We start from the raw sequence: 56,325 nt of genomic DNA, 5'->3' as shown, positions 1-56,325 counted from the left end.
ATCGACGTCGATCCCGATCCGATCTTCGTCCGCAGCTCCGAGACGTTATGGACCGCCGCGGGCGTCACGGCGGGAATCGACCTCGCCTTGTCACTGGTCGAGGATGACCACGGCACGGAGGTCGCCCAGACGGTCGCTCGCTGGCTCGTGCTTTATCTACGGCGCCCCGGCGGACAGACCCAATTCGCTGCTCCGGTGTGGATGCCCCGGGCCAAGCGGAATGTGATCCGCACGGTGCAGGAAGCCATTGAGGCGCAACCGGGCGGTTCGCACAGCATCGAAGGTCTGGCGCAGCAGGCGGCGATGAGTCCGCGGCACTTCACCCGGGTGTTCACCGACGAAGTCGGCGAGGCGCCTGGTCAATACGTCGAACGCATCCGTACCGAGGCCGCGCGCAGGCAGCTCGAAGAGACGAACGACACGGTCGTCGCGATTGCCGCGCGCTGCGGCTTCGGGACGGCGGAAACCATGCGGCGCAACTTCATTCGCCGCGTCGGCATTTCGCCTGACCAGTACCGCAAGGCCTTCGCCTAACTTAGGAGATGATGATGACCCAAATCGCATTCGTGGCCTACCCGGGCTTCACCGCGCTGGACATGATCGGTCCGTACGAGGTGCTGCGGCAGCTGCCGCACGCCGAGGTGCGCTTCGTCTGGCATGAAGCGGGTCCGATCACCGCCGATTCGGGTGTTCTGGTACTGGGTGCCACCCACTCGCTGGTTGAAACACCCTCGCCCGACGTGATTCTCGTTCCAGGTGGTCCCGCGACCCCGGTGCACGCGCGTGACGAGAAACTGCTGGAGTGGTTGCGCCAGGCGCACCGGACGGCCAGCTGGACGACGTCGGTGTGTTCGGGTTCGGTGATTCTGGCCGCGGCGGGTCTGCTCGAGAATCGGCGCGCCACATCGCACTGGCTGACCATTCCGGCACTCAAGGCCTTTGGTGCCATCCCTGTCGCTGACGAGCGAATTGTGCACCAGGACAACATCATTACCAGCGCGGGAGTGTCCGCGGGGCTTGATCTCGCGCTGTGGCTGGCCGGGCAGATGGGCGGAGAATCCCGGGCCAAGGCGATCCAGCTGGCGATCGAGTACGACCCACAACCACCGTTCGACTCTGGCCACATGTCGAAGGCGTCGGCCACCACTAAGGCCAGCGCGACGGCGCTGCTGTCCAAGGACAGCGTCAAACCGGCCAACATCAAGGCCGCAACCCTGCTTGCCTGGGATCAGGCGCTGAGCGCGGCGCGCTCTCGGCGGCGCCGGCGGCAGCCCGCTACCTCGACCGTCTAGGTTTACGGCTTGGGCTGCAGGAACTCGTCGGAGGCGAACCTGCCGCCGGCCTGCAGCCAGGCGCTGACCGCCTGCGGCGCATCACGATTCGGGTTGTAGATGTCTTCCTCGCTGGAGAACAACCCGTTGCCGGCGTAGACGAGTCTGGTCCAGTTCGGGAACCAGAACGGCTCACCGCCCGGATCAGTCGGGTGATCGAGCAGGTTCTTGATCATGACGACGACGGCGTCGTTGTCCTCGTCGTAAGCGGTCCAGCCGGACGGGAAGCGCATGTGCGGGAAGGGGGCCATCACGGCGACGATCCAATCCCGCACCGCCTCGCGCCCGTGGAAGACCCCATAGTGATGCTCGGTGTAGACGACATCCTCGGTGAATAAATCCGCAAACGGCCGCCAGTCCCCCGAGGCGGAACACCCTTCGACGACCGCTGTGTAGTGCCGGACGGCTTCTTCGATCTCGGCTTTGGCGAACTGGCCCATACCGGACACACTAGAACCTGTTGCGCTTACGGTCACGGTCAAATGGGGATGGCGAATGGGTGTGTTGGACTTGTTCGATCTGCACGGCAAGACGGCCCTGATCACCGGGGCATCCACCGGCATCGGCAAGAAGGTGGCGTTTGCCTATGTCGAAGCAGGGGCTCAAGTGGCTTTAGCCGCAAGGCATTTCGACGCTGTGGCGGCGGTCGCCGAGGAGATTGCCGCGGCCGGCGGCAAGGCGCTACCCCTCTCCTGCGATGTGACCCAGCAAGAGCAGGTGACCAGCATGGTGGACCAGGTCAGCGCCGAGTTGGGCGGCGTCGACATCGCGGTGTGCAACGCCGGAGTCGTGGGCGTCGTGCCGATGCTGGACATGGCGCTCGAAGAGTTCCAGCGCATTCAGAGCACCAACGTGACCGGCGTGTTCCTCACTGCCCAGGCGGCGGCCAGGGCAATGGTTCAACAGGGCCGGGGCGGCGCCATCATCACCACCGCTTCGATGTCGGGCCACATCATCAACATCCCTCAGCAGGTTGGCCACTACTGCGCGTCCAAAGCCGCGGTCATCCACCTGACCAAGGCCATGGCAGTGGAGTTCGCCCCGCACCGGATCCGGGTGAACAGTGTCAGCCCTGGCTACATACTCACCGAGCTCGTCGAACCGCTAACCGAATACCACGCGTTGTGGGAGCCGAAGATTCCGCTCGGCCGCATCGGGCGGCCCGAAGAACTGACCGCCCTGTATCTGTATCTAGCCAGCGAGGCGTCTAGCTACATGACCGGTTCGGACATAGTGATCGACGGTGGATACACCTGTCCTTGAGGGGAGTTTTGAGTGCGCGCTCTGCAGGGCGAGCGCGGGACAGGTCTGGCTGGTGAAAAGTCCAGAGGCGCTCGCCTATTCGCCATCGCCGGCGCTCGCGGCGGTGGCCGAGTTGGACGGCGCCATCCGGCCGGACGGACAAGCCGCGCTGGTAGTGCAGACGTTCTTCGGTGTCACCAGCCGGCCCGTCCCGGCCGACCGAGTCGAGGGGGTCGCCCAGGCGCTTGCCGGCGACGATGCCAGCGCCCTGTATCAGATCGGCTACTCCTTCGCACCGTTCCACTGCCCGGACTGCGCGGCATCGTACTGCGGTGAGCACTGGAGCTGGCGAACCTTCGAAGACGAACTCTACAGCGGTATCGAGGGCGACTGCCCGCGGGGGCATTTCCATGTGCTGGCCTACTGAATCGGACAGGGACGGCCGAACCGGGTTCGCACACCGGGCGAATACAGCGCACGCAATCGCTCGCCGGCGATCGGTACCCCGCTCGCGTCCACCAGATCGTCGTGTAACTCGACGATCTCGGCCGCCTGCAAAGGCCACGTTTCGTGTTCGTTCGGGACCCACCAGGTCCGGCCGGCCTTGCGGGTGTGTGCGCCCCAGCGCGCGGTGAGCCAGATTTCCAGGGGCGTCGGTTCGATCACATCGCCCACGGTGACCGTCAGCAAGCTGCGCAGTCCACGCCGTGGCCAGCGCCGGACACTGTGATACGTGATGTGTTCGTGCGTCCGCGTCATCCGCATCTTCGCCCAGGTATAGGGGACGCCGAGGCTGATCCGGATGGTGGGCACCACGGCAAGTCGCGCAGTTTCCAGCGACCGGAAGACCACGCCGTGGCGGCCGCCATCATCGATCGAGTACAGCCGGACGTTGGTCTCCAGGAAGCTGCCGAAGTACGGCAGCGGCAGCGCGGTGCCAATCGTGGTGCGGCTCATGGTGAATGGGACCAGCGCGACGTAGGTCATGCCGTTGGCGAATATGTCGGGGCGGGTTCCGGGCGGGTAGAGGTGTTCAACGCTTTGCGGGCGCACCGGCCAGTGCACGAAGGTCAGCTCACCCCAGCACTGGTCGAAGGTCACCGGGCCACGCAGGGGCGGCGAGGTGACCGGATACCCGGCAAGGGCCGATTTCGCACTGGGTCCGGTATCCGACTGGCCTGGGACGGTCATCGGTATATCTTGGCACGCGTTGTATTGCGCGCGTCGATTTCATCCCCAACGCGGGTTACGCCGCACAAGGCAATACACGTCGCCGGTTCGCCATCCGCCGGCCTTCTTCTCCTCGTCCCAGAAATGGGTGCGGACATAGTCTCGAAACTGCGCTTCGGTCGGCAACGCGATAAACGCCTCCGCGGGGCGATCGGACATCATAAAGCGCGCTATTTGCAATGTATCTGAGAAGGAGGTCGTACGCACGGAGTGACAGCTGTGGGAGAAGGCGAAGTCAAATTCCTTGTGCCGGCGCAGCACCCGCGCCATTTCGCGCAGGAGGTCGAAACGCGGCGCACCGAAATACTCGAGCATTCGGTTGCAGCCCGATTCGGCGTCCTTCAGCGCAATTAGCAGCACACCGTCGGTGGAAAGGAAATTCGCTGCACGCGTGACGTGCGACTCCCATTCGCACTCCGGAACGTGGTAGAGGACGTGGCTGAGCACCGCGACCTGCGCGGAGTGCGGCGGATCGGCGCTCATGATCGTGCCGTCGATAATCCGGGCCGCCGGACAATTGGCGGCCAGAGCGCTGCGCATGGCGGCGCTCGGCTCGACGGAATAGACGGCGGCAACGCTTTCCAGCAGAATCCGCGTCAGGTCACCGGTGCCGGCGCCCCAATCGATGGCCACGGCATCGGAGGGGAACTGGGCCACCAGGTCGCGCAGCGCCGAATACAACTGTTCGCGAGAGGCGTAGTTGCGCAGCAGGGCGGCGAACGCTTCGGCATACTCGGCCGTCCCGCGCTGGTAGCGGGTCATCGTAGTCAATTCGCCCTCCGGCCAGACGAGTCAAGACGAAATAATTCGCAGGCTCTGAAAGTAAGCGCGGGCGGCTTACCAGGGAATTGGCGATAATGCCACGATCAGCCGGAATCGAAGGCAAACTGCACAGCCTCGCGCCAGGATTTCCAAGGCGCCCCGGGCTACATGATCCCGAAGCCGTGCAGGGCCTTGGCCCCGAACCAGATCCCGAATACCAGGCCGACGACGACCATGATCGGTCGGTTCTTTTCCCGCAGCCAGCGCAAAACCCGGTCCAGCAGGGAACGCGACTGATCGGGAAAGAATGCGGCCAGGCCGATGATGAGCAGGTTCACGCTCGTTGCTAGCAGTACGAAGGCGATGTAGGACCCGATGTTGGCGACTCGATCCAGCCGGGCGTTACCGATCACGCTGATCGCGGCGAGCGTGAAGACCCAGGACTTCACCGAAACCGTTACCACCCCGGCGCCGATGAACAATGCCTTGGTTGGTGTCGCCGACATCAGCATCGTCATCCACTTCGGCGGTGGCGAATTGGGATCGTCGTCGCTCAACAGCTCGCGCGCCGCCGTGACGAGAAATAGCACGGCGACCACCAGCAGGACGGTCGACATAATCCAGTGATGGGTGCGACCGTTGCCGGCGCTGCGGGCTCCCCAGTGCAGGATGGTGCCGAAAACGAGGCCCTGCAACAGGCGGGTTCCCACATGCCCGGTGATCCACGCGCCGGCCGCGCGGACCCGAGAGGGCGTGCCCAGCAACATGATCGTGATCGCGATCTCGATCGGTTCCAGCGCGCCACCAAGAATCAGCGGGGCAAGGCTGCTCCACATGGCCATCTCCTATTGCGAGCTGACGGCAGCACGCATCTCGGCCTCGGCGATCGCTGCGGCCAGATCGGCGGCGCGCGGCGCAACGCTGACGTCGATGCGGTCGATACCGCCGGTGAATGCGAATGCCTGGCCATACGGCGCGACCGGCGATCCGGTATCGACGCCGACGTCCAGGGTTTCGCCGCTCATCGAGAACCGGAACGGAACCGTGCGCTCGATGTGGCCGGTCGCCACCTCGGACTCGTCGACGCGCAGCGTCACCGACGCGCCCTTGCCGAGTCCGCCACCGTCATAGTCAAACGAAAGGCCAAGGGCGACCGCGCCTTCCGGTAGCGGGTCGGTCGCCGCCACGGTGGTGAGCTCGTGCCCGAGATAGTTGTAGGTGAAGATGGGGATGCCGTCTTGCACGTACAACGTCCAGCCGGCCATCGACCCGCCGATGCAGATCACCACTCCCCGTGCGCCTCCCTGCGGTATCTGCAACTGTGCCCGCAAGTCGAACGATGTGCTGGTGTAGGCCAGGGTCGCGGGTTCTGGGATGCGCACATGATCGGCGTAGTAGGTCACCGAGGTGCGGTCGCCGAGCAGACTCGGCCGGTTGACGGGCAACGCACGGGCCAGCGTCGCGTCGCTGAGCGGGTAGACGTCATACTTGCGTGCTTCGGCGTCGAAGACGGCCTTGAGTTCGGCGAGTTTGTCGGGGTACTGCTCGGCGAGGTCGACGCCCTGGCTGAAATCGTCGGAAAGGTGGTAGAGCTCCCAGCGCTCGGTATCGCCGAACGGGTGGCTCCCGGTACGGACCCAGGGCAGTCGGCCATGGAAGCAAGACGCTATCCAACCCTGTTGGTACACAGCGCGATTGCCGAAGATCTCAAAGTATTGGGTGGTCCGGCGGCTATCTGCGGCCGCGGAGTCGAACGAGTACCGCATGCTGACGCCCTCGATCGGCTTTTGTTCGATTCCGTTGACGCGCTGCGGCATCTCGATTCCGGCGGCATCGAGGATGGTGGGAACGATGTCGATAACGTGATGGAACTGGCTGCGCTGCTCCCCTGCCGCGGTGATTCCCCGGGGCCATGAGATCGCCAGTCCGTTACGGGTCCCCCCGAAATGGGACGCCACCTGCTTCATCCACTGAAACGGTGCGTCCAGCGCCCACGCCCACCCGACGTTGTAGTGGTTTTCGCATCGCGCAGTACCGAAGTCGGCCATATGAGCCAGCAGCCATTCCGGGTCTTCGGGCAGCCCGTTTTGAAACGCCGGGCAGCTCCACGCGCCGTGTAGCGTTCCCTCCGCCGAGGCGCCGTTGTCGCCGCACACGTAGATGAATAGCGTGTTGTCCCATTGCCCTAACTCGTCGATGGCGTGGATGACCCGTTCGATCTGAGCATCGGTGTGGGCCAGGAAGCCTGCGTACACCTCCATCAGGCGCCGGGCCACCGGCTTGTACCGATCGTCGTAGTCCGCCCAACCGGGAATCTGTTCGGGTCGCGGCGTCAACCGGGTTCCGGCCGGAACGATGCCCAGCTCGATCTGACGGGCGAATATCCTGTCCCGCAGGGCATCCCAGCCGTCGTCGAATTGGCCGGCAAACCGGTCCGACCACTCCGGCCACACCTGGTGCGGGCTGTGTGTCGCGCCCGGAGCGAAGTAGACGAAGAACGGTTTGCCCGGTGCCGACGTCTGCTGCAGCCGGATCCATTCGATCGCCTTATCGGCAAGGTCCTCACTGAGGTGGTAGTCATCGCGCCCGACATACGGCTCAACCGGTGTGGTCTGGTCATAGAGCGCCGGTTCGTACTGGGAGGTATCGCCGCCTAAGAAGCCGTAGAAGCGTTCGAAGCCGAGGCCGGTCGGCCAGCGGTCGAACGGTCCGGCGGGACCGATCTCCCAGGTTGGGGTGAGGTGGGCCTTGCCGAACAGCGCTGTGTTGTACCCGTTCATCCGCAGGACTTGCGCCACTGTGGCGGTGCTCTGTGGGAGCACGCTGTCGTAGCCGGGGAATCCGTAGGCGATTTCGCAAATAGTGCCCATGTGCGCACTGTGATGATTGCGGCCGGTCAGCAGTGCCGCGCGTGTCGGCGAGCACAAGGCGGTCGTGTGAAACTGGTTGTAGCGCAGCCCGTTAGCTGCGATCCGATCGAGCGCCGGTGTCGGGACGGGCCCGCCGAATGTCGATGAGGCGCCAAAGCCGACGTCATCAAGCAGTACCACGACGACGTTCGGCGCGTCGGCAGGCGGGTAGGTGATCGCCGGTGTGACCGGTGTTGAATCCGCGGCCGATGGGTTGACGACGCCGCCGAACGGTTTCTCTGCACGCGGTAGGTCGCCCACCGTGCCTCCTTTGGGATAGTGATCTGCTCGCGCAATTACAGCTGCTTAGCACTGAACTTCTGGAATCGCTCGACATTTGCGGATTAAAGTGTCTATCGCGCCGGGTGGTTCCGAATGATGGGGTCACCCAAATCGAGCAGTGGAGGACCAATGAAGATCACCACGATGATAAAGACCGCACTAGCGATCGTGGGCATGACGACGATTGCGCTCACCAATGCACCGATTAGTTCGGCGGCCTATCCGATCACCGGCAAACTCGGCAGTGAGCTGACAATGACCGACTCGGTTGGCCAAGTCGTTCTCGGCTGGAAAGTCAGTGACCTCAAATCCAGCACCGACACCATTCCGGGTTATCCGGTGGCCGGCCAGCTCTGGGAAGCCACCGCCACCGTCAACGCGATCTCGGGCCCTGTCACCCCGGCCATCTCGCAGTTCAACGCCCGCACCGCCGACGGCGTCAACTACCGCGTCCTTTGGATGGCTTCGGGTCCCAACACCATTAGCGGAGCCACAATCCCGCAGGGTGCGCAAGCCAGCGGCAAAATCTACTTCGATGTCACCGGGCCGTCGCCGACCATTGTGGCAATGAATAACGGAATGGAAGATCTGCTGATTTGGGGGCCATGAGCCTATAGACGCAAGCTAATGCGCGCCCAATACACCACTGAGGTACTGGGCGCGGCAGGCCCGACGCGCCAGCTTGCCGCTGGTGGTGCGCGGAATTGCGCCGGCGGGCAAAAAGCGGACATCGGCGACCGTTAATCCGTGGCGGTGCGACACCGCCGTTCGGATCGCCTCGATTGCCGGCTGCGGATCTGCGCGGCTGGTGCCCGCGGCCCGTTCGGCGATGATCACCAATTGCCGGTCGTCTTGTTGGTCATCTTGCTGGTCATGGAAGTCGGACGGAATCGTGAACGCCGTGACGTATCCACGGCGTACCATCGGCGACGCTTCGGTCGCGGTCGCTTCGAGGTCCTGCGGATAATGGTTGCGCCCACCGATTGTCACCAGATCGGCGATGCGGCCGGTGACATACAGCTCGCCGTCGAGGTATACGCCGAGATCGCCGGTACGCAGCCAATTGCCCGCGATCACCGATCCCTCGGCGTGGCTGCTTTCGCTGAGCTGCGACTTCAGCCTGGCGCCGAATGTCCGGCGGGTCTCCTCGGGCCGCGCCCAATAGCCCCGGCCCACGTTGTCGCCCTGCAGCCAGACTTCGCCGACGTCGCCGTCGGGCAGCTCGCTGCCGGTATCGGGATTCACTATGACTCCCCACAGGCTGCGCGCGATCTGACCGCACGACACTTGCACCATCGCATTAGGGGCATCAGGGGCGACCCGTACCGCCTTATTGACCGCCAGTTGCTCGCGGTCGAAGTAGGCAACCGTCGTCTCGGCATTGTGATCGATAGTGGCGATCATCAGGGTCGCTTCGGCGATGCCATAGGAGGGCTTGAACGCGGTGCGCGGTAATCCGTAGGGTGCGAACGCTTTATTGAACGTCGTTACCGCATCGATGCTGACCGGTTCTGAACCGATGATCAGCACGACGTTGCGCAGGTCGATGTCTTCGCCGTCGGTGGGCAGTCCGCGCTGCGCTGCCCACTCGTAGGCGAAGTTCGGCGCGGCGGTGACCACGCGCCCGGTCCTCGACCCGGCTGATAAGGCCTGGATCCATCGTTGCGGCCTGCGGACAAACGCGGCGGGCGACATCAGCGTGGAGTGCCCGCCGTAGACCGCCGGAAAGCCGATCATCGACAACCCCATGTCGTGATAAAGCGGCAGCCAGCTGACCCCGTGGGTGTTGCGGTTCAGTAGGTCGATCGACAGGATCATCTGCACCAGGTTGGTGCCGACCGCTCGGTGAGTGATCTCCACGCCGACCGGCGGCCGGGTGGCACCCGAGGTGTACTGCAGGTGGGAAACGGCGTCCATGTCCAGGTCCACATGAGTGAACAGGTCCCCAGCCGAGTCGGGTATCTGATCGATGAGGATGACGCGGGGCCGCTGCACCTGCGGGAGGTTGGCCAGAAAACTCTCCACCGCGGCGTTGGCCGTCGTCGTTGTCAGCACGACTGTGGGCTGTGAATCGCGAAGCGCCGTCTCGAGACGCTCGGCGTGGCCCGGTAGTTCGGGAGCGAACAACGGCACGGCGATGGTGCCTGCCTTGATCGCCGCGTAGAAGCCGGCTACATAGTCGATGCCCTGCGGCGCCAGGACCGCGACGCGGTCGCCGGGACCCGCGAACTGCTGCACCTGTGCGCCGATGGCGTCCAGTCGGACGCCGAGTTGGGCCCAGGTCACCTCGTGGGCATTTCCCTCAGAGCGTGCGTAGTCCAGGTATCGATAAGCCACCAGATCGCCGACGTTTGCGACGTTGCGCTCGATGAGTGAGATCAGCGTGGTCCCCGCCGGCAATGCGATCCCGCCGTCGGCGTCCAGGCAATCCTCGATCTTTAGCAGGCCTTTTGGCGCTACGGAGTCCTGCTGCGAACCGGAATTCATAGGCGCAGTCTATTCAAGCGCTCTCGTCGGAAACGGGTTCGGCATCGCGACCGAGTCCACTAGAGTCCCAGCGATGGACTCGGGCGACCGTGTACCGAACACGACCCGCGAGGCCGCGCTGGCTAGGGTGCTCGCCTACCGCGAGCGGGGCCGGGCCCGGCCGATGCCGCTTCGTGCAGTGCTTGCCGTCGTCGGTGGCGTGCTCTTGGTCGCGTCCGTCCCGCTGATCGTGTTACTCCCCGAGGCGGGTATCCCGGCGGTGCTGGTCGCATTTCGCCTCCTCGCAGTCGAACTGCACTGGGCGGCGCGCGCGTACGCGTGGACCGATTGGCGTTTCACACAATTGCGGGCCTGGTTTCATCGCCAGTCGCGGATATTTCGCGCGGCAATCCTGGCGGTGCTACTGGTGATGGCCGTAGCGCTGGTGTGGATACTGCTTTACGAGCTGTAGGGATGCTCGCCGAGCGCGCAGTCCCTGCGGAATCCGCCGGCCGGTTCTGCGCGCTCAGTGCACGCTCGGCGCCATCGGCGGCCCCATCAGCAGTACGATCACTCGCGATGCAACCGACCGACTACATCGCTGCGCTACAACGCGATGGCAATCGGATCGCTGCTGTCGCTCACCTAGCCGGGCTGGGCCGCGGGGTTCCCAGCTGTCCCGGGTGGACCATCGCCGATCTGGTGTGGCACGTGGGCAATGCGCACACCTTCTGGAGGGGGGCCGCCACCGGAGCCGTCGCCGGACCCGACACCTACCAGGAGCCCCCCCGACCGGACGAGAAGGCCGTTGTGCAGTGGTTTCGCGACGGCCTGCGGGACACCGTGGACACCCTGGGCCGGGTGGACCCCAGCACGCCCGCGTGGACCTGGGGACGCCGCAAGGAGGTCGGCTTCATTTTGCGTCGCGTTGCGCACGAGACCGCGGTGCACCGCTGGGATGCCGAGACGGCGGGTGGGGCCGACGTGCCCATCGAGAAGACATTGGCCGCAGATGGGGTCGCGGAGTTCCTCGACGATGTGCTGCCAGGTATGTCCAACGATCTGGACGGGCCCGTGCAGGTAATTGCGTTGCGCGCCAACGATATCGACGTGGACTGGACAGTTCGCGCCGGAGGCGGAGCGTGTGAGTCTGCGCCGGCCGCCGCCAGTGCCGATGTCAGGGTGAGCGCGTCCGCATCCGATCTGGTGCTGCTGTTGTGGGGCCGTCGCCGCATCGCTCAGGTGGAAATCGACGGCGATGTGGCGGCGCTCAACCGGTTTCTGGCACGAGCAACGTTCTGAAACCTAGGATGCGGGCTCCTGCTCATCGGGTTCGTCGGGTTCGAAGAACGGGGCACCGAAGTCCGGGACTTCCAGCGGTTCATCATCGCGTACGGCTGAGACGGCGCCGCTGAGCAACGGAGCCAAGCCCGCAAACGAACCAACGTCGAACAACAGCAGCGTCAACAACCGGTTGTGCACGTAGCCGAACGAGGCGCCGGACTCCGGATCTGCCCATCCGACCGTGCCGCCCAGACCGATGTGGCCGTACCCCTCCAAAAACCCTGGCACTGGGGATGATTGGTAGCCCTGGTGGTAGGTGAACGGAAGACCGAGATTCAGATCCGGCCACAGCTCGGCCTTGCCCTTCATGCCGGACACCGCCTCGGACGAGAGTAGCCGGGTTCCGTCGATCACGCCGTCATTGGCCAGCACCGCATACGTCTTGGCGAGCGCACGCGCGGTCACCACCCCGTTGACCGCCGGCAGCTCACCGTCCAGAAAGGGCATGTCGCCCTGCAACATCGACATCATGCCCGGGAAGTAGATCGAGCCCAGAAGCCCCGAGAACGATAGGCCCGCCACTTTCGGCGCGATGAAATCGAGCAGCGGAGTCGGAATCTTGGCTTGCGGAACCAGCGTCTGCGCCGCTGTGGTCGGTGAGTCGGCCGGTGGCCGGCCCAGATGCAGACCGTCGGTATTGAGCGGGCGGGCCAGCTCTTCGCGGAACAGTTCGCGCATCCCCTTGCCGGTCACCGCACGGGCCAGCCCCGACAGCAGCCATCCGTAGGTAATGGCGTGATAGGCCATTTTTCCGTGCGTGCGGTCCAGCGGCGCCGCGGCAAGCCGCTCCTCCATCAGCAGGTGGTCCATGACCTCGTCCTTGCCGACGCCCTTGAGGTGTGACAGCCCGGCCCGATGCCGCAACACGTCGCTGACGGTGATCTCGGACTTGCCGTTGGCTGCGAACTCCGGCCAGTATTCGGCGACCGGCGCGTCGTAGGCCAGCAATCCCCGGTCGACCAGCAGATGAATGATGGTGGCCGCCAACCCTTTGGTCGCCGAGAACACCATCGCCCCGGTGTCGGCGGTCCATGCCACCTCGCCTTTGCGATCCGACCAGCCGGTCCACACGTCGACGACAGGCCGGCCCTCGAGATAGACCGAGAGTGCGCCGCCGCCGAACTTGCGGCCCGGGTACAGCCCGGCGAACGCGCGAATGACGTTCAGGAAGCGTGAATCGCAGGCACCCTGGACTCCAGAGGGCAGGCCATTGTCGGCGGTGAGAAGAGACGGTTCAGCCATACCGTGCATGATTGCAGCCCAGTGGACGCCCGGCGCACGGGAATGCCGTTTTCCGACGATCCAACTCACGGTTTGGGCCGGAATTGGCCGGCTGTCGTTGCGTCAGCGATGCGGTTCCCGGCCGACGAACATCCGGCAACGGCGACGCCGCCGGCCGCAATGGCACCGGTGGTACTGGCGGCGACGGTGGCGCCGGGCGCAGCGGCGCGCTTGGTTGCGGCACCGGCGCGAAGGGCCAACCCGGCTAGTTACATCCAGAGGCGGCCCAGCGCCTCGGCCATGGCTTCTGGATCCTGTTTGTCGGCGTTGCAGCTGATCGCCACCGAAGTACGCCGGTCGCTGCTGACGCGGAAGGCGGTGACGAACCCGGCCCAGGCGCCGTCGTGATCGAGCATGCCGTTGGCCAGTGCGAAGATCCCTGCGCCGTAGCGGTCGCCGCCGCCCGGCTCGGTTTGCACCGCTCCGGCCAGTTGCGCATCGAGCAGCTTCGGGCCGCCCACTTTGCCGGTTCGGTAGTTGTCGCCCCAGCGGACCAGCTGGCTGGGCGTGGTCTGGATGCCGCCGTCGCCGACCTGTTCCCAGGCCGAGTCGGCCAATCGGTACTCGCCTTCGGTCTTGGTGTACGACAACGCTTTGGCGGGCAGTCGTGCCACCGGATCCAGCACCATGACCAGATCGAGCGGCTTGAAGATCTCCGCGCTGAGGTAGTCCGGCAGCGGCTGCACGGCGACGCGGTGGACGATCTCGCCGAGCAGCAGATAGTTGGAGTTGGAGTACTCGTATCGGCTGCCCGGCTTGAACACCAACTCCGGCGCGCCGGCCAGCGCTTGCAAAGCCTGGGCCTCAGTAGTGCGGTCGCCGTAGCTGTACCCCTGCTCCTGAAGCAGCCCGACGTAGTCGGGGATCCCGCTGGTGTGATGCATCAACTGGACCAAGCTGACTTGCGTGGCCCACGCCGGCATGTCCGGAACATATTGGGAGAGCGGGTCGTCAAGGGTCAGCTTTCCCGCTTCGGCTAGCAGCAGGATCGCCGTTGCGGTGAATTGCTTTGACACTGAGGCGATATCGAAAACGGTGTCCGTCGTGATCTTGGCCCCGGTTCTCAGATCGGCGATTCCGCGCGTACCGGTCCAGGCGATCTTGCCCTCGACGCCCACCGCCGCCGAGCAACCCGGTTCGTCGTCTTTAGCCGCATCGTCCAAGACGGCCTGACTGCTGCGGGCCTTGAAACCGGAGGTGTCCGTGGTGGCAGTGGCGGTCGACCCGGCGGGTGGTGCGGAGTGCGGGCTACCGCCGCAGGCGGCGAGGAGCAGCGCCACCACGAAAAGTCCAAGGGGTCCGCCGAGGCGCCGCCGCTCGGTTCCAGCCTCAGGCATCGGTGCGTAACAGCCGCCCGACCACCGAACGATTCGGATCGGCCTCACGTTCGGCCAGCATCAGGGCGATGCCCTCCTCGATCGCTGCGGCAGTACGCTCACGCACTTTGCGTGCGGCGTTGTCGTCGGCTTCCTGCCCGTGGAACTCGCTGGTGTGGATCGGCTCGCCGAACCAGTAGTACTGCCGTTCCGGGCGCGGCAGCGGAGTCAGTCCAACGCCGCGGACGAGCGGTGGACCGTCAGGCGTGCCCAGCAGCTTCTCGGTGAGAAATTGCATGGGCGCCATCACCAGGGACTGGTTGTCGAACAGAATGTCGATGCCGTGTTCGGCCCCCACCGAGGCGAACGGCACAATCGGGTAACCGTGCTGAATTGCCAAGCGCGCGAACCCAAGTCGATTCTTCCACACCAGCTTGTATTGCTCGTTCTTGCGCTTGTTCACTTCGCGGCCGCCGCCGGGGAACACCATGACCAGTTCGCCACGCCGCATCAACTCCGAGGCGATCTCTCTGGTGCCCTCGACGACGCCCATCTGGGTCAGCGCTTCTCGCCAGCCCGGCACCTTGAAATGGGCGTGATCGCCCAGGGAACGGACCATTCTCCCCCGTTCCCAGAGCTCCGCTGCCAACAACGGCGCATCGACCATGCCAAGGGTGTTGTGGTTGCCTACCAGCAACGCACGTTCGGTCGGCACGTTGTCTATTCCGTAGACCTTGGGCTTGATCAGTCTGCGCAGCGGCTTCATCAGGCGCAGCGCCGCGGCGACGTCGGATTGAGTGGGCGCGGGAGGAACGGTGATGGTCTCGGTGTTCGGCACATCGTGAGTATGCCCTTGACGATGCCCGATCGGGGATAGTTTTGCGTCGCGGTAGGGTACGCGGCAACGCAATATGGGATCAAAACGGGCCAGGTCAGCTGTCACACCAGGAGTCAGGCATGTCAGGTCGGAAGTTCACGTTCGAGGTCAACAAGACCAGCACCGCGCCGGCCGCGACGGTGTTCCGGCTCGCAACCGACGGTGCACGCTGGTCGGAATGGGCGAAACCGATTGTTGCACAGTCGAGTTGGGTGCAAAAGGGCGATCCGGCGCCCGGCGGCGTCGGGGCGATCCGCAAGCTCGGGATGTGGCCAGTGTTCGTCCAGGAACAGACAATCGAGTACGAGCAGGACCGCCGTCACGTTTACAAGCTGGTCGCGCCGTCAACCCCCGCCAAGGACTACACGGGTGAGGTGGTCCTGACGCCGAATGCTTCCGGTGGTACCGATATCCGCTGGAGCGGCTCGTTCATCGAAGGAGTTGCCGGCACCGGCCCGGTGATGCGGGCAGCACTGGGCGGTGCGGTCAAGCTGTTTGCCGGGCGTCTGGTGAAGGCGGCGGAGCGTGAGGCCGGTACCGCGGGCTAGCGTTCGTTCGAGCTATTTCGAGCCGACCTCGTCCTGATACTTCTTGGTCATGTGCTCGATGGCCTGCAGATGAGTCTGGGCCAGGTCGTCGCGGGCTTCGCTGGCCCGCGCTGCGGCGTCCAGCGTCGGTTGGGCCTGACCCTGAAAGTGCGGAATGACTTCCGCGGCGAACAACTCGGCCGATCGTCTGGTCGCCGCCGGATTGGCCCACTCGTGTCCCATCTGCAGCATGCAGCCGAATCCGCCCGACTGATCCCAGAGCCGCTGCACCTGAGCTCGCGCCCGCTCCGGGGATCCGATAACCCCGGCGCCGTTGGCGTTGATGATGTCGATCATCTCGTCGAGCCGCTCTCCTGGCATGGTCATCTGCGGAAAAGCCGCCACCTTCTGGAAGTAGCGAAACCAGGGCTCGATGCCGAACTTCACATCTTCGCGCGCCTGCTCGTCGGTTTCGGCGATATGGAATGGCCCCACCAGACTCCAGTTCTTGCGGTCGACCCGGGTGCCGAAGGTCGCCGCCCGCTCTTCGACGATGTCCCAATGGTAGGCAAGCGCGTTGAAGCCTTCGATGGTCAGCGTCGCCCCGATGGACAACAGGCCGATGCCGTGCCGGCCGGCCAGCCGCGCCCCGGTCGGCGACGCGACCGCGGCTACCGCCAGCGGGATTCCGCCGTCGGAGTACGGCGCCAACTGCAGCTGGGCATCGACGAGCTGGTGCGTGGCCGTCTTGGCGGTCACGGTCTCGCCGGCGAGCAGGCGCGCGAGGATGTCGAGATTGGTCTCCAGCAGTTCGCGGGTGTCGGTGGGGTTGAGCCCGATCATCGCCGAATCGGTAGGCAGTGACCCCGGTCCCACTCCCCCGATGATGCGCCCATGGGTGAGGTGGTCGAGCAACATCAAGCGGTCGGCGACCCACAGCGGGTTGTGGTAGGAGAGCGAGATGACTCCGGTGCCGAACCGGATTCGTTTGGCCCGCTCGGCGGCTGCGGCGATAAAAATCTCCGGCGAGCTGATGATCTCGCTGCCCGCTGAGTGGTGTTCACCCAGCCACACTTCATCGAAGCCGAGGGCGTCGAGATGCTCGACGAACTCCAGGTCGCGCTGCAAGGCCAGCGTCGGGTTGGTGCCGGCGTGATGGAATGGGGCGATGAAATATCCGAATCTGAGCTTGGCCATTGACGGCTCCCTTGCGATCGGCTTGACCGAACCTTAGCCCGCGGGAGACCAAAAGCCGATGGGACCAGCAAGTGGCCCCATCGACTGAACTGCTCAACAGCGATGCTCGATCACGGGTAGCCGCCGCAGACGTTGCCGACGCATCCGCCGCCACCGCCCGGTCCGCCACCACCGCCGCCGACGCCGGGGATCGTGCCGCCGCCACCGCCGGGTCCGCCGCCGCCCGTGGGACCACCCGGCACGCTGCCGCCCCCGCCGTTAGGACCGCCGCTGCCGCTGGGACCACCCGGAACGGTGCCGCCGCCACCGCCCGGACCGCCAGTGCCGGAGGGACCTCCAGGTGCGGTTTCCGACGGGCCCGGTGTTCCGGCCGGCGCGCTTGTCGTGGTCGGCGTGGTGGTTGTCGGGGAGGTTGTGCTGCTGGGCGCTTTGTTACCGCCGCCGCCGCAGGCGACCGCCATGACAAGCATGGCGCCGCCGCCGAAAACCGCAAACGCCGTCTTGGCTTCAGATCTCATCGAGTCCCCACTCTCCATCCTCATCTGAGCCACTGTTGTCTCAGGTATCGGTTCTCATACCCCTTTTTCGGATGCGAAAACGGGTTGGCCAAGTTCACATCGGTCGGGCAGAGATCGGGTCTTCGCCCAACCAGATGAGGGGTTGTGGTGGGATCCAGCGGCTTGGCCGCAGGCCAGTCCACCATGCGGCTGCACGCGGCGCGGTTTCGGATTGACACGATCCCAACAACAACAGTCGCCGGGCAGACTGGCCAACCGGGAACCGCCCGCCGTCATCGGTACCACCAACCTCACAATGGCAGCCGTCAGTGAAATGTCTTTGGTGGCAGAATGTTTCAGTTCAAGCCGTACGATTGTCAATGGCCGACTGCGGTCGGGGGTCACGCCCGATCATTCGATGACGCATCGGTGGTGCTGCCGCGGTTCAGCCGCGCTGAACCTACTGCCATTTGTCGGTCTACTTGTCAATTGCTTGAGTGCCATGTCAATTTTCTTGACGCGGCCTGCATTTGTGCTGAAAGGGAATTCTTATTTGCGAGATCCATTTAGCAAAGACAGTAACTACTGGTACGGCAGGTCCGCCAAACCCGTTGGGAGGGGCGAACTCCGCCCTGATAGCGGTGATACTGGCCTTGACATTGCGCCCGGAGCGGCGACTCCGCGAGGCGCGTGTAAAGAGAATTAGCAATTGCCTTTGAAAGTTATTACAGTTAGATAACGGTTTCGCCTTTTCGCGATAATAGACGTGATTGTTTTCGGGTCTGCACGTAGCTTGTCCGCTACGACTTCAAAGGAGACAACCGATTCCGGGTCGGGGCCAGTGGCCGGTTGTCGTGGGTTCTGATTCTGGCTTGATGCCGCTTGGGAGAGGTTGGAGCGATGAACTTTTCAGTGTTGCCGCCGGAGGTCAACTCCGCTCTGATACTCGCAGGTGCCGGGTCGGAACCGATGCTGGAAGCCGCGGCCGCCTGGGGCGGGTTGGCAGATGAATTGGGTTCGGCTGCGGCGTCTTTCGGTTCGGTGACCTCGGGTCTGGTGAATGGGTCGTGGCAGGGTGCGTCGTCGGTGGCGATGGCGGCGGCGGCTGCTCCGTATGTGAATTGGCTCAGCAGTGCGGCGGCGCAGGCCGGGCAGGCGGCCGGCCATGCGGGAGCGATGGCGGCCGAGTTCGAGGCGGTGCGTGCGGCGATGGTGAGTCCGGCTTTGGTATCGGCCAATCGCTCTAGCCTGGTGTCGCTGGTGTTCTCGAATCTGTTCGGGCAGAACGCGCCGGCGATCGCGGCGCTCGAGGGTCTGTATGAAGAGATGTGGGCACTGGATGTGTCGGCAATGTCGGCCTATCACGCCGGGGCCTCGGCGGTCGCCGCGGCGCTGACGCCGTTCACCCAACCATTGCCGAGCCTGGCCGGCGCGGGCCCGGCGGCCACAGGGGCAGCGGCAACCTCACCCGCGGCAGCAATCTCGTCGACAAAATCCACGGTCATCAACTTCGGCCTGGCAAATCTGGGCAGCCTGAATTTTGGTAATGGAAACTCGGGCAGCGGCAATATCGGTAGCGGCAATATCGGTAGCGGCAATATCGGCAGCGGAAACTTCGGCGGTGGAAACTTCGGCAGCGGAAATATCGGTACCGGAAACTTCGGCTTCGGAAACGCGGCCTCCTCATCGACTACGGGGTACAACTTCGGCGCGGGGAACACCGGTAGCAACAATATCGGCTTTGGGAACGCAGGTATCGGGAACTTCGGCTTCGGCAACACCGGCAACGGCAACATCGGTATCGGCCTTAGCGGAAACGGCCAGGTAGGTATCGGTGCGCTGAACTCAGGCGCCGGCAACATCGGTCTGTTCAACTCAGGCACCGGCAACGTCGGATTTTTCAATTCCGGCACCGGGAACTTCGGCATCGGCAACTCCGGTAACTACAACACCGGCCTCTTCAATTCAGGAAGTGTCAACACCGGTCTATTCAACGCTGGCATCGCCAATAGCGGCTTCACGAACGCGGGAAATTACAACACCGGTAGCTTCAATATAGGTAGCTTGAACACCGGTGACTTCAACCCCGGCAACTCCAACACCGGATATTTGAACATCGGCAGCGTCAACACCGGCTTCCTCAACGCGGGCAACGTCAATACTGGCGCCCTCAACGCGGGCAACTACAGTAACGGCGTCTTGTGGAGCGGAGGCTTCCAAGGGCTAGGGCCCAGCCTTGGACTGACGATCCCGCCGATCCCGCTGGGTATCAACGCAGACGGATCCGTTGGCGGTATCACTCTGTTCCCGAATGGGTTCACGCTTCCCCCCATCCCCCTCAACCTCGGCGGTACGGTTGGCCCGTTCGTTGTTTCCGATCCGGCCGTGCAGCCGATTACGCTGCCTCCGATCCCGTTGAATCTCGGCGGTACGGTTGGCCCGTTCGTTGTTTCCGATCCGGCCGTGCAGCCGATTACGCTGCCTCCGATCCCGTTGAATCTCGGCGGTACGGTTGGCCCGTTCGTTGTTTCCGATCCGGCCGTGCAGCCGATTACGCTGCCTCCGATCCCGCTGAAGATCGGCGGCACCGTCGGCCCCTTTGTCATATCGGACCCGGCGGTCCAGCCGATCACCCTGCCGCCATTGCATCTGTCGGTCGGGCCCATCAAAGTCCCGTCCATTGGTATCAACCCGATCCCACTGGCGATCAACGTGGGCGGCAGTATTGGAAACGGTGGAACGGCAATCACAATCCCATCGTTTCCGTTCGGGAGTGTTCTATTAGGTCCCGGCGGTGCCGGACCGATCTACATGAATGTCGACCTCCCAATCGGCATCAGCGTTCAGGGTGGTCTCCCCGGCGGCCCGACATATGCAGCCATCGGCCCGATTTCGACCATCCCGTTCGAAATCGGGATATTCGACGTCACCGTATTCGGCCCGAACGGCTACACCCTCCCGCCGATACAGATACCGGCGATCCCGCTCGGCATCGAGGGGACTCTGTTCGGCCCCAGCGGTTATACGGTTCCGAAGATTTATGTTCCGCCGATCCCGTTGGGCGTTGAGGGGACTCTGTTCGGCCCCAGCGGTTATACGGTTCCGAAGATTTATGTTCCGCCGATCCCGTTGGGCGTTGAGGGGACTCTGTTCGGCCCCAACGGTTATACGGTTCCGAAGATTTACGTTCCGCCGATCCCGTTGGGCATCGAGGGCACCTTGTTCGGCCCGAATGGGTACACCATCCCGCCGATCACGATTCCGCCAATCCCGCTGAACCTCAACGCGGTCGGCAGTGCCGGCCCGCTCAGCGTTCCGCTCTTCAACTATCCGTCGAGCTCAGGATTCGCCAACACGACCAGCAGCCCGTCTTCGGGCTTCTTCAATTACGGGCCGGGCGGTACATCCGGCTTCTCGAACTGGGGCGCGAACAGCTCGGGCTTCGGCAATTCAGCCGTCAGCCTTGGCAATTCGGGCTTCAACAATGCCGGCGGGCTGGTGTCTGGCGTGATGAACGTCGGGAACACAATCTCGGGTCTGCTCAACGCGAACCCCTTGGGCAGCGCGAGCGCGGCATTTGTGTCCGGCGCTGCCAATACCGGTATCAAGCTCTCGGGCTTCCTGTTCCAGGGCACCGGGCCCTAATCAGCCTTAGAACTGCCCGTCGGCGCTTGCCTGGACCGACCGGGCGGGCCCGCTATCTTTCGAGCCCTGGTGCGCACGCCGCGGCTGGGACCAATGCCACGACGCGCACCGTACCCGCCTGAAAACTGCATGTTTTTCGTGAGAATTCGGCGTGCGTACGCCTGAATTCAACAGTTCGTACCGCCCGCTTTTCGTCTGATTCGCGGGTGAATATTTTGTTAGCGACACTAACGCGATGAGTACGTTCGTTCACCGAAATGCACTGGCAACAGCGGAAGTAGGCATCGGCCCGGGCCCGCACGTGCTTGACATCAGTGGCGGAACTGTCGCTCTGAACCACCTTTGTAAAGCAAATTGGCAATTATTGCCAAAAGTTATCACGATCAGATAACGGTTAGGTCTCGTTTCTATAAATTGAACAAATGCCCTTCGTGGTCCGCGTAGCTTCTCCGCTACGACATCAGCTTGACGGCCGACGCAGCGGTCGGGCGGTAGCGGGTTGTCCTGAGTGCTATTTGGCTTGATGCCGCTGGAGAGAGGTTGGAGCGATGAACTTTTCAGTGTTGCCGCCGGAGGTCAACTCCGCTCTGATACTCGCAGGTGCCGGGTCGGAACCGATGCTGGAAGCCGCGGCCGCCTGGGGCGGGTTGGCAGATGAATTGGGTTCGGCTGCGGCGTCTTTCGGTTCGGTGACCTCGGGTCTGGTGAATGGGTCGTGGCAGGGTGCGTCGTCGGTGGCGATGGCGGCGGCGGCTGCTCCGTATGTGAATTGGCTCAGCAGTGCGGCGGCGCAGGCCGGGCAGGCGGCCTCGCATGCGGGTGCCATGGCCGCTGAGTTCGAGGCGGTGCGTGCGGCGATGGTGAGTCCGGCTTTGGTATCGGCCAATCGCTCTAGCCTGGTGTCGCTGGTGCTGTCGAATCTGTTCGGGCAGAACGCGCCGGCGATCGCGGCGCTCGAGGGTCTGTATGAAGAGATGTGGGCACTGGATGTGTCGGCAATGTCGGCCTATCACGCCGGGGCGTCAGCGGTGGTGTCCGCGCTCTCTCCCTTCGCGCAACCGCTATCCGGTTTGGGCGGCGTGCCGGCCGCGGCCGGGGAGCCGGCCGTGCCGGGCCGTACCACGACTCTGAACCTGGGATTGGGCAATGCCGGTGGCGGCAATGTCGGCAATGCCAACAACGGCTGGGGCAACATCGGCAGTGCGAACCTGGGCAGCACCAACTTCGGATCCGGTAATTTCGGCACCTTAAACTTCGGCTGGGCAAACCTGGGTAGCAACAATCTGGGCTTTGGTAACGCGGGCATCAGCAACTTCGGCTTCTCGAATCTGGGTAACTTCAACATCGGGTTGGCCAATACCGGCAGCGGCAATGTCGGATTCGCGAACACCGGCAACAACAACATCGGCTTCGCGCTAACCGGCAACAACCAGATCGGTATCGGCGGACTGAACTCGGGCGCCGGCAATATCGGTTTGTTCAATTCGGGCAACGGCAACATCGGCTTCTTCAACTCGGGCAACGGCAGCTTCGGCATCGGAAACTCCGGCCACTTCAGCACCGGTTTGTTCAACTCGGGACAAGGCAACACCGGCTTTCTCAATGCGGGTTCGTTCAACACCGGATTCTTGGATGTCGGAAACGCAAACACCGGCAACTTCAACACCGGCAGCTTCAACTTCGGCGGCTTCAACTCGGGCTCTTCGAACACCGGCGGCTTCAACACGGGCAGCTCTAATACCGGCGTGTTCAACCCGGGCAACATCAACACCGGTGCGCTGAACTTCGGGAACATGAACAATGGACTGCTCAACACGGGCGACATGAACAATGGCGTCTATTACCGGGGCGTGGGACAAGGCAGCTTGCACTTTGCCATCCAGACCCCGGACTTAACACTTCCGCCACTTCAGATACCGGGAGTGTCGGTTCCCGCCTTCGAGCTGCCCGCCCTGACCTTGCCATCGCTGTCGATCCCGGCGTCGACAACCCCGGCGAATATCACGGTGGGTGCGTTCAGCTTGCCGGGGTTGACGTTGCCGTCGTTGTCGATTCCGGCTGCGACGACGCCGGCGAATATCACGGTGGGTGCGTTCAGCTTGCCGGGGTTGACGTTGCCGTCGTTGTCGATTCCGGCTGCGACGACGCCGGCGAATATCACGGTGGGTGCGTTCAGCTTGCCCCAGCTGACCCTTCCGTCAGTGACGGTACCGCCGATCAATATTCCTTCAGGCGGCACCGTGGGCGCATTCAGTTTGCCGCCGCTGACTATTCCGGCGGTGACTGTTCCGCCGATCAATATTCCTTCAGGCGGCACGGTGGGCGCATTCAGTCTGCCCCAGCTGACCATTCCCGGAGTGACTGTCCCGCCGATCAATATTCCTTCAGGCGGCACCGTGGGTGCGTTCAACCTGCCGAAGCTGACTATTCCGGGGGTGACTGTTCCGCCCATCAATATTCCGTCGGGTGGCACGGTAGGCGCGTTTAACCTGCCCCCGCTGACCCTCCCGGCAATCAGTGTTCCGCCCATCACATTAGCCCGCGGCACCCATATCGGTGGCTTTAGCCTGCCGGCATTGGATACCCCGGCAATTACGATCAGCGGCCTCAGCACAAATGCGTTTACTACTCCCAGGATAGCGGGAACACTAAGTACCGGCCATGTTTACCTGCCCTCGGCGTTTATTAAGAATGTCGTGTTGTATATTCCGAACAACCTATCTTTTGCCAATACAGGTGTTAGCGGCGTGGTACCACAAATCGGCGGGGGCGTTAATGGTCCTGGCACCACGAGGGGCGCTGGCGGCCCCCAGGCGTATATCAGTATCGGCGGCGGTGACCTCTCCGGGTTCGCAATCCCCTACGCGATCGAATCAATCAATGTCCCCGCTATCAACCTTCCGACCATCAATCTCCCCGCAATCCACATCAACCCCATCGGCGTGGCCGGCTTCGACCTTCCCGACGTCACCACTGCCACGATCACCACTCCCCAGATTTCCGTTCCGGCCATCGTGACCAGTGGATTCACGCTTCCCTCGATCAGCACTCCGCAGTTCGATACTCCGCAGGTGAGCATTCCGCCGATCGTGACCGACGGCTTTACGCTTCCGTCGATCAGCACTCCGCAGTTCACGACTCCGCAGTTGACCATTCCAGCGATCGGAGCACAGGGCTTTACGCTGCCGTCGCTCAGCACTCCGCAGTTCTCGACTCCCCAGATAGCTGTTCCGGCGATCGCGACTGATGGGTTTACGCTGCCGTCGCTCAGCACTCCGCAGTTCGCGACTCCGCAGTTGACCATTCCGGCGATCGGGGTCGATGGGTTTACGTTGCCGCAGCTCAGTATCCCGGCGATGACGACACCGCCGTATGCCGTTCCGCCGATCGCGGTTGACGGGTTTACGTTGCCGCAGTTGGGCATTCCGGCGATGACGACGCCGCCGTATGCCGTTCCGCCGATCGCGGTTGACGGTTTTACGTTGCCGCAGTTGGGTATTCCGGCGATGACGACGCCGCCGTTTGCTATTCCGCCGATCGCGGTTGACGGGTTTACGTTGCCGCAGTTGGGTGTTCCGGCGATGACGACGCCGCCGTTCACCATCCCGCCCATCGGCTTGGCGGCCTTCACCACGCCCCCGCTCACCATCCCGAGCATTCATATGCCGGCCACCGTCTTGGGCGGGTTCGACGTCCCGCCGGCGCCCGGCTACTTCAACGCGAGTACCGGTCCGTCATCGGGCTTCTTTAACTCCGGCCCCGGCGGCAACTCCGGGTACGGCAACAACGGCACCGGTCTTTCGGGTTGGTTCAACACCAACCCCACCGGGGTGCTGGGCGGCTCGGGCTACCAGAACTACGGTGGTTTGGTGTCGGGCTTCAACAACCTGGGCAGCGCGGTCTCGGGCTTCGCAAACACCGGCACCCTGCCCGCCGCGGTCAACAGCTTCGTCTCGGGCGTCGCCGGCGTCGGCCACCACCTGTCGGGCCTGTTCTTCCAGACCGCGTAACGGCATTGGTGCAGGCCGCGTGAAAGAAGTTGCAGCGACGGACGCTGAGCCAAAACTGAAATCGGATAGGCTTGCTGGCCTAGCAGCCCTGATGTCCACCAGCAGCGCCATGTTGTGGGCGTAGACGGGAGACGTATCCATGAGATCCATCCACTTCATCTCGGGCCTGCCGCGCTCGGGCTCGACGCTGCTGGCCGCGTTGTTGCGGCAAAACCCACGATTCGAGGCGGGAATGTCGGGTCCGCTGGAGGGTCTGTTCGCCGGCCTGCTCGGGCAGATGAGCGCAAGCAACGAGTTTTCGACGTTCCTCGACGACGCCAAGCGCGAGCGAATCCTGCGCGGGTTGTTCGACAACTACTACGCCGATTGCAGTGCCGAGGTGATCTTCGATACCAGCCGTGTGTGGTGCGCTCGCATGTCGACGATCGCCAGGCTGTTTCCCGACGCGAAAGTCATTGCCTGCGTGCGTGATCTGCCCTGGGTGGTAGATAGCATCGAGCGCCTGATCCAGCGCAACGTCTTCAATCCCTCCGGGCTATTCAGCTACAGCCCCGGCGGGACGGTCTATACCCGTGCCCATGAGATTGTGTCGTCGGCTGGAATGGTCGGCGGTCCATTCGAGGCGCTGAAGCAGGCGTGCTTCGGCGAACAAGTCGGCCGCTTGCTGCTCGTTCAGTACGAGACACTGACCACTGACCCGGCCAAGACGATGCACGCCATCTATTCGTTTATCGGCGAGCCGGTTTTCGAGCACGACTTCGGCCACGTCGATTACGACGTCACCGAGTTCGACCAACGAGCCGGCACACCTGGGCTGCACACGGTGCGCGGCGCGGTCCGGGCCGAGCCACGCAAGACGCTGCTGCCGCCCGATCTGTTCCAGGCCTTTATCGGACACTCCTTTTGGCGCGACCCGGCGACAGTCCCGGAGGGTGTGCAGGTCATCTGAGCCGGCTCGCGCCAGCGCTCGTCATCCCTCCTTGAGGATCAACTTTCGCAGCGCCACCCGGTCGGGTGTGAGCAGCTCGGCGATGCGCGGGTGGTTCACCTCGGCGACGATGATCTCGCCGACTTCCTGATAGACCTCACTGAAGATCCCATGGGACTTCATCTTCTCGGTCTGGTATTGGTTGTCCTCGGTAGGCGTGACGTAGTACACCGCGTCGGCCTTGAATCGATGCACGAGCCATAAGTGGATCAAGGTCATCAGCCGCTTCTGCCGTAGCTTCTCGGCGAAGGTGTTCTGATCGCGCACCTGCAGGATGCTGCGACCATGCCGGTCTTTGATGGGGTCGACGACGACGTTGGCCAGCTGCTCATCGCCGCTGCCGTAGATCCCGAGTTCGAGAACGTCCGACCCGGCGCGGCGCGGCCGCAGTGTCACGCGCAGCTTCTCACCCAACTTGTAGTGGTCGCTCCACAGCGCCAGCCACTCCTCCAGCAGCTTCTTGGGCACCTCGGTCTGCACCAGGTGCTGGTGTTGGGTGGAGCCCTTGCCCATCGCCTTGGTGGTGGCCGTGCGCCCTGACGAGGCGGCCAGTGCCGCGTCGCTGCGCGGCCCGCCGACCAAGGTCTGTGGCGTGCGGTACGGCGACTCGACCAGACGCATCTTGCGCTGCAATCGAGCCAGCGCCAGCATGCCGTCCTGCTGCAGTGAGGTGGCGAACTCCTCGGCGGCAACACCGTCGATCTGGTGCCCGCCATAGGTGATGAAGTTGAAGACGAAGCCCATCTTGCCGAGCTCTATGGGGAACTGTTTCATCTCGTCATCGGTCATGCCGGTGGTGTCCCAGTTGAACGATGGCGAGAGGTTGTAGGCCAGCATCTGTTCGGGGAACACGGCGTGGATGGCCTCGGCGAACTCCCGGGCATCGGCCAGATCCGCGGTCTTGGTCTCCATCCAGAGGATGTCGGCAAAGGGTGCGGCCGCCAGCGACTTGGCGATCGCATACGGGATGCCGCCGCGGATCTGGTAATACCCCTCAGGTGTTTTCGCCAGCTCGCAGTCCCAACTGGCGTCGGCGCCCAATTCCTTTGCCTTTTGCCGCGCTTCGTACAGCGACGCGCGCGCGGAGAAGGCCCGCCATTCCTCGGTGCTCATGCCGGCCGGCTCGCCTTCACTCTCGCCGAATGCAAGCACCTCAGCCACGGCATCGCCGTAGGTCATGACCCCGGCGTCATCTTCCCAGGCGGCCACAAACCGGGACTCGACTTGGTCATAGACGTCGTCGATCGACTTCTGGCCGTTCTCCCGCCACGTGTTGACGGCCTCGGACACCAGGCCCATGATCCCTTGGCGCTCAAGCCATGCGTTGGCCGCGTCGTATTCGCCGTCGCTGAGCGCATAGAGCAGATGGCCGTTGAGGTCCGTGACGCCCAGGTCGTAGAAGCGGCGCACCAGCGCCAGGAAGCAGGACTTGTAAGACGGCACTTTCAAGTTGGTGGCGCCAAGCAGGAACGGCTGGTCGCGCTCGTCGGCGCGGCTGTCGATCAGGTTGGCGGCCTCGGCATCGGTGCGGGCGACGATGATGCCGGGCACTCGCATGACGTCAAGCTGGAAGCGGGCGGCATTGAGCCGCTTGATCTGTTCGTCCGACGGCACCAGAACCTTGCCGCCCTGGTGTCCGCACTTCTTGGTCCCCGGTCGCTGGTCCTCGATGTGGTAACCCGGCACGCCGACTTCGACGAAGCGGCGAATCAGGTTGCGCACGTGCGGATCACCACCATGGCCGGTGTCGGCGTCGGCGATGATGAACGGACGGAAGTCGTAGTTGGGAGCCGTAGCTCGCGCCCGTTCGCTCATGTTCAGGCGCTGGTATTCCTGATTGCGGTCAGCGGTGAGCAGGGCGCGCACCAACACCGCTGCGTCGTCGGGCACCTGGCTCAGCGGGTAGCTGGCGAGGTCGGGGCCGGGGTCTTCGGTGGTGGAACCCTTGGCCGAGGTTGCCCAGCCGCCCAGATAGATCGCCTCGATGCCCATCCGCTTCATGCTCACGGCCTGTCCCGGCGAGTACGGCCCGAACGTGGTGATGCTCTTGTGTTCGGCGAACAGTTCGCGCAGACGCACGTAGAACGCCGCCGCGGCCTCGCGCGCCACGGTGTAGTCGGTCGGAATGGTGCCGCGCTGTTCGGCGACCTGTCGGGCGCTATAAAGCCGAGTTATCGACGAAAAGCGCGAGCTGTCGAAGTACTGCTGGGTCGCGGCGACGTCTTTCTCGAAGTCCTGCTCGAACGATGATTGGACCGCAGTGTCCGTCTCGGCAATGGCCATGGCCTTACGCTCCTCTTCAGCCCCGATTTCCCCTGACGCAGAGAGTGTATTCCTCGAGCGAGTGATCTAAATCACCGGCCGACAACGCGCCCCACCAGTGGCGGCGAGGTGGCGAGAAATTGCTCTCCGCACGGACTCGACTGCGAGTACCGTCGAGTCCGTGCAGACCGAATTGCGCTTTGACCGGTGGTATCTCCTGCTATCGGTGCCGCTTGGGCTCGGCCCCAAAACCAGCGAGCTGCGAGTCGACGGGCAGAACCTTCACGTGAAGATGGGCTGGGCGTTTACCGCCGACATCCCGTTGAGATCAATCAAGAATGCCGAGCCGACGAACAGCCGCGCATACACCGCCGGAGTGCATTTCTTCGGCTCGCGCTGGCTGGTGAATGGATCGCTAAAAGGCCTGGTGGCGCTGACGATCGACCCGCCGGCGCAGGCCAAGGTGTGGATGCGCAAGTCGGTGAAGGTGAGTCAGCTGGTGCTCAGCGTGACTGATCCCGATGCGCTCGTCGCCGCCTGCTCGGCGAAGGCGAGCTAGCGCCGGTCAGCGGCGTCAGCCGGCGGCGCGCTCGGTCAGCCAATCTCGTTGGCGGCGGATGAACTCCGCGTCGACAACCCTGCCGTGACCCGGAACATAGCGGGCAGCCGCGCCGCCCAGTTCCAGCAATCGGTCGAGGGTGCCCGGCCAGGCGGCCACATCGGAATCCGCATCGATGTAGGGATCGGCGGACTCCTCGACCAGATCGCCGGTGAACACCACGACCGGACTGCTCTCGCCGTCGGCGCAAGGTGCCACTACCACCAGATCCCCGGTGGTATGCCCGGGGCCCAGATGCGTGATCGTCACCGTGCGATCGCCGAGATCGACGACCGACGCACACGTTCCATTGGGGGGTGGCCGCAGGGCGGCGATAGCGCGATCCACCTCGGCCGCATTCGCCCCGTAGTGCAGGGCGTGATCGCGCAGCTGTCCGGTAGCCGACGAGAGGTAATCGACAACTTCAGGCGCACAGTGGATTTCGGCCCCGGCGAACATCGACGAACCCAGCACATGGTCGAAGTGCTTGTGCGTCAATACGACATGGGTCACCGGGGACGCGCAGAGCTCGCGGACGTCAGCGTCGATCGCCGCCGCCTCGGTGAGCGTGGTTCCGGTATCGACGAGCAGCGCTCCGGTTTGGCCCTGCACCAGCCCAATGGTGACATCACAGAACGCCAGCCGACACCGATGGATGCTCGCGGTCAGCTGTTCCCAGATGAAGTGCATCAATGAAAGGTAGCGCGCATGTCAGTACGATTCGGTCAATGACGTCGAGATCATCGCGTTGGGCCGGTGTTGTCGCCGTCGGCTTCGTTGCGGTCCTCGCCGTCGCGGCCACGACATGGGCACTGCTGCATTACCGCTTGATCGGCCAGCCCGAGGTCGCGCCGCCGCACTTCACCTCACCGGCCATACCCAAGGGCACCCAGGTCATTACGGTCGTGCCCGTCGATGCCAACGGGCAGGCGATCAACGGGTTTAGGCAGTTGCCGCCCTCACACGACCCGAGCCAGGATCCTGGACGGGTCAGCGATGTCTTCGGCTGCACCGCGTCGCCGGCGGCGGTGGCCGACGACATCTACTACTGCGCGCCTAACGCCGCCGGCGCTGACGTGTGTTGGCCGGGCGGGCCGTCGACGCCGGGAACTCTGTGGTGCCTCACCGATCCCTGGGACAAGGGGCTACGCCAAGTGGCGTCCGCCGATCCGCTTCCGCATGTGCTGCCACCGCCGACACCGGCACCGTTCGCTTTGCTTCTCGATGACGGCACGCAATGCCGGCTGCGCAACGGCGGCGCCTGGGGCGGACGCGACGACGGCTTGGTTGCCGCGTACGGCTGTCCGAATGAAACGCCGGCCGTCCTCATGCCGGTCAGACCGGACGGCGGTGCAGCGGCGATCGATCGCTCCCAGGCTCTGTGGACGGTCAAAGTGGGATCGCTGGGCGCCGGGAACCCGCACCTGCCGCCCCCGCAAACACGCACAGTTGTCACGGCTTGGTTCGCCGGTAACTGACGTCCTGGTTCAGCGGAATTCCTTGTTTAGCAAGGAATTTGGACTCGCCGGCAGCAGCTCGCGCGCCAGCGTTGCGTCGGAAAAAGTTGACATGTCGGGATTTTCCGACATACAGTGCCCGGCGTGGCGACGTGCGACGGAATCTGCGACCGCGTGTTCGCGGCGCTGGCGAACCCCGTGCGGCGCCAGCTACTCGAAATCCTCAGCCGGCAGCCCCTATCCGCCGGGGAGCTCAGCGAGCGGTTCGCGCTCAGCCGTCCCGCCGTCGCCGAGCACCTCAAGGTGCTACGCGAAGCCGGGCTGGTCGCCGACCAGCCGCAGGGCCGTCGACGTATCTACCGGCTGACCGCAGAGCCGCTGGCCGAGCTCGGTCGTTGGCTGCACCCGTTCGAGAAGTTCTGGCGCGCGCGGCTGGCCGCACTCGCCGAGGCGACCGAGGAGCTGCCATGAGCGAGACACGAATGGCCAACGCAGTCAATTGCACTCAGTGACCGGAGGAACAAATGCGCGCAGTCGTTATCACCAAGCACGGCGACCCATCCGTCCTGCAGGTGCAGCAGCGGCCCGACCCGCCACCACCGGGCGCCGGCCAGTTGCGAATCGCAGTTCGCGCCGCCGGGGTGAACTTTGCTGACCATCTTGCCCGGGTTGGCCTGTATCCCGACGCGCCCAAGCTGCCGGCGGTCGTCGGCTACGAGGTCGCTGGGACCGTTGAGGCCGTCGGCGACGGAGTCGATCCGGCACGTGTGGGCGAACGCGTTCTGGCCGGCACCAGGTTCGGCGGCTACGCCGAAATCGTCAATGTGGCCGCCAACGATTCGGTGGTGCTTCCCGAGGCGCTGAGCTTTGAACAGGGAGCCGCGGTCCCGGTCAACTACGCGACAGCGTGGGCGGGGCTGCATGGTTACGGTTCGCTGCGCGCGGGCGAGCGAGTGCTGATTCACGCGGCCGCCGGTGGCGTGGGAATCGCGGCCATCCAGTTCGCCAAGGCCGCCGGTGCCCAGGTGCACGGCACTGCATCGCCCGGCAAGCACCAGAAGCTGGCTGAGTTGGGCGTGGATCGCGCGATCGACTACCGCCGCGACGGCTGGTGGAAGGGGCTGGAACCCTACGACATCGTGCTCGACGCGCTGGGCGGTACGTCGCTACGGCGGTCCTACAATCTGCTGCGCCCGGGCGGAAGGCTGGTCGGATACGGGATTTCGAACATGCAGCAGGGTGAGAAGCGTTCGCTGCGGCATGCGGCACCGCACGCGCTGGCGATGCTGCGCGGGTTCAACCTGATCGACCAGCTTTCGGAGTCCAAGACTGTCATCGGTCTGAACATGCTGCGGTTGTGGGACGACCGCGGCACCCTCGAGCCCTGGATTACACCGCTGGCCGAGGCGCTCAATGCGGGGACGTTGTCGCCGATCGTTCATGCGGCCGTGCCCTTCGCCGAGGCGCCGGAAGCGCACCGAATTCTGGCGGCGCGCGAGAACATCGGCAAGGTCGTGCTGGTGCCGTAGGCCGATCGGCCGGCTCCTGGTTTAACGCGTGCGGCTGCGGCTATGCCTTGGGGATGGCTGTCACCGAGTCCAGAGAGGTCGTCATCGAGGCGACGCCCGACGAGATCATGGATGTGCTGTTCGACCTCGAATCGCTGCCCGAGTGGTCTTCAGCTCACCGCAAGATCGAAATCCTCGAACGTGACGACCAGGGCCACCCGCGCAAATCTCGGCAGGTGGTCAAGATCGTGGGGGTCAGCGATGAGCAGGTGCTGGATTACTCGGTGCACGACGACGGAGTGAGTTGGACACTGGTCAGCGCCAAACAGCAACGGGCGCAGGACGCCCGGTACACCCTCACTCCCGAGGGCGACGCCACCCGCGTGCACTTCGAGCTCACCGTCGAGCTGGGTGCGCCGGTCCCGGGCTTCCTGATCAAGAAGGGCGCCAAGGGTCTGATGCAGACGGCCACCGACGGCCTGCGCAAGCGGGTGTTACACGTCAAGAAGGCAACCGGCTAGCGGGCCGTGTCGTCGAGTGCCTGATAGGCGGCGTTATAGCCGGGTGTGAACGTGATGCCAGGGCCGCCGTGGCAGCCGGCGCCGCCGAGGTACAGGCCGTCGATCGGAATCGGGAAGTCGAGGAAACCTTTGGGGCCTGGGCGGTTGGGCCCCATCAGATCCGGGTGCAGCAGGCCGTGGCAGAAGTCGCCGGCGGGCGCGGCGAACATGGTCTGCATGTGGTAGGGCGCAAACGTGATGTGCCGGATCACCAGGTCCTTGAAGTTGGGGGCGAAGCGGCTGATTTTATCGATAACACGTTGTGCCATTTCGTTTTTGAGGTGCCCATGCTGGTCGCGGCTGACCTCGACGGGGAAGGCGTAGGCATAGGCGCTCGCGGCATGTTTACCGGGTGGGGCCAGGCTTGGGTCGTGCACGGAGGGGATTTGCAGCCCCAGCGACGGGTTGTCCGGAATCAACCCCCGACGACAGGTTTCCCATTGCAGCTGCTGCTCTTCCGGCGAACCGAAAATGCCGACTGACTGCCGCATGCCGGCTTCGTTGAGGAACTCATAAGGTGGGGCGAATTCGGGCAGTCCGTCCAGAGCGAAGTGCATCTGCACGAACGAAGCGCGGTGATCTCGTCCGGATACTCTCGAGACCAGTTGTGCTGGAACATTTTCCGGCGCGATGAGCTCTTTGAGCGTGACGTCAGGTGCCAGGTTGGACACCACAATGGGCGCGGTGATGGTCGAGCCGCCCCGCAGCCGGACACCGCTGACCGCGCCGTGTTCGACGAGAATCTGCTCGACCCTGCTACGGAATCGGATCTCGCCGCCGTGTGAGACGAAGAGCTCGCGCAGGTGCTCGGTAAGTGCGCCGATGCCGCCTTTGAGCTTGGTCATCATCGCCGTGCTGTCGTCGGGTACCGCCAGCGCGAAGGCCAGACAGGTAGCGCTGCCGGGTGTGTAAGGTCCGCGGTAGGTCGAGTTGACGGCCAAGAACGCGAGCATGCCGCGCATCACCGCGTGTTTGTTCTTATCGGGTAGATGGCGGTCGATCACGTCCATGGCCGAACCGAACAGCATTTCGTGGATCGCCCGGCGTTCGGCGTCGTCGGCGGCGCAAGAATACATTTCGTCGAGGGTTTTCGGCGGTTTGCGAACCTCGAAGCGGCCCAACGCCTTTGCGGGACCCTGGCTCCAGTTGATCAGCTCGGCCATACCGATGACGGCCTCGAGACCATGCTTTTGGTTCAGGTGCGTCATCAGTTGGATCGGGTCGCGGTAGAAGATCATCGGTTCTTCGCCGTGTTCGCCGATGTTGGTCGACATCACCTCGGGCTCCACCGTGGGCAGCGTGTCCAGGCCCAGGTCCTTGGTGATCTCGGCGGCGGTGGGGAACTGCACCGAACCCGCGATCTCGTATCGGAAACCGTCGATCAATTCCACCGTTGCCGCCATGCCCCCGGCATAGGTGTTGGCCTCCAAGCACAGCGTGTGCATACCCGCTCGCTGTAAGACGGCCGCGGCGGTCAGGCCGTTGTGTCCGGCGCCCACCACGATGGCGTCATAGTCGGGCTTGTTGCTCGTCACGCGACAAGGTTATGTCAGTACTGACATGAGTGGAAGATGTCAGTACTGACTAATTCCGTTGGGCTACCATCAGCGTGACATGAGCGCGCCGACCAACCGTCACCAACTACGCCGCCAATCGACCCACGAGGCGCTTCGTCGGGCTGCCCTGAAGAGCTTTGCCCGCAAGGGATTTGCCAACGTCACCGTGACCGAGCTGGCCCGCGAGGCCGGCGTCACCGAACGCACCTTCTTCCGCCACTTCCCCACCAAAGAGGCGGTGCTGTTCCAGGACTACGAGACGCAACTGGCATGGCTGGCCGAGGCCCTTGCCCAGCGTCCGGCATCGGAGTCGCTTTTCGATGCCATCTTGGCCGGTGTCGCGGCCTTTCCGCACGACCTCGAAGTGGTGCGTCAGGCCGCGACGGCCAGAGCCGAGCTGATCGGTGCGGACCGGATCGCCGGCCATCTGCGGGTGGTGCAGTCATCGTTTGCTCAGGTGCTGACCGAGTTCATCCGCGACCGTAATGCCCGTGTGCCCAACCTCGAGTTGTGCGCTGCGGTAGCAGGCTCAGCGCTGGCGGCGGCTCTTGTTGTGGCAGTTGAGAATTGGGGCCGTCAGGGCTGCTCGGGTGATCTCGGTGAGATGGTGGCCGCCAGCCTGGACTTGGTGCGGTCAGGTTTGTCGCCGCTGGTTTGACCCGGCAGCGTCAGAGGCTCGTCAGCTGGTCGATAATCGATTGCGCAGCATTCACCAGGACGAACACCTCGATGCCCGCTCCGAACGCCAGCAGTCCGGTGTTGGCCGCGATTGGATTGGCGATCGCACTGATGAGGCCGAGCGGATCACCGCTTGCCACTTGCGAGAGTGCTTCCACGAACAGGTTGAGGTCGTAGACGGGCAGCGAGATGACGAGCGTCGTCGCGATGTCTGCCGTTGGCAGCAGGGTCGAGTACGCGGTCGAGGCCACCTTCGCCAGGGTGTCGACCAGACCGACCGGAGGCGGCGGGGGCGGGAATGTGATTGACGACAGATCGGGCACCGGCGGGAAGGTGGTTGCGCTGATGTCGTTGACGAAAGCGGTTATGCCCTGCTGGGTTCCGGCCGCCAGACCGCCCAGCACAGCGCCGGCGTCGAGTGGCGGGAAGATGCCGAACGGGGTTGGTACGTTGGCCGCCGACGTCGAATACCCGAAAGCCGGGTCGCCGAAGCCGATGTTCACCAGCACCCGTAAATCAGGTTCGATCAAGTCGGCGAGCGGATTTCCCACGAACGGAACCGCGCGCAGCGGTTGAACCAGTGGCAGATGCGGATTGGGAATCATGTAATAGGTGGTCAGAGTGGGTCCCTCGGTGTGCAGCGGGATGGCGGTGGCGATCTGTTCGGGGGTCAGATCGGCATAGGTGCCGTGCACGTAATAGATACCCGCCATCGCGTTGAGGTCGGCTAGCAGATTGATCGGATAGCGCGGGAAATCGGCGAAGCCGTCGTATTCGATGGTGTAGATCTTGGTCGGGAAGGAGTTGGCCGGCGTGGCGCCGTAGAAAGTCTGGCCCAGACTCGGGAAGGTCAGGCCGGCGAAGCGTTCGAGGATGCCGCCGTTGGGGTTCATCGGGTCGCCGAGCAGCACGAATGAAATCGGTAGCGAACTGGGCGTGCCGCTGGGGTCGAGTCCCTGCATGACCAGCGAGGAGATGACGGAGCTCTGCGAGAAGCCCAACACGGCAACGTGGTTCCCCGCGTCGAGTTGCTCACGAATCGCGTCGGTCAGAATCGTGACACCGCGCGCTACTGACACATCTGGCGTCAGGTCCTTGATGCCGGTCAGCGGATAGAAACCCTCGGGGGTGAACAGGGCGCGAGCGTTGGCGACTGTGAAAGCAGGGAAGTTGGGGGTGACATATTTCGACACGACGGCGTCTACATAAGTGCGCGGCGGGGTGGGATTGCCACTGCCGCCCATGGCCAAAGTGACGTCTTTGGCGTCGGCTGCCCGCGCGGCCATTGCACTCAGTGCAGTTGACACCTTGGCCGCGTTGGCCGCTTCGGTGGTCGCATAGGCGCTGCCGGCGGCGGCCAGCGCACCTGTGAACGCATCGTGAAACGCGGTGGCCTGCGCGACGACCGCCTGATACTCCCCCGCGTACGAACGGAACAGCGCCGCGGCGGCCGCGGAGACCTCGTCGGCGGCCGCGGCCGCCACGCCGGTGATCGTGTCCGCCGCGGCAGCGTTGGCTGCGCCGATCGCCGCTTGAATTCCCGCGACATCCTGGGCCGCCGCAGCCATCAGCTGCGGCATTGCGGTCACGTATGTCATCGGCGCATCCTTCCGACGACTACGGGTGTTCGCTAGGAAGCCGACGGACGGGCGAAGCCTGCCATCGCACAGCCGGCGTACCCAGCCTAGGAGCAATCGGCCAACGCGTCTGGTGTTTGGGCGAACACGCTCTGCTTGCCGCTGATCAATTCGGCGTGTGGGTGGCGAGTTGCACCAGTCCACGCCGCAATTCATCGTCGCGTTGTCCGGCGGCGAGTTCGATCAGCGCGATTTCGGCGATCGCCGCAACGAGTAGCACGGCAATCGCTTCCGGCGCTGCCCATCCGAGCGCCATTAGGTCGGGCAGCAGTAGCGTGGCCGAACTTTGGTTGCGAGCGGCGACCAAATCGCTGAGCCCGGCCTCGGTGCGCGATTGCACCAGCAGAGCTTTGGTGGACGGCTCGGCCAGGCACCCGTCGAGGTACGCGTTCATCCCCGCGGCCAGCCGATCCCGTCCAGGCGGTAGGTCGGCCACTGCCGCGGCCATCGATTGACCGAGCTGGTCGTGAAATCGGCCGTGCAGGGCACGAAGGTACTCGGCCCGGCTGGGCCAATGCTGGTAAAAGCTGCCTTTGGCCATGCCGGCTTCGGCAACTATCGCGTTGACCGAGATGCGGGCCAAGTCGGCGCCGCCCAACAGGCGCCGCCCCGCGTCGAGCAACGCATTGCGCCCGGGCTCAGGCGATCTCATCGCTGCCTTGGCGTCATCGCGTCAATCCCTACTTGCCCCTACTTGTCATGGCTTCCGTCCGGTTGTACCGTACGGGATGACCGACCAGTCGGTCAAATTTGGGAGGAGCCGCCATGGCCACTGTCCGAACCAGATCAGGGGTCGTCGCGTATCGCGAATCAGGCAGTGGGCCAACGGTTTTACTGCTGCATGCGACGCTGCACGATCGGCACGACTTCGATCCGGTCATCGAGACGCTGTCTCGCCGCTACCGCACCATCGCAGTGGATTGGCCGGGCCACGGCGAATCAGATCCGGTCGATGCCGCTTTGGAGCCCGGCGCGCCACTGTTTGCCGACGTGCTCGAAGATGTGGTCGACGGGCTGGGCCTATCGCGGGCTGTGCTGGTTGGAAATTCCGTGGGTGGGTTCGCCGCTGCGCGGCTGGCGATCAACCGGCCCGAGTTCGTCCCCGGTCTGGTGCTGGTCAATTCGGGCGGGTTTGTCCGGTGGAACGTCATGTCTCGCAGCTTTTGTCGGGTGATGGGGTCACCGGCTGTATTCCGGGCCTGCGCTCCCCTATTCGTGCGCGGTTACATGAAGGCCAGGAACGACAGCGACCGTGAGATCACCAGGCGTGCCATCGCCACGGCGAAAACGGCCCAAGGCGCGCGGACCGGTGCAGCGCTGTGGCGTAGCTTCGCGGCTCCTGAACACGACTTGCGTGCTCGTGCCGCCGAGCTGTCGGTGCCCACCCTCATCGTTTGGGGCAAGAAGGACATCGCGATACCGCTGAGTGCGGGCCGCGCGACCCATGACGCACTGCGCGGCTCCCGGCTGGAAATCCTGGACACCGGCCATGTGGTGTTCTCGTCGGATCCCGGCGGATTTCTCGCCGTAGCCGAGCCCTTCCTGGAAGCGGTCAGTCAGCGGCGTTGACCGCCATGGCCGGCCCGGCGCGCAGATACGCTATAACAGCAGGCATTTCACAATCGGATCGGGGAGCATGAGAATGACGCTGAAAACCCGTCTCACCGAGTTCTTCGGGATCCAGCACCCGATCCTGCTCGCACCGATGGCGCAGGTTTCCGGGGGCCGGCTGGCCGCGGCCGTCACGGCCGCAGGCGGCCTCGGCCTCATTGGAGGAGGCTATGGCGAGGCCGAGTGGCTGCATACCCAGATCGGCGAAACCCACGGCGCGAGAGTGGGATACGGATTCATCACGTGGAGCCTCGCGCGTAGCCCCGAGTTGCTCGACACCGTGGTAGCCCAGCATCCGGCGGCGATCATGCTGTCCTTCGGTGAGCTGCGGACGTTCGCCGACCGCATTCGCCAAGCCGGCGTTCCGCTCATCGCTCAGGTGCAGACGGTGGATCAGGCGCGTCATGCTTTGCAATCCGGCGCCGAGATCATCGTCGCGCAGGGTGGTGAGGCGGGCGGGCACGGAATGAGCTCTCGCTCAACGTTCACGCTGGTTCCCGAAATCGTCGACCTTGTTGCCGCGGATGGCCCGGATACCCTCGTGGTGGCCGCCGGCGGCGTCGCCGACGGTCGCGGACTGGCCGCCGCGCTGGCGCTCGGGGCCGACGGCGCGTTGGTGGGCACCCGGTTGTGGGCCTCCACCGAGGCGTTGGTGTCGCCGCGAGCCTGGCGGCGGGCCATCGGGGCCGGCGGCGACGACACCATCCGTACCCGTGTGTATGACGTTGTGCGGCAGCGGGATTGGCCTCCCTCGTTCGATGTGCGCCTGGTTAGCAACTCGTTGATTCGGCAGTGGCATGGCAACGAGGCTGAGCTGCTGGCGCGCTTGCCCGAGACGCTGGACTTATTCGAGAAGGCAACGGCCGCAGAAGACTTCGATGTAGTTACTGTGCTGGTTGGTGAGGCGATTGGACTGATTCACGACGTTCGTTCTGCCGCCGACATTGTGGACGAGATGGTTCGCACCGCCAGTGAAATCCTGAACCGTTGAGTCGCGCTCAATACAGGGGCGACCAGGCGGAGGTTCGCAGCAGCCGGCTCTGCCACTGATCGCGGTATTTCAGGGCCTCATACATGTAGCTGCCGGGTCCGCGGTGTTGGGGCGCGATGTCGTTGGTCAGCAGGTGCACGAGTGCCGCATAGTTGTTGGAGTCGTCAATCTTCTGCCATAGCACGGCTTCTCGACGTCGGTAGCTGCCGTGCGCAACCTGGAAACAAGCCTGGATATCTAGTATTCGCATCCGGTCGGGGGCCTTTGCCAAAGGGCGGTAGTAGATCTCGTCCCACGAGCGGATGTAGTCGTCCAGCGGTGCGTGTGGCCAGCCGGTGTCTTCCATGAACATGCTCAGCGGGTGCGTCGTACCATCCACGGGTACCGCGGCCAGGTCCACGGTTTGCAACGGTGACCAGCCGACTGGCAGCAGGAGCTTGCCCGTCGCCTCGTGACGCAAGTTGTCCAGCTCGCGCATCCACTGGCGCAGGTCTCCGCACTGTGTGCGACGCATCAGGTTTTCCCACGCCGCGCCGTCGGCGATAGCGGTGATCGTGACGACGTTGTAGGAGGCCCCCGACCCGTGAGCGTGGTTTGTGTACCAGAGCAGCCGAGCAGTGTCCTCATTGGCCAAGGCGGGCATCCAGCCCTCGCGGTAGGCGGCCTCGAACTCGTCCTGGCGCTCGCCGACCACCTGATGGGTCTCGTGAAGGAACAGCACTCAAACTCCTCGGTTCACCGCGTCCTGGGCGATCAATGCGGCTAGGTCACGGCGGTTGACTTTGCCGGTGGCGCTGTACGGAATGTGATCGAGCACCGCGAGCCGTTCGGGCAGCTTGAAATAGGCGATCAACTCACGACAGTGCGATCGCAACTCTTCCAGCGTCACCGGCGCGCTGGCCACCACCGCGGCCCCGACCCGCTGGCCCATCTCCTCGTCGGCGATGCCGGCCACCGCCACATCGCTCACCGCGGGATGGGAACGCAGGGCGTCCTCCACCTCGATCGGGCCGAACTTCTCTCCCCCGCGGTTGATGGTGTCCTTCAGCCGCCCGCTGGGATAGATGTAGCCGTCGGCATCCTGGCGGGCCAGGTCACCGGTGGGCAGCCAACCTTGGGTGACGTTTTGGGCGGTGCTCACCCAAAGTTCGCCGACCGTCCCAGGCTCGACGTCGGTGCCGGTGTCGGGATCGACGACCCGCACCTCGACCCCGGGCAACGGACGGCCGACGGATCCCATCCGGGCCGGGTCGTGATGGTCGTCGGGCAGCAACGTGGTGTATGCGCCGAGCGTCTCGGTTTGACCGAACACGTTGGCGAACGCGACGTGCGGAAGGGCGTCCATTGCCCTGCGTACCAACGGGATTGGTGCGGCGGCAGCCCCGTAGGCGATGGCGATCAGCGACGTCAGATCCGTGCCGGCGAAGTCGGGGTGATCGAGGATCCGTTGCAGCATCGTCGGCACCAAGAAGGTGGCGGCCACCCGATGCTGCGCGACTAGACGTAGCCAGTCACCGGCATCGAACCGCGTCTGCACCACCGAGGTGTTTCCCGAATACAGGCCGCCGAGCAGGCCGAGGGAGCCGCCGACGTGGAAGAAGGGGACACACATCATCGCTACCGCTGGCGGCGTGTCCGCCCGGAAAGGCGCCGACATCCTCCTGATCCGCAGATCGAGTTGCCGACCGGTGATCGCGACCGCCTTGGGGAGCCCGGTGGTCCCACTGGTGAACAGGACCAGCGCGTCGCGCTCGTCGACGTCTTCGGCGACTGAGACGGCCGCCCCGGCCTGATTGCCAGCCAGGTCGCTGCCCGTCAACACCGTGCTGACTCCGGCTTCGCGGACCTTGTCCGCATACATGGCTGCGGCAACTGCCACCTGAACGCACCCGGCGTTGTCGAGCAGCACCCTCAGCTCGGCCGGCGTCAGCGCCGGATTCATCAGCGCCGCCGCGGCCCCGATGCGCGCCGCGCCCAGCACCGCCGCGATCGAGAGCAGACTTCCGACGTCGACGACGGCGACGCGATCGCCGGCGACCACCCCGCGGGCGGTCAACCCGGCGGCGCACTGCCGAACCGCTGCGCCAAGGTCGCCGTAGTTGATGCGGCGTCCATCGACGATGAGCGCGGTCCGGGCCGGATCGCCAGCCGCGGCTGCGTCGATGATCGTTCCCGTGTTCATGCCCAAGCCCCCTAAAACAGTGGCGACCACGCCGAGGTGCGGAGCAGCCGGCTGGTCCACTGGTCACGCAGGTCGAGGGCGTCGTGCAGCCAGGTGCCCGGCGCGCGGTATTCCGGTGCGATGTGGGTCCGGAGTAGTTCGAGCAGCGCCTCGGGCCGGTGAATGCGCTGCATCAGCGTGACTTCACGGCGCAGGTGGCTGCCGAGCGCGGGCTGGAATGCCGCCTGCATTCTCAGCATTGACGCCGGCCGCTCCAGACTTCTGGCGTACACCTCGCCGCAGCGGTCGATGTACTCCTCGAACTTGTCCTGGTAGGGCCACATGGTGTCTTCCATATACAGGCTCAGCTCGTGCTCTCGTCCATCGACGGGCACCTCGTCGAATGACACCTGCTGCAGTGGTGACCACGCCAGTGGGACCAAGAGCTTGGCTTCGACTTCGTGGCGGAACTCGTCGACTTTGCGTATCCATTTCTGCAGATCGCCCTTTTGCACCCGCAGCGCAAGACGTTCCCACGCCGCTCCGTCGGTAATGGCAGTCACGGTCACGACGGTGTAGGCGGGACCACTGCCCTGCGCGTGATCGGCGTACCACAGCAATCGGGCATCGTCGCCGGCGGCCAGCATCGGCATCCAGCCCTCGCGAAATGCGGCCTCGAATTCGTCTTCGGCGCGGCCGCGGACCTTGTGTACCTCGTGCATGAACAGCACGCCGAGACCTCCTACGTGCAGCGCTCCCCGACGAGCGCCGTCGCGGAAGGGACGCTACCCCGCCAGCTTGGCGAGCCCCAACCCCGGGTACATAGATGAGCAATGAATCGCGCTGGAAGCGTTGGCCTTGGCTGGGAGAATCTGGTTTCCTCAAAGCGGTGACGCGGTCACCGGGCAGGAGTTGGCTGATGAGCAAGCTTGACGTGCCGGACGGTCCAGGCGGAGAAGCCGCGATGATTTGGACATTGCGTCCTGAGCTCGGTGGCATGGTCGAGCGGATGATTCGCGGCGCATACCAGCAAAGCATCCTGCCCGCTGACGAACGTGAGCTGGCCAGGATGCGGATCGCGCAGATCAACGACTGTGCGGCGTGCTCGGGATTTCGCGCCCCTTCGGTGCTCGACGTCGGGGTGGCCCCCGAGCTCTACGACCACGTCGCCGAATACGCCACCTACCCCGGATACCAGCCGCGCCAGCGGCTGGCGATTGAGTACGCCGAGCGTTTTGCCAATGACCATGCCTCCATTGATGATTCGTTCATCGGACGGCTGCGAGACCTGTTCTCCGATGCGGAAATTCTGGATCTCACGCTTTGCGTTGCTGTGTTTCTCGGTCTTGGACGGACACTGGCAGTGCTTGGTGTCGATCAGTCGTGCGCGATAGATATCTGAACGAGGACGAGTGGACATCGCTTCGGTTGACGAACTGCTCACCACTACACGCTCGGTTCGCAAACGCCTCGATCTGACCCGGCCGGTGGGCCGCGACGTGATCCTGGATTGCATCCGGCTGGCCATGCAAGCACCTACGGCCAGCAACGCACAGGACTGGCGCTGGCTGGTGATCACCGATCCCGAGAAACGCGCCGCGATCGCCGACATCTACCGCGGCATCGGCGATAGGTATCTGCCCGATGCGGTCGAGGCCGCCGCCGATCCGCAAACCCGCCGCGTGTACAGCAGCGCATTGGGTCTGACCGAGACGTTGGCCCAAGTCCCGGTGCATGTCATTCCCTGTCTGAACCGTCGCTTCGATAAAAGCGATCTGGTTGTGTCGGCGTCGGCGTGGGCGTCGATCATTCCAGCCGGCTGGAGCTTCCTGCTCGCCCTGAGATCGCGCGGCTTGGGCTCGGTTTGGACGACGATGCACCTGGCCAAGGAGCGCGAGGTGGGCGAGATCCTCGGCATTCCGCCCACCGTCACCCAAGCGGCGCTTTTTCCGGTCGCCTATACCGTCGGTACGAACTTCCAGCCCGCTCAACGGCCGCCGGCGGAGACGATCACGTTCTGGAATAGCTGGGAATCCGGCTGAAGCGCGGAGTGCACCAAAAATACGCACTGTCAAGACCATTCTTGACGACCCGCCGGTAAAATCTTCGAGTGGTGGCCCTAGTTGCGGTGCCGCGGCGCAATCGCTGGTCCCTAGTGTGCGGCCTGGCTAACACCCGCTCCGCCTCACCTGCTATGAGACCTCGGTAGACGGGTTTTCTGGCAAATAACTTGAATAGTTTGAAGCGGAATTTGATAAGGCGTTTAAACGTCCCAATAAAGAATAGAAACTTGCGCTTCGGAATTCGGTGCTGCAGCGGCTTGGATCTGATGCGAAGATCGCTATGCACACACACCGTTTAGTAGGCCGTCTCACTCATCTCGAGGAGCCGTCATTACGACCACACGCCCCGCACGCCCGATTCGACACGCTGCTCGGCCGAAGCTGTCTTCCCGGGTCGTCGGTGACCGGAGCATTGTCAAGACCGAACGCCTCCGATCCGAGTCGCTGACGCCCGTGCGGCGCAAAGCCCTATTCGACCGGCTTTACGCCGTTTACAGCGAGACGATGCGGGGCCACACGCGAGAAGAATTCGAAAAACACCTCCTGAGTGCCGGGGATCTCAGTCTCACGCTCTACTACGGCGAGCTCGGAGAGTTCGCCGGATTCGCCTACATCGCGATCCAAAGTGTCGAGCACGGACGTAAACCCGTAGCGGCGTTTTCCGCGGGCGGCTTTTTCCGGCCCGGCTATCACGGCGGTGTAGCGGGCATGCTTTTCGGGTTGCGTGAGGCTATTCGATTCAAGCTGCGCCGGCCCCGCACGGCGCTGGGATATCTGAGTCGCACATCATCACCGGCGGCCTACCAACTGTTCGCCAAGACGATGCCGCGGGTGTACCCGAACCGCTTCCGGCAAACGCCGGCTGACATCGAGGCGTTGGTGCGCGCCATCGGTGAACGGCGGCGCTACGCTCCGGTCGGTGACAGCCCGTGGGTCGTACATTCCGACGCCGTCCCGCGCGACGCGTCGCGGCTGATGCGACTTGTCGACGACGCAGATGCTCGATTCTGCGTGCAACTCAACCCGAGGTTTGCCGAGGGCGAGGCGCTGCTGATTTGGATACCGCTCAACGTGGCGACGATTGCCGGCGGCTTGTACCGTCAGGTGCGGCTGCGCCTGGGGCGCTGAACGATCGGCGGGCGCGTTATCCGGCTCAGATCAAGGCGGCTAAGAACGCCAAAACCGCGATCACCGCTGCCAAGATCGCGATGAGTACGAACAGCGAGCCAGCGGCCGCCAGACGTTCGCTGCGATTTGCGCCGTCGTCGAGCATGACGCCGTAACTACTTGGGATGCGGCGGAATACGTCTGACCATTCCACCCGATCGGCGGCCCGCCTGAGGCCGGTCGGATCCCCGTGCGCACGGCGTTGCGGCGCTACCCCCACGGCGTTTGCGAAGAGTACAAATCCGATCAGAAACGATGCCACGCTGACGACGATGAGCACCGCACCAAGCCACAGCATTACGGCCTCCTTCGGCCCCGCGTTTTGGATTGGAGTACCCATCCCGCCTCAGCGGAAACGATGGCAAGTTATCCGCTGGCAGCTGATCGAGGTGGGCATCATGTCCAGACCGGCGGGCAGCAAAGCCGAGTAAACTGCTGAGTCATGCGCTTCCTGGCAACAGCACCCCCTGCAGCACGGTGCGCGGTCGCGGCGCTGGTCGTGGTGGGCTGGGCCGCGTCGGCCGGCATTGCCGGTGCCGATCCGACGACAGGGCCGGCTCCGGGACCGGCACCGACGACCGCGCCCGGGCCGGCACCCAAGACGACCATCGACCACGACGGCACGTATGCGGTGGGCAGCGAAATCGCGCCCGGCACATATAGCACCGCGGGCCCCGTCGGCAAAGGAACCTGCTATTGGAAGCGGGTGGCTCCCGACGGCACCCTGATCGACAATGCGATCAGCAAGAAGCCGCAAACCGTACAGATCGATCCGGGCGACAAAGCGTTCAAGACCAGCGGCTGCCAGCCTTGGCAGGCCGGCCCGCCGCCCGACGGCAACGCGCCCGCTGACTTGCCCGGCCCGGCCGCCGGGGCCCAGCTGCAAGCCAATCTCGGCATCCTCAACGGATTGCTCGGTCAAGTCGGACAGCAAGTACCCCAGCCCTGAAGCCGGTCTTGCCAGACAATCCAGAAGTCATTGTCGTCGGCGCCGGCGTCAGCGGTTTGACGTCGGCGCTGTGTTTGGCTGAAGCCGGCTGGCCGGTGCGGGTGTGGACCGCTGCGCTGCCCCAGCAGACCACCTCGGCGGTGGCGGGTGCGGTCTGGGGACCCCGGGCCATCGAACCAGCCGCCAGCACGCTGGCCTGGACCGAACAATCGCTGCGCGAATTCCGCGAGCTGGCCGCCGATCCCAGCAGCGGCGTGCAGCTGGCAGCAGCGCTCAGCGTCACCGATGTTCCTCCGGACGGCGAAATGCCACCAGGAGTGGAATTGATTCCCGACTTGCGGCCGGCGGACGTGGCGGACATCCCCGGGGATTTCAGCGCCGGATTTCACGCCACCATGCCGATGATCGACATGCCTCATTACCTCGAGTATCTGACCGGCCGGCTGGCCGCGGCCGGTTGTGCAATCGAATTGCACCCGGTGCGATCGCTGGCCGAGGCCGCCGACGCGGCAACGATAGTGGTCAACTGTGCCGGCCTGGGCGCTCGAGAACTCGTTGGCGACGACACCTTGCGGCCGCGGTTCGGCCAGCACGTCATCCTTACCAATCCGGGCCTGAAGCGACTATTCATGGAACTCACCGGCGGCTCGGAGTGGATCTGCTACTTCCCCCACCCGCAGCGAGTGGTGTGCGGGGGCATCAGCATCCTGGACAGATGGGACACCACCCCCGACCCCGACGTCACTGACCGGATTCTGCGGGACTGCCGCCGGATCGAACCGCGGCTTGCCGAAGCGTCGGTGATCGAAACGATTACCGGCCTGCGTCCGGAGCGGCCGTCGGTGCGGCTGGAGGTCGAGCGTGTAGGAGCGGTGCGCTACATCCACAATTACGGCCATGGCGGCGACGGCGTGACCCTGTCGTGGGGATGCGCACGCGAGGTGGCGCGACTGGTCAGCAGCGAGGTGTAGAGCCGCTCGCGTCAGCTGCCGCTCGGCGGCACCAGCGCGGCCTCCACCGAGGAATACATGGGCAGCAGCCGGCGCAGGCCGCACGCGGCGATGGTGCGGGCCACGATGGGCTGCGAACTGACCAGACGCAGGCTCACGCCGCGACGGCGACAGCGCACCGACTCCTGAGCCAGTACGGCGTAGGCGCACGATCCCATGAAGTCGAGCTCGCGAATGTCGATCACATACGGGCCGGGAGCAATCGCGATGGCGGAGCTTCGGCTCACCAAACGTTGCCAGACCGCCTCGTTGCTGGCGTCAATGTCACCGCCGACATGGACCACGACCGCCGAGCCGGTGCACTCGGTGACTGCGCGCAAACCGCTATGCGGGTCACTAAGTTGCGAACTCAGCCGCGTGCTGGAAGGACCGGATAATGATCCGAGCGCGACAGTGTTCATGTTTTGCAGATTCCCGTCGTCGTGTCCGGTGGTTGAGGGCATCGTGGTTACGTCGCAAGGCGTTAGAGGTTATCGTCGTCATACCGAAAGACAGGGGCTGTCTTGACGGCATTAGTAGCAGTCTTTAGTAAGCATATGTGTAACAGGCCTGACAACCTAGGATGTCGTAAACGAAAAATTCGCGGTATCTAATTTTGATTTAGCCGGCGGCAGCGGACAGTGAAACGATCAGATATCCGGTGAGTATTGACTACACGTTGCGCGGTCACATCGTCACCATCACGATCAACCGTCCAGAGGCGCGAAACTCGCTGGACATGCAGCATTTTCAGGAGTTGGCCCAAGCCTGGGCCGAGTTTCGCGACGACCCCGCCGCCTGGGTTGCCGTCGTCACCGGCACCGGCCGGGATTTCTGTACCGGAGCCGACCTCAAAAAGTTCATTCCCGAACTGACTGGGGCTCTCCCCCGCCCTCAAGGGTGGAACAAGACCGACGCTATCCACGCCGTGCTGCATAGGTTCCCGGTCTACAAGCCAATCGTCGCGGCCGTGAATGGCGTATGCGTCGCAGGGGGTTTGGAGATGCTGGGCTCCACAGATATTCGAATTGCCGTGCCGCAGGCACGATTCGGGGTCACGGAGCCGAAACGCGGTTTGTTCGCCGGCGGCGGGAGTACCGTGCGGTTGCCGCGCCAGATCCCCTATGCACTTGCCATGGAGCTGCTGCTGACCGCCGATATGGTCGATGCCCGGCGGGCTCTGGAGATGGGTTTGGTCAATCGGGTGGTCGAGGCCGACCGGCTGATGGACGTCGCCTACGACTACGCCGAACGGATTGCGGCCAACGCGCCGCTCGCGGTCTTTGCGACCAAGCAGTCGGCGGTCGAAGGGCTCTCGCTCGACCTGGAGTCCGCATATCTCAACGAGACCCGGCACAGCGACCGGATCTTCGAAACCGAGGACGCCAAAGAAGGGCCGCAGGCGTTCGCAGAGAAACGACCGCCGCGGTGGCAGGCGCGCTAATTCCTGGACCGATTGCGGGTGGCGCGGCGAGTGAGCAGTGACAGTAGCCAACTGACGATTGACAGCAGGATCGCGGCCCAGATCGCGGTCCACCAAAAGTGATCGATCTGCAGACCCCAATGCGTGGTGTCCTCGGTGATACGCGCCGTGATCCACAACATGAATGCGTTGATCACGATGTGGACCAGGCCAAGAGTCAGGATGTAGAGCGGGATCGACAGGAACTGCACGATGGGTTTGATGATCGCGTTGACCAACCCGAAGATCACCGCGACGACGAAGATGATGCCGATCCGCTGAAGCGTCGTTTCGCCGCCCACGAATCGAATCCCCGATACCAGTTGAGTGACCACCCACAGTGCGAACCCGGTCAGCGCCGCGCGCAGCAGAAAGGGGCCCATGCCGCCGATCCTGCCATGACTTGACCTAGTTCAGGCCATAGAAGCGCTGCGCGTTGAGCCCGGCGATCTTCTCCCGCGCTTCTTCGCTGATATCGGTGCGGGTGCGCAGATGCTTCGTGCTTTCCGGCCACTCGCCATCCCAGTGCGGGTAGTCACTGGCGAACATGATGAAGTCGGCGCCGAGCACGTCGATCACGCCGGGCAGGATTGGCTCCTCCGGCTCACAGGTCACCCAGATGTTGCCGGCCCGCAGATACTCCTGCGGATCGCGGCGCCAGCCGCGCTCGATCCAGTCGCCGCGCTTTTCGTAATGCTCGTGCAGGCGATCCATGAAGAACGGGACCCAGCCCGCCCCCGCCTCGAGAAAGGCCACTCGCAGCTGAGGATGACGTTCGAAGACACCACCGGAAACCAGCGCCGTCATCGCCGTCATCTGGTCGAACGGGAAGCTGATGCAGTGCACTTGGATGTAGTTGGTGAAGCGGTCCACGCCGATCTTGGGCAGATGAATGCCCGGGGCGCCGTGGATGCCCAGCGGCATTCCGAGTTCGGCGGCGACGGCGTAGAACGGGTCAAGGTCGGGATGGTCGAGGTTGCGGGTTTTGAGCGCCGGCGGAACCAGGGTCGCGACCAGTCCGAGGTCCTTGGCTTCGGCCATGATGTCGATGGCAACCTGTCCATGCTCGACGGGCGTCACGGCGACCCCGCGCAGCCGGCCGTTGGTGGTCGCGCAGTAGTCGGCGATCCACTGGTTGTAGAGCCGGGCGAACCCGGCCGCGAACCCGGGGTCTTCCAGGGACGGAATGCAAAGGCCCAGACTGGGATACAACACCATGGTGTCGATGTGGTCGCGGTCGGCGTCGCCCACCACGCCTTGCGCGGTCGAGCAGTTGACGCCGGGCGCCTTGGTGATTCCGTGCTCTGGTGGGCAACCCGCGCCCGGGCCCTGGTCTTCGGGGTAATTGCGGCCTTCGATCTGCAGCCGTAGCCGCCGATCGGTGCTGGGCTTTATGTGGTCCGGCCAGCGCTTGATCGCTTCGATCGTCAGCGACGAGTTTTCGGCGACATGGCCATCGGCATCGATGATCCGCATATCCGCCGAACTTACTCGCGTAATTACTCGTGCGCGGGGCTCTGGGGTCGCGCGATCGCGGCGGGTACTGCACGATGCTGACGTGGCAACGCAACGGATCACGGGCGATCAGCGAAACTCGTTCATAGCTGCGCTCCTGGGCTGGACGATGGACGCTTTTGATTACTTCATCGTCGTGCTGGTCTACGCCGACATCGCGCACAGCTTTCACCGCAGCAAAGCCGAAGTCGCATTCGTCACGACGGCCACGCTCTTCATGCGCCCGGTGGGTGCGCTGTTGTTCGGGCTGTGGGCCGACCGTGTCGGCCGCAGGCTGCCGCTGATGGTGGACGTGTTGTTCTATTCCATCGTCGGCTTTCTGTGTGCGTTCGCCCCGAATTTCACCGTGCTGGTGATCCTGCGGCTGCTGTACGGCATCGGCATGGGCGGTGAGTGGGGACTGGGCGCCGCGCTGGCCATGGAGAAGGTTCCCGTCGAGCGGCGCGGCTTCTTCTCCGGGCTGTTGCAGGAGGGTTATTCCTTCGGCTACCTATTGGCAAGCCTGGCTTCGCTGGTCGTGATGGACATTCTGGATCTGTCCTGGCGGTGGCTGTTCGGTCTGTCCATCATCCCGGCGCTGGTCAGCCTGATAATCAGGTACCGCGTCAAGGAATCCGAAGTTTGGGAGGCCGCCCAGGACCGGATGCGGCTGACCAGCACCAAGGTTCGGGATGTGCTGCGCGAAGGTTCCATCATCCGCCGCTTCTTCTACCTGGTGCTGTTGATGACCGCATTCAACTGGATGAGCCACGGAACCCAGGACGTCTACCCCACCTTCCTCGGCGCGACAGCCAACCATGGCGCGGGCCTGTCCAGCGTGACGGTCAAGTGGATCGTGGTGGTCTACAACATCGGCGCCATCATCGGCGGGCTATGCTTCGGCACCCTGTCCCAACGATTCAGCCGCCGCTACACCGTCGTTTTCTGCGCGGTACTGGCACTGCCGATCGTGCCGCTGTTCGCCTATTCGCGCTCCGCCGCGATGTTGTGCCTGGGCGCGTTTCTCATGCAGGTCTGCGTGCAGGGCGCCTGGGGTGTCATTCCGGCGCACCTGACCGAGATGTCGCCGGATGCCATCCGCGGCCTCTACCCAGGGGTGACCTACCAGCTGGGCAATCTGCTGGCCGCGTTCAATCTGCCGATTCAGGAACAACTTGCCGAATCGCACGGCTACCCTTTCGCTTTGGCCGCCACCATCGTGCCGGTGCTGACGATGGTTACGTTCCTGACCCTGATCGGCAAGGACGCCACTGGAATCCGGTTCGGTACCGCCGAAACCGCTTTTCTCCCAGTGGAAGTGAAGTGATCTAGCCGCTCAGCGTGCGCAGCAGCAAGTGCATAGCCACGGTCGTGGAACGCTCGCGGATATCTGACCGGTTTCCCGGGAGCCGCAGTGTGCGGGTAACGGACCGGCCGTCGGCCAGTAGCACGGTGAAACAGACTGTACCCACTGGCTTTTCGTCCGTCCCGCCGCCGGGCCCGGCGATCCCGGTGATCGCGACGGAGGTGTCAGCGCCGAAGCGTTGCAGTGCGCCGGCTGCCATCGCCTGGGCGACCGGTTCGGAAACCGCTCCGTGGGTTTCGATCAGCGCCGGGTCTACCCCCAGGAGTTGAATCTTCGCGTCGTTGGCGTAGCTGACCACACCGCCCATCACGTAGTCCGAAGATCCGGGACGGTCGGTGAGCCGGGCCGCCAGCAGCCCCGCGGTACAGGATTCCGCGGTCGCGATCCGGCGGCCGGCCAAGTGTCGGGCAACCAAATCGTCCACCTGCGAGCCGTCTTCGGAGAAGATCTTGTCGCCGTGGCGGTTTCGCAGCAGGCGGGTCAGCTCTGTGTAGACGTCTGCGGCACCGGGCTCGTAGCGCGTCACCATTTCGACTTCGCCGCGCCGCAGGCACGTGGTGATCTCCAGCGAGTCGAAGCCCGGGATGGAAGTCTCTGCGCCACGCAATGTTTCGGCGAGTCCGGACTCGGGGAGCCCGAACATGCGGATGGTCTCCTGGCGGTAGGTCGTGCGGCCGGCAACCGATTCCTGGGCGGCGGGTGTCGCAATTGCCCTGCGCCACATCGGTTGAAGCTCGCGTGGCGGCCCCGGAAGCACCATCACGGTGGGTTTCGCGGGGTTCCCGGGATTTCCGGGCACCACCAGGCCGGGCGCGGTGCCCACCGGATCGATCACCTGCGACCCGGCCGGAATCATCGCCTGCTTGCGGTTGGCTGCGCGAATCGATTCGAAGTTTTCCGGATCCAATCCGCTTTGGAACGCGGGATTGCGCGCCATCAGGCTCTTGAGGATGTCGGCGATCCGGTTCTCGAGTGCGTCGTCGAGCACCAGTTCCCGTCCGCAGAAGCGCGCCACCACTTCGACCGTCATGTCGTCGGCGGTGGGTCCCAGACCGCCGCTGGTGATGATCAAGTCCACGCCCTGGTCCGCCATGAATCGCAGCTGCGCTTCGATGTCGGCCGGGCGGTCGCCACAGATGGTGATGTGTGCCAGCTCGACTCCCAGTTCCAGGAGCCGATCGGCGAGCCAGGGGCCGTTGCGGTCTTGGACGCGTCCGGTCAGCACTTCGGTTCCGGTGACGACGATGCCGGCACGTGCGCTCATCGTGCTGAGCCTAACCAAGGGGTGGGCATGCACTAGCCTGAGGCCGTGGCGCAGGCTCCACGTACTCGCTACGCGAAATGCGGCGACCCTGAATCCGGACTCGACATCGCATACCAGGTGCTCGGCGAAGGCCCGCTTGATGTGGTGGTGCTGCCGGGACCGTCGATTCCGATCGACTGCATCGACTCCGAACCGTCGCTGTTCCGATTCCAGCGGCGGCTGGCCTCGTTCAGCCGGGTAATTCGTTTCGATCTGCGCGGAATCGGCTTGTCGTCACGCGTTCCGTCGCTGGAGATGATGGGGCCGAAGTTCTGGGCCGAGGACGTCATCGCGGTGATGGATGCGGTGGGCAGCGAGCGGGCGGCCATCCTTGCGACGGGCTACCTGGCGATGGGCGCACTGGTTCTTGCTGCCGAGTATCCCGAACGGGTACGCAGCCTGGTGTTCATCAATGGCACGGCGCGGGTGTTGTGGGCGCCCGACTATCCGATCGGCGCGCAGACGAGCGCGGCCGATCCGTTCACGACGGTGGCGATCGAGCCGGACGCAATCGAACAGGGTTTCGATGTGCTGCGCATCATCGCTCCGAGCGTCGCTCGCGACGATGCGTTCCGGGAGTGGTGGGATCATGCCGGCAACCGCGCGGCGTCGCCGAGCATGGCCCGTGCCCTGAGCAGGGTAGTGACCGATAGCGACGCTCGCGACACCCTTGCGCGCATCGCCGCGCCGACGTTGGTATTGCATCGCGAAGAGTGCAGGTTCATCCCGGTCGACCACGGTCGCTTCCTTGCCCAGCACATCGCCGGGTCACGCTATGTCGGGCTCGCGGGTGCGGATTCGCTGTACTGGGTGGGTGATGCCGGGCCGATGCTCGATGAGATCGAGGAATTCATCACCGGCGTCCGCGGTAGCGCCGATGCCGAAAGGGTGCTCACCACAATCGTTTTCACCGACATCGTCGGGTCGACCGAGCGCGCCGCGGCGCTGGGCGACGAGCGCTGGCGGGACCTGCTCGACCACCATGACACGCTGGTCCGCCAAGAGATTCAGCGATTCGGTGGCCGCGAAGTGAACACCATCGGCGACGGTTTCGTGGCGACATTTACCAGCCCGAGCGCAGCAATTGCGTTCGCCGACGACATCGTGGACGCGATTCGTGTGCTTGGCATCGAAGTGCGCGTTGGCATTCACGCGGGCGAGGTCGAGGTGCGCGGTGCCGACATCGCAGGCATGGCGGTACACATCGGTGCCCGGGTCTGCGCCCTGGCGAGATCCGGTGAGGTTCTCGTGTCGTCGACCGTGCGCGACATCGTCACCGGTTCAAGGCGCAGCTTCGCCGAGCGTGGCGAATACGAGCTCAAAGGCGTGCCGGGCCAGTGGCGGCTGTTTGCGCTCGAGCGATCGCGGGCGGCGGTCAGGTCCTAACGGCCCGGACCGCCTGGTTGGCCGGGCTGTCCGGGCTGGCCGGGTGCCCCGGGCTGTCCGGGAGTTCCGTCAGCTCCGGCAGCCCCGCCTGGGCCTCCTGCACCACCCGCGCCGGGTTGACCGCCCTGCCCGGGTGCTCCGCCTTGACCGCCCGGGCCGCCGTCGCCGCCTCTACCGCCTGGGCCGCCGGGTCCCCCGGCACCACCCTGGCCGCCTTGTCCGCCGGCCCCGCCTCGGCCGCCTCGTCCGCCGGCACCACCCGCGCCGCCACGGCCGCCGGCGCCGCCTTGGCCGCCGGGCTGCCCCGGCTGCCCGGGTTGTCCCGGCTCTCCGGGTTGTCCCGGCTCTCCGGGTTGTCCCGGCTGGCCGGGCGCGCCGCCGGTGGGCTCCTCGCCGGTCACGCGGTTGTCACCGGTGGAGTCTGGCTATGAGTCATGTGTCTGCCTTCCTGCGAGCCGTCGGTTTCCTCAGCTCGCGTCAAGTTACCCGAATTGCGGGATAAAGGGGCCGATCAGTCTCGTCAGAGGTCGCCGTCAGATCAAGGTAGCGATCCGGTGCTGCCGGGCGACCCGTTGGTGGGTGGCGGCGGACCAAGGCCCGTACCTGCCAAACCGATTGCCCCAGCGGTGGTTCCGCTCGGATAACTCACCGCGTACGCGCTGCCGGCGTTGCCGCCGCCGCCGCCCTTGGTTCCGCCGTTGCCGCCATTGCCGCCATCGCCGCCGGTGGCGGATCCTGATCCGTAGTTCTTTGCCGTTCCACCGGACCCGCCGCCTCCGGCATACAGGACAGCATCGCCGCCCCTACTTCCATTGCCGCCGGTCGCGTTGCCAGTGCCGGCGTCGATGGTCGCATTACCGCCGTCACCGCCGATCCCGTGAATTACGACGACGTCGTTGTAGCCGCTGCCAGCCAACCCGCCCTTGCCGCCGGTGATGTTGTTCGAATTCGCGGCGTTGTTGATTTGCACGCTGCCGCCGCTGCCGCCGCTGCCGCCAAAGCCGCCTGTGACGGGGCTGTTGCCGCCGTTGCCGCCGTCGCCGGGTGTGGCGGCCCCAAGGCCGTCGTTGCGGGCAAAGCCGCCGGACCCGCCCGAGCCACCGCCCTGGGCGCCGTCGACGCCAGCCCCGCCGTTGCCGGCTTTGGCGGTTGCGGTGGCCGGAGCGCTGGTGTTCAAGACACGTGCATCGCCGCCGGTGCCGCCGTTCCCGCCGATGCCGCCGCCGCCGGCGGCGCCGTCCGCACCGGCGTGGCCGATGGCGTTTCCGGTTCCGTAGGACCAGGCCGACCCACCTTGGCCGCCGGTTCCCCCGCCTCCGCCGTTGATATCGCCGTTGCCGGTGCCGCCGGCGCCCGGGGCGCCGCCGATGGCGTCCCCGGCACCGTTGTTGGTCGCAGTACCGCCGGTGCCGCCGATGCCGCCGGTGCTGCTGGTGCCGATGGCATTGCCGCCCACTCCGGCGGCGCCGCCGATGGCCTTATGGATAGAAGTGGCGCTACTGATGTATGCGTCGCCGCCACCACCGCCATGTCCAGGTTGCGAGGACCCGAAGTTGTCGAAGCCGGTGCCGCCGGCCCCGCCGACGCCGCCGATGGCATCGTTCGGATTCGCGGCGTTCGTGATTTGTACTCCGCCGCCTTGGCCGCCACCGCCACCTCCGCCAGTACTACCGATGCCGCCGTTGCCGCCGGTACCTGGGTTGAGAGTTCCGGTTCCGTCGGTGTAGGCGAAGCCGCCGAAGCCGCCGGTGCCGCCGTCGGCGCCATTGCCGCCGGTACCGCCGTTACCCGAGGTGGCGGTGGCCGTAGAGAGGGCGTTCTTGATTCGCGCGTCGCCGCCGCCGCCACCGGGCCCACCGACGCCGCCGGGATTGTCGATGCCATTGGCGCCGGCGGCGCCAATGGCATTGCCAGTGCCGTAGTTCCACGCGTCACCGCCCCGGCCGCCACCCCCGGCGTTCACCGGACCGGATCCGCCGATGCCAGGCGTGCCGCCGATGGCGTCTCCGGAGCCGTTGTTGGTGGCAGTACCGCCACCTCCGCCGATACCGCCGTTCCCGACGCTGGCATTGCTGCCGTTTCCGCCGGTGCCGCCGATGGCCTTATGGGTGGCGGCGGAATTGCTGATGAACGCCTCCCCGCCGTTTCCGCCGTAGCCGGCGCCGAAGTTGTTGGCGCCGGTGCCGGCGTCTCCGCCGGTGCCGCCGACGGCATCATGCGGATTGGCGGCGTTGTCGATTTGTACGCTGCCGCCGGTACCGCCGCTTCCGCCGCCGCCAGTGCTGCCGTTGCCGCCCGCCCCACCGGAACCGGCGCTGACATTCCCGGTTCCAGCCGTTTGTGCGGCGCCGCCGGTGCCGCCGCTCCCGCCGGTGAGGCCGTCGCCGCCGGCGCCGCCGCTGCCCGAGATCGCGGTGGCTGTAGACGCGGCGTTAAAGATGCGTGCTGCGCCGCCGTGTCCGCCATTGCCGCCCACGGTTCCGGACGCCGTGCCGCCGTGCCCGCCGTGGCCACCGTTGCCGCCGGTGACGTTCCCGGTTCCGGTGGTGATTGCATCGCCGCCGTCGCCGCCGGTGCCGCCGTTGTAGTTGCCGGCGCTGTTGCCGCCGTCGCCACCCTTACCGCCGGTGCCGCCCTGCGAACCGCTGCTGCCGCCGTCGCCGCCTCTGCCGCCGTGACCGCCGCCGGACGAGGCGTTACCACCTGCTCCGCCGATTCCGCCGTTGCCGTACACACCGCCGCTGCCGCCAGTCCCGCCGTCACCGCCATTGGTGCCCGGAGCGGCGCTGGTGGCGTCATAACCCGCCCCGCCGTCGCCGCCAGTGCCGCCCGTGGCCACGGTGCCCGCCGCGCCGTTGGCGGCGCCGGCGTTGCCGTTGCCTCCGGTGCCCACGCCGCCGGGGTTGCCGGCAGTGCCGCCGGTGCCGCCGGTGTGGGTGGCGTCGCCAGCGCCGCCAACGCCACCATTACCGCCTGGACCGGCGTTGCCGCCGGCTCCACCGGCGCCGCCGGCGCCCGTGGCGCCCGCCTGGCCCAGCAAAGCCGAGCCCTTGCCGCCGGCTCCGCCCGCCCCGCCGTCGCCGCCGTGTCCGCCGGTGCCGCCGGTACCGCCGGGGTTGCCCATCGCGCCGGCGGTGGCCCCCATCGCGCCGGTCGCGCCCACACCGCCGGTGCCGCCGACCCCGCCAACGCCGCCGGCGCGATGGGCAACCCCGGCGGTACC

The 56,325-nt window shown here is 64.7% G+C and carries 54 protein-coding genes (1 of these 54 only partly in view); 28 read left to right on the top strand and 26 right to left on the bottom strand.

What is annotated here, in order from left to right; translation table 11 throughout:
• Together AWC27_RS13090 and AWC27_RS13085 are read left to right on the top strand one after the other, a co-directional pair.
• A protein-coding gene (locus AWC27_RS13090) for a GlxA family transcriptional regulator (protein ID WP_085670871.1) crosses the window boundary here: on the top strand, positions 1–534 show its 3' portion. Its footprint begins 417 nt before the window's first position; the window shows 534 of its 951 coding nt (coding positions 418–951); its start codon lies beyond the left edge, outside the window; it ends in the stop codon at positions 532–534.
• 8 nt (positions 535–542) lie between these two features.
• Positions 543–1,292 (top strand): DJ-1/PfpI family protein, encoded by a 750-nt coding sequence (locus AWC27_RS13085; protein WP_308207140.1) that lies wholly within the window; start codon positions 543–545, stop codon positions 1,290–1,292.
• Positions 1,293–1,294: 2 nt separating this feature from the next.
• Here the strand turns inward: AWC27_RS13085 and AWC27_RS13080 are convergent, their stop codons facing one another.
• Positions 1,295–1,771: a nuclear transport factor 2 family protein gene (locus tag AWC27_RS13080; protein WP_085670906.1), complete on the bottom strand. Its 477-nt coding sequence runs from the start codon at positions 1,769–1,771 to the stop codon at positions 1,295–1,297.
• Between the two features lie 55 nt (positions 1,772–1,826).
• On the opposite strand from AWC27_RS13080, the gene AWC27_RS13075 reads away from it, so the two are divergent.
• Positions 1,827–2,594 (top strand): SDR family oxidoreductase, encoded by a 768-nt coding sequence (locus AWC27_RS13075; RefSeq protein WP_085670870.1) that lies wholly within the window; start codon positions 1,827–1,829, stop codon positions 2,592–2,594.
• Between the two features lie 52 nt (positions 2,595–2,646).
• Positions 2,647–3,000, top strand: coding sequence for a hypothetical protein (locus AWC27_RS13070; RefSeq protein WP_085670869.1), 354 nt, complete (start codon positions 2,647–2,649; stop codon positions 2,998–3,000).
• On the opposite strand, the gene AWC27_RS13065 is transcribed toward AWC27_RS13070, so the two are convergent.
• The 4 genes from AWC27_RS13065 to AWC27_RS13050 form a co-directional block, all read right to left on the bottom strand.
• Complete coding sequence (locus AWC27_RS13065; protein WP_085670868.1) at positions 2,994–3,764, bottom strand: YqjF family protein; 771 nt, start codon at positions 3,762–3,764, stop codon at positions 2,994–2,996. The genes AWC27_RS13070 and AWC27_RS13065 overlap by 7 nt on opposite strands.
• Positions 3,765–3,803: 39 nt before the next feature.
• Positions 3,804–4,565: a class I SAM-dependent methyltransferase gene (locus AWC27_RS13060; protein WP_085670867.1), complete on the bottom strand. Its 762-nt coding sequence runs from the start codon at positions 4,563–4,565 to the stop codon at positions 3,804–3,806.
• Positions 4,566–4,729: 164 nt separating this feature from the next.
• Positions 4,730–5,401, bottom strand: a complete 672-nt coding sequence (locus tag AWC27_RS13055; RefSeq protein WP_245847028.1) for a GAP family protein — start codon at positions 5,399–5,401, stop codon at positions 4,730–4,732.
• Positions 5,402–5,410: 9 nt separating this feature from the next.
• On the bottom strand, positions 5,411–7,735 hold the full coding sequence (locus AWC27_RS13050) for an arylsulfatase (protein ID WP_085670865.1): 2,325 nt from the start codon (positions 7,733–7,735) through the stop codon (positions 5,411–5,413).
• Positions 7,736–7,885: 150 nt separating this feature from the next.
• Between AWC27_RS13050 and AWC27_RS13045 the strand changes: the two genes are divergently transcribed.
• Positions 7,886–8,365: an MPT63 family protein gene (locus AWC27_RS13045; protein ID WP_085670864.1), complete on the top strand. Its 480-nt coding sequence runs from the start codon at positions 7,886–7,888 to the stop codon at positions 8,363–8,365.
• 15 nt (positions 8,366–8,380) lie between these two features.
• Here the strand turns inward: AWC27_RS13045 and AWC27_RS13040 are convergent, their stop codons facing one another.
• Positions 8,381–10,243 (bottom strand): fatty acyl-AMP ligase, encoded by a 1,863-nt coding sequence (locus AWC27_RS13040; protein WP_085670863.1) that lies wholly within the window; start codon positions 10,241–10,243, stop codon positions 8,381–8,383.
• Between the two features lie 73 nt (positions 10,244–10,316).
• Here AWC27_RS13040 and AWC27_RS13035 point away from each other — a divergent pair, with 73 nt between their 5' ends.
• Together AWC27_RS13035 and AWC27_RS13030 are read left to right on the top strand one after the other, a co-directional pair.
• Positions 10,317–10,694 carry a hypothetical protein gene (locus AWC27_RS13035; RefSeq protein ID WP_085670862.1) on the top strand — a complete coding sequence of 126 codons (378 nt, stop codon included), beginning with the start codon at positions 10,317–10,319 and terminating at the stop codon, positions 10,692–10,694.
• A 107-nt stretch (positions 10,695–10,801) separates the two neighbouring features.
• Positions 10,802–11,524, top strand: coding sequence for a maleylpyruvate isomerase family mycothiol-dependent enzyme (locus AWC27_RS13030; protein ID WP_245847027.1), 723 nt, complete (start codon positions 10,802–10,804; stop codon positions 11,522–11,524).
• A 3-nt stretch (positions 11,525–11,527) separates the two neighbouring features.
• Here the strand turns inward: AWC27_RS13030 and lipD are convergent, their stop codons facing one another.
• From lipD to AWC27_RS13015, 4 genes are all read right to left on the bottom strand, one after another.
• Positions 11,528–12,808, bottom strand: coding sequence for a lipase LipD (lipD, locus tag AWC27_RS13025; RefSeq protein ID WP_085670905.1), 1,281 nt, complete (start codon positions 12,806–12,808; stop codon positions 11,528–11,530).
• Positions 12,809–12,873: 65 nt separating this feature from the next.
• Positions 12,874–13,047 carry a hypothetical protein gene (locus tag AWC27_RS31065; protein ID WP_169726776.1) on the bottom strand — a complete coding sequence of 58 codons (174 nt, stop codon included), beginning with the start codon at positions 13,045–13,047 and terminating at the stop codon, positions 12,874–12,876.
• A 9-nt stretch (positions 13,048–13,056) separates the two neighbouring features.
• Complete coding sequence (locus tag AWC27_RS13020; RefSeq protein ID WP_085670860.1) at positions 13,057–14,184, bottom strand: serine hydrolase domain-containing protein; 1,128 nt, start codon at positions 14,182–14,184, stop codon at positions 13,057–13,059.
• Entirely contained in the window at positions 14,177–14,929 is a 753-nt protein-coding gene (locus AWC27_RS13015) for a lysophospholipid acyltransferase family protein (protein ID WP_085670904.1), read from the bottom strand. Before AWC27_RS13015 ends, AWC27_RS13020 begins: the two co-directional genes overlap by 8 nt.
• A gap of 191 nt (positions 14,930–15,120) precedes the next feature.
• Between AWC27_RS13015 and AWC27_RS13010 the strand changes: the two genes are divergently transcribed.
• Positions 15,121–15,588, top strand: a complete 468-nt coding sequence (locus AWC27_RS13010; RefSeq protein WP_085670859.1) for an SRPBCC family protein — start codon at positions 15,121–15,123, stop codon at positions 15,586–15,588.
• Between the two features lie 12 nt (positions 15,589–15,600).
• On the opposite strand, the gene AWC27_RS13005 is transcribed toward AWC27_RS13010, so the two are convergent.
• Together AWC27_RS13005 and AWC27_RS31060 are read right to left on the bottom strand one after the other, a co-directional pair.
• A complete protein-coding gene (locus AWC27_RS13005) occupies positions 15,601–16,764 on the bottom strand; it encodes an LLM class flavin-dependent oxidoreductase (protein ID WP_085670858.1) in 1,164 nt (387 codons plus the stop codon).
• Between the two features lie 110 nt (positions 16,765–16,874).
• Positions 16,875–17,282, bottom strand: a complete 408-nt coding sequence (locus AWC27_RS31060; protein ID WP_211281623.1) for a hypothetical protein — start codon at positions 17,280–17,282, stop codon at positions 16,875–16,877.
• Positions 17,283–18,161: 879 nt separating this feature from the next.
• Between AWC27_RS31060 and AWC27_RS12995 the strand changes: the two genes are divergently transcribed.
• The 3 genes from AWC27_RS12995 to AWC27_RS12985 all read left to right on the top strand — a co-directional run bounded on the left by AWC27_RS12995 (position 18,162) and on the right by AWC27_RS12985 (position 25,865).
• Positions 18,162–20,906, top strand: coding sequence for a PPE family protein (locus AWC27_RS12995; RefSeq protein WP_085670857.1), 2,745 nt, complete (start codon positions 18,162–18,164; stop codon positions 20,904–20,906).
• A gap of 548 nt (positions 20,907–21,454) precedes the next feature.
• Positions 21,455–24,916 carry a PPE family protein gene (locus tag AWC27_RS12990; RefSeq protein ID WP_085670856.1) on the top strand — a complete coding sequence of 1,154 codons (3,462 nt, stop codon included), beginning with the start codon at positions 21,455–21,457 and terminating at the stop codon, positions 24,914–24,916.
• A gap of 139 nt (positions 24,917–25,055) precedes the next feature.
• Positions 25,056–25,865 (top strand): sulfotransferase family protein, encoded by an 810-nt coding sequence (locus tag AWC27_RS12985; protein ID WP_085670855.1) that lies wholly within the window; start codon positions 25,056–25,058, stop codon positions 25,863–25,865.
• 21 nt (positions 25,866–25,886) lie between these two features.
• On the opposite strand, the gene aceA is transcribed toward AWC27_RS12985, so the two are convergent.
• Positions 25,887–28,187 carry an isocitrate lyase ICL2 gene (gene aceA, locus AWC27_RS12980; protein WP_085670854.1) on the bottom strand — a complete coding sequence of 767 codons (2,301 nt, stop codon included), beginning with the start codon at positions 28,185–28,187 and terminating at the stop codon, positions 25,887–25,889.
• Positions 28,188–28,305: 118 nt separating this feature from the next.
• Here aceA and AWC27_RS12975 point away from each other — a divergent pair, with 118 nt between their 5' ends.
• A complete protein-coding gene (locus tag AWC27_RS12975) occupies positions 28,306–28,725 on the top strand; it encodes a hypothetical protein (RefSeq protein WP_372516889.1) in 420 nt (139 codons plus the stop codon).
• Between the two features lie 15 nt (positions 28,726–28,740).
• Here AWC27_RS12975 and AWC27_RS12970 read toward each other — a convergent pair whose 3' ends face one another.
• Positions 28,741–29,454, bottom strand: coding sequence for an MBL fold metallo-hydrolase (locus AWC27_RS12970; RefSeq protein WP_085670852.1), 714 nt, complete (start codon positions 29,452–29,454; stop codon positions 28,741–28,743).
• 38 nt (positions 29,455–29,492) lie between these two features.
• On the opposite strand from AWC27_RS12970, the gene AWC27_RS12965 reads away from it, so the two are divergent.
• From AWC27_RS12965 to AWC27_RS12950, 4 genes are all read left to right on the top strand, one after another.
• The gene (locus AWC27_RS12965; RefSeq protein WP_085670851.1) at positions 29,493–30,242 is read left to right on the top strand and encodes a hypothetical protein; all 750 of its coding nucleotides are present in this window, start codon (positions 29,493–29,495) and stop codon (positions 30,240–30,242) included.
• A gap of 123 nt (positions 30,243–30,365) precedes the next feature.
• Positions 30,366–30,692 carry an ArsR/SmtB family transcription factor gene (locus AWC27_RS12960; RefSeq protein WP_085670903.1) on the top strand — a complete coding sequence of 109 codons (327 nt, stop codon included), beginning with the start codon at positions 30,366–30,368 and terminating at the stop codon, positions 30,690–30,692.
• Between the two features lie 53 nt (positions 30,693–30,745).
• Positions 30,746–31,750 carry a synaptic vesicle VAT-1 family membrane protein gene (locus AWC27_RS12955; protein ID WP_085670850.1) on the top strand — a complete coding sequence of 335 codons (1,005 nt, stop codon included), beginning with the start codon at positions 30,746–30,748 and terminating at the stop codon, positions 31,748–31,750.
• 53 nt (positions 31,751–31,803) lie between these two features.
• Entirely contained in the window at positions 31,804–32,250 is a 447-nt protein-coding gene (locus AWC27_RS12950; protein ID WP_085670849.1) for an SRPBCC family protein, read from the top strand.
• Here AWC27_RS12950 and AWC27_RS12945 read toward each other — a convergent pair.
• Entirely contained in the window at positions 32,247–33,824 is a 1,578-nt protein-coding gene (locus AWC27_RS12945) for a phytoene desaturase family protein (protein ID WP_085670848.1), read from the bottom strand. The two genes, AWC27_RS12950 and AWC27_RS12945, sit on opposite strands and share 4 nt — an antisense overlap.
• Positions 33,825–33,903: 79 nt before the next feature.
• On the opposite strand from AWC27_RS12945, the gene AWC27_RS12940 reads away from it, so the two are divergent.
• Positions 33,904–34,503 carry a TetR/AcrR family transcriptional regulator gene (locus AWC27_RS12940; protein WP_085670847.1) on the top strand — a complete coding sequence of 200 codons (600 nt, stop codon included), beginning with the start codon at positions 33,904–33,906 and terminating at the stop codon, positions 34,501–34,503.
• Positions 34,504–34,513: 10 nt separating this feature from the next.
• Here AWC27_RS12940 and AWC27_RS12935 read toward each other — a convergent pair whose 3' ends face one another.
• Together AWC27_RS12935 and AWC27_RS12930 are read right to left on the bottom strand one after the other, a co-directional pair.
• Positions 34,514–36,121, bottom strand: coding sequence for a PE family protein (locus AWC27_RS12935; RefSeq protein WP_085670846.1), 1,608 nt, complete (start codon positions 36,119–36,121; stop codon positions 34,514–34,516).
• Between the two features lie 145 nt (positions 36,122–36,266).
• Entirely contained in the window at positions 36,267–36,812 is a 546-nt protein-coding gene (locus tag AWC27_RS12930; RefSeq protein ID WP_085670845.1) for a TetR/AcrR family transcriptional regulator, read from the bottom strand.
• Positions 36,813–36,925: 113 nt separating this feature from the next.
• Here AWC27_RS12930 and AWC27_RS12925 point away from each other — a divergent pair, with 113 nt between their 5' ends.
• Both AWC27_RS12925 and AWC27_RS12920 read left to right on the top strand, forming a co-directional pair.
• Positions 36,926–37,729, top strand: coding sequence for an alpha/beta fold hydrolase (locus tag AWC27_RS12925; protein WP_085670844.1), 804 nt, complete (start codon positions 36,926–36,928; stop codon positions 37,727–37,729).
• Between the two features lie 73 nt (positions 37,730–37,802).
• Positions 37,803–38,762, top strand: a complete 960-nt coding sequence (locus AWC27_RS12920; protein ID WP_085670843.1) for an NAD(P)H-dependent flavin oxidoreductase — start codon at positions 37,803–37,805, stop codon at positions 38,760–38,762.
• Between the two features lie 7 nt (positions 38,763–38,769).
• Here AWC27_RS12920 and AWC27_RS12915 read toward each other — a convergent pair whose 3' ends face one another.
• The 3 genes from AWC27_RS12915 to AWC27_RS12905 are packed head-to-tail and all read right to left on the bottom strand — an operon-like array spanning position 38,770 to position 41,645.
• The gene (locus tag AWC27_RS12915; protein WP_085670842.1) at positions 38,770–39,483 is read right to left on the bottom strand and encodes a hypothetical protein; all 714 of its coding nucleotides are present in this window, start codon (positions 39,481–39,483) and stop codon (positions 38,770–38,772) included.
• Positions 39,484–40,944: a class I adenylate-forming enzyme family protein gene (locus AWC27_RS12910; RefSeq protein ID WP_085670841.1), complete on the bottom strand. Its 1,461-nt coding sequence runs from the start codon at positions 40,942–40,944 to the stop codon at positions 39,484–39,486.
• A gap of 11 nt (positions 40,945–40,955) precedes the next feature.
• Positions 40,956–41,645: a hypothetical protein gene (locus AWC27_RS12905; protein ID WP_245847032.1), complete on the bottom strand. Its 690-nt coding sequence runs from the start codon at positions 41,643–41,645 to the stop codon at positions 40,956–40,958.
• 197 nt (positions 41,646–41,842) lie between these two features.
• Here AWC27_RS12905 and AWC27_RS12900 point away from each other — a divergent pair, with 197 nt between their 5' ends.
• The 3 genes from AWC27_RS12900 (at position 41,843) to AWC27_RS12890 (ending at position 44,114) form a co-directional block, all read left to right on the top strand.
• Entirely contained in the window at positions 41,843–42,325 is a 483-nt protein-coding gene (locus tag AWC27_RS12900; protein ID WP_085670839.1) for a carboxymuconolactone decarboxylase family protein, read from the top strand.
• Positions 42,326–42,335: 10 nt separating this feature from the next.
• A complete protein-coding gene (locus AWC27_RS12895) occupies positions 42,336–42,965 on the top strand; it encodes a nitroreductase family protein (protein ID WP_085670838.1) in 630 nt (209 codons plus the stop codon).
• A gap of 474 nt (positions 42,966–43,439) precedes the next feature.
• The gene (locus tag AWC27_RS12890; RefSeq protein WP_245847024.1) at positions 43,440–44,114 is read left to right on the top strand and encodes a hypothetical protein; all 675 of its coding nucleotides are present in this window, start codon (positions 43,440–43,442) and stop codon (positions 44,112–44,114) included.
• Between the two features lie 25 nt (positions 44,115–44,139).
• Here the strand turns inward: AWC27_RS12890 and AWC27_RS12885 are convergent, their stop codons facing one another.
• Complete coding sequence (locus tag AWC27_RS12885) at positions 44,140–44,451, bottom strand: hypothetical protein (protein ID WP_139836973.1); 312 nt, start codon at positions 44,449–44,451, stop codon at positions 44,140–44,142.
• 144 nt (positions 44,452–44,595) lie between these two features.
• On the opposite strand from AWC27_RS12885, the gene AWC27_RS12880 reads away from it, so the two are divergent.
• Together AWC27_RS12880 and AWC27_RS12875 are read left to right on the top strand one after the other, a co-directional pair.
• Positions 44,596–45,102 carry an Rv1352/Rv1906c domain-containing protein gene (locus AWC27_RS12880; protein WP_085670835.1) on the top strand — a complete coding sequence of 169 codons (507 nt, stop codon included), beginning with the start codon at positions 44,596–44,598 and terminating at the stop codon, positions 45,100–45,102.
• An 8-nt stretch (positions 45,103–45,110) separates the two neighbouring features.
• A complete protein-coding gene (locus AWC27_RS12875) occupies positions 45,111–46,073 on the top strand; it encodes an FAD-dependent oxidoreductase (protein ID WP_085670834.1) in 963 nt (320 codons plus the stop codon).
• An 11-nt stretch (positions 46,074–46,084) separates the two neighbouring features.
• Here AWC27_RS12875 and AWC27_RS12870 read toward each other — a convergent pair whose 3' ends face one another.
• Positions 46,085–46,513, bottom strand: coding sequence for an anti-sigma factor antagonist (locus AWC27_RS12870; protein ID WP_085670902.1), 429 nt, complete (start codon positions 46,511–46,513; stop codon positions 46,085–46,087).
• 239 nt (positions 46,514–46,752) lie between these two features.
• Between AWC27_RS12870 and AWC27_RS12865 the strand changes: the two genes are divergently transcribed.
• A complete protein-coding gene (locus tag AWC27_RS12865) occupies positions 46,753–47,535 on the top strand; it encodes an enoyl-CoA hydratase/isomerase family protein (protein WP_085670833.1) in 783 nt (260 codons plus the stop codon).
• Here AWC27_RS12865 and AWC27_RS12860 read toward each other — a convergent pair.
• Positions 47,532–47,936: a phage holin family protein gene (locus AWC27_RS12860; RefSeq protein WP_085670832.1), complete on the bottom strand. Its 405-nt coding sequence runs from the start codon at positions 47,934–47,936 to the stop codon at positions 47,532–47,534. The two genes, AWC27_RS12865 and AWC27_RS12860, sit on opposite strands and share 4 nt — an antisense overlap.
• 25 nt (positions 47,937–47,961) lie before the next feature.
• On the bottom strand, positions 47,962–49,029 hold the full coding sequence (locus AWC27_RS12855; RefSeq protein ID WP_085670831.1) for an amidohydrolase family protein: 1,068 nt from the start codon (positions 49,027–49,029) through the stop codon (positions 47,962–47,964).
• A gap of 82 nt (positions 49,030–49,111) precedes the next feature.
• Between AWC27_RS12855 and AWC27_RS12850 the strand changes: the two genes are divergently transcribed.
• Positions 49,112–50,374 carry an MFS transporter gene (locus AWC27_RS12850; RefSeq protein ID WP_169726774.1) on the top strand — a complete coding sequence of 421 codons (1,263 nt, stop codon included), beginning with the start codon at positions 49,112–49,114 and terminating at the stop codon, positions 50,372–50,374.
• A 1-nt stretch (position 50,375) separates the two neighbouring features.
• Here the strand turns inward: AWC27_RS12850 and AWC27_RS12845 are convergent, their stop codons facing one another.
• Positions 50,376–51,677 carry a competence/damage-inducible protein A gene (locus AWC27_RS12845; RefSeq protein ID WP_085670830.1) on the bottom strand — a complete coding sequence of 434 codons (1,302 nt, stop codon included), beginning with the start codon at positions 51,675–51,677 and terminating at the stop codon, positions 50,376–50,378.
• A gap of 45 nt (positions 51,678–51,722) precedes the next feature.
• Between AWC27_RS12845 and AWC27_RS12840 the strand changes: the two genes are divergently transcribed.
• Both AWC27_RS12840 and AWC27_RS32725 read left to right on the top strand, forming a co-directional pair.
• Positions 51,723–53,102 carry an adenylate/guanylate cyclase domain-containing protein gene (locus AWC27_RS12840; RefSeq protein WP_085670829.1) on the top strand — a complete coding sequence of 460 codons (1,380 nt, stop codon included), beginning with the start codon at positions 51,723–51,725 and terminating at the stop codon, positions 53,100–53,102.
• Complete coding sequence (locus tag AWC27_RS32725; protein WP_169726773.1) at positions 53,054–53,533, top strand: hypothetical protein; 480 nt, start codon at positions 53,054–53,056, stop codon at positions 53,531–53,533. The genes AWC27_RS12840 and AWC27_RS32725 overlap by 49 nt, the downstream gene beginning before the upstream one ends.
• A 107-nt stretch (positions 53,534–53,640) precedes the next feature.
• Here AWC27_RS32725 and AWC27_RS32720 read toward each other — a convergent pair.
• Positions 53,641–56,325 (bottom strand): PE family protein (locus AWC27_RS32720; RefSeq protein ID WP_169726772.1); only part of this gene is annotated, 2,685 nt, incomplete at its 5' end.

Origin of the sequence: Mycobacterium szulgai (assembly GCF_002116635.1) — a bacterium.
GTDB classification, from domain to species: domain Bacteria; phylum Actinomycetota; class Actinomycetes; order Mycobacteriales; family Mycobacteriaceae; genus Mycobacterium; species Mycobacterium szulgai.
The sequence above is the reverse complement of the archived record's forward strand: the minus strand, read 5'-3'. Positions and strand labels throughout refer to the sequence as shown.

What these genes read in the sequence shown, in the direction of transcription:
- AWC27_RS12855 (WP_085670831.1), bottom strand. Translation starts at nt 49,029, where the DNA reads ATGCGGATCATCGATGCCGATGGCCATGTCGCCGAAAACTCGTCGCTG.
- AWC27_RS12920 (WP_085670843.1), top strand. Translation starts at nt 37,803, where the DNA reads ATGACGCTGAAAACCCGTCTCACCGAGTTCTTCGGGATCCAGCACCCG.
- AWC27_RS12845 (WP_085670830.1), bottom strand. Translation starts at nt 51,677, where the DNA reads ATGAGCGCACGTGCCGGCATCGTCGTCACCGGAACCGAAGTGCTGACC.
- AWC27_RS12910 (WP_085670841.1), bottom strand. Translation starts at nt 40,944, where the DNA reads ATGAACACGGGAACGATCATCGACGCAGCCGCGGCTGGCGATCCGGCC.
- AWC27_RS12885 (WP_139836973.1), bottom strand. Translation starts at nt 44,451, where the DNA reads ATGCTGTGGCTTGGTGCGGTGCTCATCGTCGTCAGCGTGGCATCGTTT.
- AWC27_RS13065 (WP_085670868.1), bottom strand. Translation starts at nt 3,764, where the DNA reads ATGACCGTCCCAGGCCAGTCGGATACCGGACCCAGTGCGAAATCGGCC.
- AWC27_RS12995 (WP_085670857.1), top strand. Translation starts at nt 18,162, where the DNA reads ATGAACTTTTCAGTGTTGCCGCCGGAGGTCAACTCCGCTCTGATACTC.
- AWC27_RS31060 (WP_211281623.1), bottom strand. Translation starts at nt 17,282, where the DNA reads ATGAGATCTGAAGCCAAGACGGCGTTTGCGGTTTTCGGCGGCGGCGCC.
- AWC27_RS13085 (WP_308207140.1), top strand. Translation starts at nt 543, where the DNA reads ATGATGATGACCCAAATCGCATTCGTGGCCTACCCGGGCTTCACCGCG.
- AWC27_RS12935 (WP_085670846.1), bottom strand. Translation starts at nt 36,121, where the DNA reads ATGACATACGTGACCGCAATGCCGCAGCTGATGGCTGCGGCGGCCCAG.
- AWC27_RS12880 (WP_085670835.1), top strand. Translation starts at nt 44,596, where the DNA reads ATGCGCTTCCTGGCAACAGCACCCCCTGCAGCACGGTGCGCGGTCGCG.
- AWC27_RS13045 (WP_085670864.1), top strand. Translation starts at nt 7,886, where the DNA reads ATGAAGATCACCACGATGATAAAGACCGCACTAGCGATCGTGGGCATG.
- lipD (WP_085670905.1), bottom strand. Translation starts at nt 12,808, where the DNA reads ATGGCTGAACCGTCTCTTCTCACCGCCGACAATGGCCTGCCCTCTGGA.
- AWC27_RS13030 (WP_245847027.1), top strand. Translation starts at nt 10,802, where the DNA reads ATGCAACCGACCGACTACATCGCTGCGCTACAACGCGATGGCAATCGG.
- AWC27_RS13075 (WP_085670870.1), top strand. Translation starts at nt 1,827, where the DNA reads ATGGGTGTGTTGGACTTGTTCGATCTGCACGGCAAGACGGCCCTGATC.
- AWC27_RS12900 (WP_085670839.1), top strand. Translation starts at nt 41,843, where the DNA reads ATGAGCAAGCTTGACGTGCCGGACGGTCCAGGCGGAGAAGCCGCGATG.
- AWC27_RS12990 (WP_085670856.1), top strand. Translation starts at nt 21,455, where the DNA reads ATGAACTTTTCAGTGTTGCCGCCGGAGGTCAACTCCGCTCTGATACTC.
- AWC27_RS13040 (WP_085670863.1), bottom strand. Translation starts at nt 10,243, where the DNA reads ATGAATTCCGGTTCGCAGCAGGACTCCGTAGCGCCAAAAGGCCTGCTA.
- AWC27_RS12985 (WP_085670855.1), top strand. Translation starts at nt 25,056, where the DNA reads ATGAGATCCATCCACTTCATCTCGGGCCTGCCGCGCTCGGGCTCGACG.
- AWC27_RS13080 (WP_085670906.1), bottom strand. Translation starts at nt 1,771, where the DNA reads ATGGGCCAGTTCGCCAAAGCCGAGATCGAAGAAGCCGTCCGGCACTAC.
- AWC27_RS13020 (WP_085670860.1), bottom strand. Translation starts at nt 14,184, where the DNA reads ATGCCTGAGGCTGGAACCGAGCGGCGGCGCCTCGGCGGACCCCTTGGA.
- AWC27_RS12905 (WP_245847032.1), bottom strand. Translation starts at nt 41,645, where the DNA reads ATGCACGAGGTACACAAGGTCCGCGGCCGCGCCGAAGACGAATTCGAG.
- AWC27_RS12925 (WP_085670844.1), top strand. Translation starts at nt 36,926, where the DNA reads ATGGCCACTGTCCGAACCAGATCAGGGGTCGTCGCGTATCGCGAATCA.
- AWC27_RS13005 (WP_085670858.1), bottom strand. Translation starts at nt 16,764, where the DNA reads ATGGCCAAGCTCAGATTCGGATATTTCATCGCCCCATTCCATCACGCC.
- AWC27_RS12940 (WP_085670847.1), top strand. Translation starts at nt 33,904, where the DNA reads ATGAGCGCGCCGACCAACCGTCACCAACTACGCCGCCAATCGACCCAC.
- AWC27_RS12970 (WP_085670852.1), bottom strand. Translation starts at nt 29,454, where the DNA reads ATGCACTTCATCTGGGAACAGCTGACCGCGAGCATCCATCGGTGTCGG.
- AWC27_RS12870 (WP_085670902.1), bottom strand. Translation starts at nt 46,513, where the DNA reads ATGAACACTGTCGCGCTCGGATCATTATCCGGTCCTTCCAGCACGCGG.
- AWC27_RS13010 (WP_085670859.1), top strand. Translation starts at nt 15,121, where the DNA reads ATGTCAGGTCGGAAGTTCACGTTCGAGGTCAACAAGACCAGCACCGCG.
- AWC27_RS13060 (WP_085670867.1), bottom strand. Translation starts at nt 4,565, where the DNA reads ATGACCCGCTACCAGCGCGGGACGGCCGAGTATGCCGAAGCGTTCGCC.
- AWC27_RS13015 (WP_085670904.1), bottom strand. Translation starts at nt 14,929, where the DNA reads ATGAAGCCGCTGCGCAGACTGATCAAGCCCAAGGTCTACGGAATAGAC.
- AWC27_RS13055 (WP_245847028.1), bottom strand. Translation starts at nt 5,401, where the DNA reads ATGTGGAGCAGCCTTGCCCCGCTGATTCTTGGTGGCGCGCTGGAACCG.
- aceA (WP_085670854.1), bottom strand. Translation starts at nt 28,187, where the DNA reads ATGGCCATTGCCGAGACGGACACTGCGGTCCAATCATCGTTCGAGCAG.
- AWC27_RS12950 (WP_085670849.1), top strand. Translation starts at nt 31,804, where the DNA reads ATGGCTGTCACCGAGTCCAGAGAGGTCGTCATCGAGGCGACGCCCGAC.
- AWC27_RS12965 (WP_085670851.1), top strand. Translation starts at nt 29,493, where the DNA reads ATGACGTCGAGATCATCGCGTTGGGCCGGTGTTGTCGCCGTCGGCTTC.
- AWC27_RS13035 (WP_085670862.1), top strand. Translation starts at nt 10,317, where the DNA reads ATGGACTCGGGCGACCGTGTACCGAACACGACCCGCGAGGCCGCGCTG.
- AWC27_RS12860 (WP_085670832.1), bottom strand. Translation starts at nt 47,936, where the DNA reads ATGGGCCCCTTTCTGCTGCGCGCGGCGCTGACCGGGTTCGCACTGTGG.
- AWC27_RS12955 (WP_085670850.1), top strand. Translation starts at nt 30,746, where the DNA reads ATGCGCGCAGTCGTTATCACCAAGCACGGCGACCCATCCGTCCTGCAG.
- AWC27_RS12930 (WP_085670845.1), bottom strand. Translation starts at nt 36,812, where the DNA reads ATGAGATCGCCTGAGCCCGGGCGCAATGCGTTGCTCGACGCGGGGCGG.